General features: G+C 41.0%; 45 protein-coding genes and 1 tRNA gene. 10 read left to right on the forward strand and 36 right to left on the reverse strand.

The annotated features are described in order from the left end of the window. Positions 1 to 197: 197 nt before the first annotated feature. The 8 genes from hemG to DES39_RS10515 form a co-directional block, all read right to left on the reverse strand. Entirely contained in the window at positions 198 to 734 is a 537-nt protein-coding gene (gene hemG, locus DES39_RS10480) for a menaquinone-dependent protoporphyrinogen IX dehydrogenase (RefSeq protein WP_121145900.1), read from the reverse strand. 98 nt (positions 735 to 832) lie between these two features. Continuing rightward, positions 833 to 2,284, reverse strand: a complete 1,452-nt coding sequence (locus DES39_RS10485) for a TrkH family potassium uptake protein (RefSeq protein ID WP_121145984.1) — start codon at positions 2,282 to 2,284, stop codon at positions 833 to 835. A gap of 24 nt (positions 2,285 to 2,308) precedes the next feature. Next, positions 2,309 to 3,133 carry a co-chaperone DjlA gene (djlA, locus tag DES39_RS10490; protein WP_121145902.1) on the reverse strand — a complete coding sequence of 275 codons (825 nt, stop codon included), beginning with the start codon at positions 3,131 to 3,133 and terminating at the stop codon, positions 2,309 to 2,311. Between the two features lie 43 nt (positions 3,134 to 3,176). Continuing rightward, a complete protein-coding gene (parC, locus tag DES39_RS10495; RefSeq protein WP_121145904.1) occupies positions 3,177 to 5,420 on the reverse strand; it encodes a DNA topoisomerase IV subunit A in 2,244 nt (747 codons plus the stop codon). Positions 5,421 to 5,473: 53 nt separating this feature from the next. Then, on the reverse strand, positions 5,474 to 7,363 hold the full coding sequence (gene parE / locus DES39_RS10500; protein ID WP_121145906.1) for a DNA topoisomerase IV subunit B: 1,890 nt from the start codon (positions 7,361 to 7,363) through the stop codon (positions 5,474 to 5,476). A gap of 205 nt (positions 7,364 to 7,568) precedes the next feature. Further along, the gene (gene mutT / locus DES39_RS10505) at positions 7,569 to 7,970 is read right to left on the reverse strand and encodes an 8-oxo-dGTP diphosphatase MutT (protein WP_121145908.1); all 402 of its coding nucleotides are present in this window, start codon (positions 7,968 to 7,970) and stop codon (positions 7,569 to 7,571) included. Positions 7,971 to 8,078: 108 nt separating this feature from the next. Further along, positions 8,079 to 10,799 (reverse strand): preprotein translocase subunit SecA, encoded by a 2,721-nt coding sequence (gene secA / locus DES39_RS10510; RefSeq protein WP_121145910.1) that lies wholly within the window; start codon positions 10,797 to 10,799, stop codon positions 8,079 to 8,081. Between the two features lie 125 nt (positions 10,800 to 10,924). Further along, complete coding sequence (locus tag DES39_RS10515) at positions 10,925 to 11,263, reverse strand: hypothetical protein (protein WP_121145912.1); 339 nt, start codon at positions 11,261 to 11,263, stop codon at positions 10,925 to 10,927. 281 nt (positions 11,264 to 11,544) lie between these two features. On the opposite strand from DES39_RS10515, the gene orn reads away from it, so the two are divergent. The 3 genes from orn to hemH are packed head-to-tail and all read left to right on the forward strand — an operon-like array spanning position 11,545 to position 14,367. Continuing rightward, entirely contained in the window at positions 11,545 to 12,102 is a 558-nt protein-coding gene (gene orn / locus DES39_RS10520) for an oligoribonuclease (protein ID WP_121145914.1), read from the forward strand. A 4-nt stretch (positions 12,103 to 12,106) separates the two neighbouring features. After that, entirely contained in the window at positions 12,107 to 13,396 is a 1,290-nt protein-coding gene (gene waaA / locus DES39_RS10525; RefSeq protein ID WP_121145916.1) for a lipid IV(A) 3-deoxy-D-manno-octulosonic acid transferase, read from the forward strand. Further along, positions 13,396 to 14,367: a ferrochelatase gene (gene hemH, locus DES39_RS10530; protein ID WP_121145918.1), complete on the forward strand. Its 972-nt coding sequence runs from the start codon at positions 13,396 to 13,398 to the stop codon at positions 14,365 to 14,367. Before waaA ends, hemH begins: the two co-directional genes overlap by 1 nt. On the opposite strand, the gene DES39_RS10535 is transcribed toward hemH, so the two are convergent. The 3 genes from DES39_RS10535 to DES39_RS10545 all read right to left on the reverse strand — a co-directional run bounded on the left by DES39_RS10535 (position 14,364) and on the right by DES39_RS10545 (position 17,382). Further along, entirely contained in the window at positions 14,364 to 14,933 is a 570-nt protein-coding gene (locus DES39_RS10535) for a LemA family protein (RefSeq protein WP_121145920.1), read from the reverse strand. The genes hemH and DES39_RS10535 overlap by 4 nt on opposite strands. Beyond that, on the reverse strand, positions 14,933 to 15,967 hold the full coding sequence (locus DES39_RS10540; protein WP_121145922.1) for a hypothetical protein: 1,035 nt from the start codon (positions 15,965 to 15,967) through the stop codon (positions 14,933 to 14,935). Before DES39_RS10540 ends, DES39_RS10535 begins: the two co-directional genes overlap by 1 nt. 254 nt (positions 15,968 to 16,221) lie before the next feature. Further along, positions 16,222 to 17,382, reverse strand: coding sequence for a M20 aminoacylase family protein (locus DES39_RS10545; protein WP_121145924.1), 1,161 nt, complete (start codon positions 17,380 to 17,382; stop codon positions 16,222 to 16,224). 419 nt (positions 17,383 to 17,801) lie between these two features. Here DES39_RS10545 and adhP point away from each other — a divergent pair, with 419 nt between their 5' ends. Then, positions 17,802 to 18,836: an alcohol dehydrogenase AdhP gene (adhP, locus tag DES39_RS10550; protein ID WP_121145926.1), complete on the forward strand. Its 1,035-nt coding sequence runs from the start codon at positions 17,802 to 17,804 to the stop codon at positions 18,834 to 18,836. Between the two features lie 125 nt (positions 18,837 to 18,961). Here the strand turns inward: adhP and DES39_RS10555 are convergent, their stop codons facing one another. Continuing rightward, entirely contained in the window at positions 18,962 to 19,210 is a 249-nt protein-coding gene (locus DES39_RS10555) for a helix-turn-helix domain-containing protein (RefSeq protein WP_121145928.1), read from the reverse strand. A gap of 106 nt (positions 19,211 to 19,316) precedes the next feature. Next, positions 19,317 to 19,580 (reverse strand): helix-turn-helix domain-containing protein, encoded by a 264-nt coding sequence (locus DES39_RS10560; protein WP_121145930.1) that lies wholly within the window; start codon positions 19,578 to 19,580, stop codon positions 19,317 to 19,319. 118 nt (positions 19,581 to 19,698) lie between these two features. Between DES39_RS10560 and DES39_RS10565 the strand changes: the two genes are divergently transcribed. Beyond that, on the forward strand, positions 19,699 to 19,938 hold the full coding sequence (locus DES39_RS10565) for a helix-turn-helix domain-containing protein (RefSeq protein ID WP_121145932.1): 240 nt from the start codon (positions 19,699 to 19,701) through the stop codon (positions 19,936 to 19,938). Between the two features lie 79 nt (positions 19,939 to 20,017). On the opposite strand, the gene DES39_RS10570 is transcribed toward DES39_RS10565, so the two are convergent. After that, on the reverse strand, positions 20,018 to 20,587 hold the full coding sequence (locus DES39_RS10570) for a hypothetical protein (RefSeq protein ID WP_147405439.1): 570 nt from the start codon (positions 20,585 to 20,587) through the stop codon (positions 20,018 to 20,020). Positions 20,588 to 20,764: 177 nt separating this feature from the next. Between DES39_RS10570 and DES39_RS11240 the strand changes: the two genes are divergently transcribed. After that, complete coding sequence (locus tag DES39_RS11240) at positions 20,765 to 20,971, forward strand: integrase domain-containing protein (protein ID WP_121145936.1); 207 nt, start codon at positions 20,765 to 20,767, stop codon at positions 20,969 to 20,971. Between the two features lie 457 nt (positions 20,972 to 21,428). On the opposite strand, the gene DES39_RS11165 is transcribed toward DES39_RS11240, so the two are convergent. The 3 genes from DES39_RS11165 to tgt form a co-directional block, all read right to left on the reverse strand. After that, on the reverse strand, positions 21,429 to 22,103 hold the full coding sequence (locus tag DES39_RS11165; RefSeq protein ID WP_121145938.1) for a toll/interleukin-1 receptor domain-containing protein: 675 nt from the start codon (positions 22,101 to 22,103) through the stop codon (positions 21,429 to 21,431). A gap of 309 nt (positions 22,104 to 22,412) precedes the next feature. Further along, positions 22,413 to 22,489 (reverse strand) — tRNA-Pro (locus DES39_RS10585). 55 nt (positions 22,490 to 22,544) lie between these two features. Next, positions 22,545 to 23,684 carry a tRNA guanosine(34) transglycosylase Tgt gene (gene tgt, locus DES39_RS10590; protein ID WP_121145986.1) on the reverse strand — a complete coding sequence of 380 codons (1,140 nt, stop codon included), beginning with the start codon at positions 23,682 to 23,684 and terminating at the stop codon, positions 22,545 to 22,547. 131 nt (positions 23,685 to 23,815) lie between these two features. Between tgt and DES39_RS10595 the strand changes: the two genes are divergently transcribed. Continuing rightward, complete coding sequence (locus DES39_RS10595; protein WP_121145940.1) at positions 23,816 to 24,484, forward strand: M48 family metalloprotease; 669 nt, start codon at positions 23,816 to 23,818, stop codon at positions 24,482 to 24,484. A gap of 152 nt (positions 24,485 to 24,636) precedes the next feature. Then, entirely contained in the window at positions 24,637 to 25,383 is a 747-nt protein-coding gene (locus DES39_RS10600; RefSeq protein WP_121145942.1) for a M48 family metallopeptidase, read from the forward strand. A gap of 68 nt (positions 25,384 to 25,451) precedes the next feature. Here DES39_RS10600 and queA read toward each other — a convergent pair whose 3' ends face one another. Next, positions 25,452 to 26,480 carry a tRNA preQ1(34) S-adenosylmethionine ribosyltransferase-isomerase QueA gene (gene queA, locus DES39_RS10605; protein ID WP_121145944.1) on the reverse strand — a complete coding sequence of 343 codons (1,029 nt, stop codon included), beginning with the start codon at positions 26,478 to 26,480 and terminating at the stop codon, positions 25,452 to 25,454. Positions 26,481 to 26,625: 145 nt separating this feature from the next. On the opposite strand from queA, the gene DES39_RS10610 reads away from it, so the two are divergent. Further along, the gene (locus DES39_RS10610; protein ID WP_121145946.1) at positions 26,626 to 27,600 is read left to right on the forward strand and encodes a LysR family transcriptional regulator; all 975 of its coding nucleotides are present in this window, start codon (positions 26,626 to 26,628) and stop codon (positions 27,598 to 27,600) included. Here the strand turns inward: DES39_RS10610 and mdcH are convergent. The 8 genes from mdcH to ffh all read right to left on the reverse strand — a co-directional run bounded on the left by mdcH (position 27,597) and on the right by ffh (position 35,625). Beyond that, positions 27,597 to 28,535, reverse strand: a complete 939-nt coding sequence (gene mdcH / locus DES39_RS10615; protein ID WP_121145948.1) for a malonate decarboxylase subunit epsilon — start codon at positions 28,533 to 28,535, stop codon at positions 27,597 to 27,599. The genes DES39_RS10610 and mdcH overlap by 4 nt on opposite strands. Before the next feature lie 11 nt (positions 28,536 to 28,546). Continuing rightward, a complete protein-coding gene (locus tag DES39_RS10620; protein ID WP_121145950.1) occupies positions 28,547 to 29,167 on the reverse strand; it encodes a malonate decarboxylase holo-ACP synthase in 621 nt (206 codons plus the stop codon). A gap of 3 nt (positions 29,168 to 29,170) precedes the next feature. Continuing rightward, positions 29,171 to 30,130, reverse strand: a complete 960-nt coding sequence (locus DES39_RS10625) for an AEC family transporter (protein WP_121145952.1) — start codon at positions 30,128 to 30,130, stop codon at positions 29,171 to 29,173. 115 nt (positions 30,131 to 30,245) lie between these two features. Next, complete coding sequence (gene mdcE / locus DES39_RS10630; protein ID WP_121145954.1) at positions 30,246 to 31,052, reverse strand: biotin-independent malonate decarboxylase subunit gamma; 807 nt, start codon at positions 31,050 to 31,052, stop codon at positions 30,246 to 30,248. Beyond that, positions 31,049 to 31,888, reverse strand: coding sequence for a biotin-independent malonate decarboxylase subunit beta (locus DES39_RS10635; protein ID WP_121145956.1), 840 nt, complete (start codon positions 31,886 to 31,888; stop codon positions 31,049 to 31,051). The genes mdcE and DES39_RS10635 overlap by 4 nt, the downstream gene beginning before the upstream one ends. Continuing rightward, entirely contained in the window at positions 31,878 to 32,180 is a 303-nt protein-coding gene (mdcC, locus tag DES39_RS10640; RefSeq protein ID WP_121145958.1) for a malonate decarboxylase acyl carrier protein, read from the reverse strand. The genes DES39_RS10635 and mdcC overlap by 11 nt, the downstream gene beginning before the upstream one ends. Positions 32,181 to 32,297: 117 nt before the next feature. Continuing rightward, positions 32,298 to 33,962 (reverse strand): malonate decarboxylase subunit alpha, encoded by a 1,665-nt coding sequence (mdcA, locus tag DES39_RS10645; RefSeq protein ID WP_121145960.1) that lies wholly within the window; start codon positions 33,960 to 33,962, stop codon positions 32,298 to 32,300. Between the two features lie 283 nt (positions 33,963 to 34,245). After that, a complete protein-coding gene (gene ffh / locus DES39_RS10650; protein WP_121145962.1) occupies positions 34,246 to 35,625 on the reverse strand; it encodes a signal recognition particle protein in 1,380 nt (459 codons plus the stop codon). 133 nt (positions 35,626 to 35,758) lie between these two features. Here ffh and DES39_RS10655 point away from each other — a divergent pair, with 133 nt between their 5' ends. Further along, complete coding sequence (locus DES39_RS10655) at positions 35,759 to 36,325, forward strand: hypothetical protein (protein WP_121145964.1); 567 nt, start codon at positions 35,759 to 35,761, stop codon at positions 36,323 to 36,325. A gap of 75 nt (positions 36,326 to 36,400) precedes the next feature. Here DES39_RS10655 and DES39_RS10660 read toward each other — a convergent pair whose 3' ends face one another. From DES39_RS10660 to DES39_RS10705, 10 genes are all read right to left on the reverse strand, one after another. Continuing rightward, complete coding sequence (locus DES39_RS10660) at positions 36,401 to 37,090, reverse strand: hypothetical protein (protein WP_121145966.1); 690 nt, start codon at positions 37,088 to 37,090, stop codon at positions 36,401 to 36,403. Between the two features lie 194 nt (positions 37,091 to 37,284). Further along, the gene (tssE, locus tag DES39_RS10665; protein WP_121145968.1) at positions 37,285 to 37,707 is read right to left on the reverse strand and encodes a type VI secretion system baseplate subunit TssE; all 423 of its coding nucleotides are present in this window, start codon (positions 37,705 to 37,707) and stop codon (positions 37,285 to 37,287) included. Positions 37,708 to 37,710: 3 nt separating this feature from the next. Continuing rightward, entirely contained in the window at positions 37,711 to 38,226 is a 516-nt protein-coding gene (tssJ, locus tag DES39_RS10670) for a type VI secretion system lipoprotein TssJ (protein WP_121145970.1), read from the reverse strand. 92 nt (positions 38,227 to 38,318) lie between these two features. Then, on the reverse strand, positions 38,319 to 39,341 hold the full coding sequence (tssG, locus tag DES39_RS10675) for a type VI secretion system baseplate subunit TssG (protein WP_121145972.1): 1,023 nt from the start codon (positions 39,339 to 39,341) through the stop codon (positions 38,319 to 38,321). Next, positions 39,305 to 41,068 (reverse strand): type VI secretion system baseplate subunit TssF, encoded by a 1,764-nt coding sequence (tssF, locus tag DES39_RS10680; protein ID WP_121145974.1) that lies wholly within the window; start codon positions 41,066 to 41,068, stop codon positions 39,305 to 39,307. The genes tssG and tssF overlap by 37 nt, the downstream gene beginning before the upstream one ends. An 85-nt stretch (positions 41,069 to 41,153) precedes the next feature. Next, the gene (gene tssA / locus DES39_RS10685; protein ID WP_121145976.1) at positions 41,154 to 42,770 is read right to left on the reverse strand and encodes a type VI secretion system protein TssA; all 1,617 of its coding nucleotides are present in this window, start codon (positions 42,768 to 42,770) and stop codon (positions 41,154 to 41,156) included. Between the two features lie 18 nt (positions 42,771 to 42,788). Beyond that, positions 42,789 to 46,175, reverse strand: a complete 3,387-nt coding sequence (locus DES39_RS10690; protein ID WP_121145978.1) for an ImcF-related family protein — start codon at positions 46,173 to 46,175, stop codon at positions 42,789 to 42,791. Positions 46,176 to 46,195: 20 nt separating this feature from the next. Then, complete coding sequence (locus tag DES39_RS10695; RefSeq protein WP_121145980.1) at positions 46,196 to 47,407, reverse strand: hypothetical protein; 1,212 nt, start codon at positions 47,405 to 47,407, stop codon at positions 46,196 to 46,198. Next, complete coding sequence (locus DES39_RS10700; RefSeq protein ID WP_121145982.1) at positions 47,407 to 47,679, reverse strand: PAAR domain-containing protein; 273 nt, start codon at positions 47,677 to 47,679, stop codon at positions 47,407 to 47,409. The genes DES39_RS10695 and DES39_RS10700 overlap by 1 nt, the downstream gene beginning before the upstream one ends. 145 nt (positions 47,680 to 47,824) lie before the next feature. Next, complete coding sequence (locus tag DES39_RS10705; RefSeq protein WP_147405440.1) at positions 47,825 to 48,103, reverse strand: hypothetical protein; 279 nt, start codon at positions 48,101 to 48,103, stop codon at positions 47,825 to 47,827. Positions 48,104 to 48,190: the final 87 nt, after the last annotated feature.

Genomic DNA, 48,190 nt, shown 5'->3' on the forward strand with positions numbered 1-48,190 from the left:
GTTTTGACCGTCTCACCAATATAACCGCCTTCTCAGAAGGTCTTGCGTTACGTCAGTGGATGCGCATTATAGACATCTTATTTTTTTCTTCAAGCACATTTTGCATTTATTTTTTTGTTTGGTTATTGTTTACTCAAAAAGGGGAGATTTGATACAAAATCTGCGATTTTTATTAGCAAATTTAATTAAACAGCTCATTATGTCTGATTAAACTGTTTTATTACTTGCTGGGCGAATTCATCCACTTTTTGCCAATCGGTATACTCAATAAAAGGTTTATGTACATCAGTATCACCTTTACCTAGCCACATAATGAAACGAATCATATTACGATCAAACCAATTATACTTTGGATAATATAGTGCACCGGCAAAAACAGCCTTGATTTTAGGTTGCCATTGTATTTTTGATAAAAATTTACGTGTATAAAGATTGGTTTCTGGTGTATTTTTATGTGCTTTGCGCGCAACTAAATTCACACCAAAGAAACCACTCATCATATTGTTAAGCTGTTTATAGTGATTATCAATAAATTGCTTCATCACGTTACTATAATAACCATAACGAATTGATGAACCTAAAATCACCCCTTGATAATCAGCTAGATTAATTTGGCTATCAGGCTGCAACTGAACTAAATCACACTGTGCCTGATTGCCTAACTGCTCCGCAACTCGTCGCATAATTTTTTCGGTTTGATGCTCATTCGTTGTATAAAGTAATAATAGTTTCATACTGCCCCTTTACGCATTATATAGACCCAATGTATGTTATATTATCGCCAAAAAGCCAAAAACATGTTTAACTAAGTTCGTCTATGGCAATGGCTATATCACGATTTCCAAAATGCTGTACTAAAGATAACTAACAAAGTAAAAATCTCTAAACGACCAAATAGCATATCAATAACCATGATCCATTTAACCAGATCACTCACATTATGGAAACTATCACTGGCATCACCAATCCCAATGCCAAGGTTGTTTAATGAAGATGACACAATATAAAAGGCATCCATTGCATCAACGCCGCTTGCCATAACAATAAAAAAGCTCACTAAAAAAACTAACGCATACGCAGAAAAGAACCCCCAAACCGCTTCAATAATTCGTTCAGGTAAAACCCGGTTATTGAGCTTTAAACTATAGATAGCGTTGGGATGAATCAGTCGTTTTAGCTCCCTTGAACCTTGCATCGATAATAATATAATTCGCACCACTTTCATTCCGCCGCCAGTCGATCCGGCGCAGCCACCAATAAAAGAAGCACAAAGCAGTAAAATCGGTAACACAGGAGGCCAATGATTAGTATCATCAACCGAAAATCCAGTGGTGGTTGCTATCGAGACAACCTGTAATACGATTTTATCAATTGATGAGGCAAAGCTGAAACCGGCAGTCGATAAATAGATCACCAATATGCAAATCACCACTAAGCTACCAAGAATCATTAAAAACGTACGAAATTCTTGATCGCGAAAATAGTGCCTTAACGATAGTTGATTAAACGTCGTAAAATGTAGCCCAAAATTACAGCCGGATAGAATGAGGAAGAAGGTAATAATATAGTTAATAATTGGGTTATCAAAATAGGCTAAACTACTATCATGAGTTGAGTAGCCCCCCATCGAAATAGTTGAAAAGCTATGGCAAATGGCATCAAACACATCCATGCCGGCAAACCATAAACATAGCGCACAAATAATAGTTAAAATAATATAGATGAGCCATAAGGTTTTCGCTGTTTGGGCAATACGAGGTCGCATTTTATTATCTTTTTGTGGACCAGGAATTTCAGCACGGTATAACTGCATGCCCCCAACGCCAAGTAACGGTAAGATTGCTACCGCTAACACAATAATCCCCATCCCACCAAGCCACTGTAGTAACTGACGATAAAATAACAGTGCTTTTGGCAGTGAATCTAAATGCGTTAAACTCGTTGCACCAGTTGTAGTTAAGCCCGAAAACGATTCAAAAAATGCAGTGGTTAAATTGAGATTAAGATGTTTATCAAAAATAAAGGGAAACGATCCAATAGTACCAAGCACCAACCAGAACAGCACCACAATGAGAAATCCTTCCCGAGTACTCAAATCATTTTTATGTTTACGATTAGGCAACCACAAAACGCTCCCTAAAAATAAGGCAACCACAAATGACTGAATAAAAATGGTACCACCGCCATCACGATAAATAACAGCAACTAAGGCAGGAATCAGCATGAACACTGACAATAAAGCAATGAGCAACCCTACGATACGAATAATTGAACGCCAATGCATCATAATGCTTTTCTCTTAGATGGCCTATTTAAACCCTTTGTGAGTTTTGATTAAATCATACGCAGCTTGAATCTCTTGAGCGCGTTTTTTTTCTGCTTCTAACATCTCTTTTGGTAATCCTTTTGAAACAAGCTTATCTGGATGATGTTCATTCATTAATTTACGATAAGCACGCTTAATGGTGGTGTTATCTGCTGTTGGTTCAACACCTAATATTTTAAAGGCATTATTAATATCATTTTGTCCAGATGGACGCTGAAAACCTTGTTGTTGATATTGATGATTATGCTGATATTGCTGCCCACGTTGGAATTGATAACTTGCCATTATCATCTGTATATAGATTGCCATTTTAGCACGCGGAATATGAAAAGCTTGTGCAACAGTATATAAAATCTGCTCTTCTTTAGCGTGTAATGAACCATCGCTAATCGCAGCTCGAATCAAATGTTCACAAAATATATTTAGCACTTTTTTGCGATAACGATACTGAACATAAAGCTCATTTAATCGCTCTTGCAGCGGATAGTCAACAGCCTTACCGCGATTAAAAGAAGATTGTGCCAGTTTACGCTTTTCACTATCGAGCTGTAGCTGATCCATAAACTGTGTTGCAATATGAATATCATCTTGCGTCACTTGCCCCTTCGCTTTACTCAAATGACCGAGTACCTCAAAGGCTATTGTCAAAAATAGTGTTGGGCTTGGCTGACTATTACGCATTGGCGCAATATTATTAAAAATCCGATAGCACATCGGGCCAACAAACAATCCTAGCAGAAAAAACCAACCACTTTTAAATATATAGGAAAAAATAACACCTGTAACGATCGCCCAAATAAATGACATAGTTACAACCTCTGACTCAATTTAAAATATTTCATAACACAGACTACTCGTCGATCACAATACGATCTATACGTTGTAATCCCCTTGGCAATAGCGTCCCTTTTCGTCCTCTTTCTGCCATAAATTTTTGTAAATCAATCGCTTTAAGAGTCAATTTTCGTTTGCCAACATATAACGTAATCGATGAATCACTAGAAATCAATGCCATGTATGACAAATAATCTTCATGCAACTGTGCTTGGTTACTTGGAATAGAAATAATTTTATTCCCTTTCCCTTTTGATAACACGGGTAAATCTATCACTGGAAAAATTAACATCCGGCCTGCAGCAGTAATCGAAAGCAGTAATTGTTGTTCATCATTAATCTCAAGGAGCGGCATCACTTTAGCATTATTTGGTAGCGTAATAATGGCTTTACCATTACGATTGCGGGCGATTAAATCTGCAAAAGTGCAAATAAAACCATAACCTGCATCAGATGCCATTAGAATCTTCTGCTCATCAGACGATGACATAATCAAGTGATCAATATTCGCACCAGCTGGCAGCGTTAATTTGCCGGTTAATGGCTCGCCTTGCCCTCTGGCCGAAGGCAATGAGCTTGGCTCAACGGCATAGCTTCTTCCGGTTGAATCAATAAAGATTACCGGCTGATTACTTTTGCCCTTCACTGCCGCTTTATAACTATCACCCGCCTTATAGTTTAAAGTGGTAGGATCAATATCATGTCCTTTCGCACTGCGAACCCAACCCATTGCTGATAACACAACCGTAACAGGTTCTGACGGAATCATCTCTTGCTCGGTAATGGCCTTCGCCTCACCGCGCTGAACAATTGGAGACCGCCTATCATCACCATATTTTTCAGCATCGGCGATCAGTTCTTTCTTAATTAACGTATTTAATTTACGCGGTGATTGTAAAATAGATTGCAAATGATCGCGCTCTTTAGCCAGCTCGTCTTGTTCGGCTTTAATTCTAACTTCTTCAAGTTTCGCTAAATGGCGTAATTTTAGCTCCAGAATCGCTTCAGCCTGTATTTCACTTAACGCAAATCGCTGCATTAAAACCGCTTTCGGCTCTTCTTCATGGCGAATAATATCAATCACTTCATCAATATTCAAAAATGCAACTAACAAGCCTTCTAAAATATGTAATCGTTTTAAAACCTTATCTAAACGATAATTCAATCGCCGAGTTACCGTATCACGGCGATATTCAATCCACTCAGATAAAATCGTAACAAGCCCCTTTACTGCGGGTTTATTATTTAAACCAATCATATTTAGGTTAACACGATAGCTTTTCTCCAAATCCGTCGTTGCAAATAAATGATTCATCACTTGCTCTAAATCGACACGATTAGAACGTGGTACCAGCACAAGGCGAGTTGGATTTTCATGATCTGACTCATCGCGTAAATCTTCAATAAACGGTAACTTTTTAGTACGCATTTGTGCCGCAATTTGTTCAAGAATTTTGGCGCCCGAAACTTGATGTGGCAAATCCGTAATGACAATATCGCCATCTTCTTTATTCCAAACAGCGCGCATACGAATTGAACCACGCCCAGTTTCGTAGATCTTAGCAATATCCGATGGTGCGGTAATAATCTCAGCTGATGTTGGATAATCAGGTCCTTTAATATAACTCATCACCTCTTCAAGTGATAAAGATGGCTTGTCTAATAAGGCAATAGTAGCATTGGCAACTTCGCGAATATTATGGGGTGGTATATCTGTTGCCATCCCAACAGCAATGCCAGTTGTACCATTTAATAAAATATTGGGTAATCGTGCTGGTAGCGTCTTCGGTTCTTGCATCGTGCCGTCAAAATTTGGCGCATAATCAACCGTACCTTGTCCTAATTCACCTAGTAATAATTCTGCATATTTTGATAATCGCGATTCGGTATAACGCATGGCGGCAAATGATTTAGGATCATCTGGTGCCCCCCAGTTACCTTGCCCATCAACTAATGGATAACGATAAGAAAAGGGCTGAGCCATCAGCACCATAGCTTCATAACATGCACTATCGCCATGCGGATGATATTTACCTAATACATCACCAACGGTTCGCGCTGATTTTTTATATTTGGCTTGTGCATTTAAGCCTAGCTCTGACATAGCATAAACAATGCGCCGTTGAACCGGTTTTAAACCATCGCCAATAAATGGCAAAGCACGATCCATTATGACGTACATTGAATAGTTTAAATACGCATTCTCGGTAAATGTCTGTAGCGATTGCGCCTCTACGCCATCATGCGTTATTTCACTCATTAGTATTCCTTTATTTTTTCTTCATCAAAAGAAATCAATCAAACTACCGTGTTCTAAATTTCTAACTCAGCCTGATCGCCTTTAGTTTGTAGCCATTCACGGCGATCTTCCGATCGTTTTTTCGCTAATAGCATATCCATTAAGGCCATCGTCTGTTCTGAATCATCTAGCGTCAATTGCACAAGGCGACGCGTATTAGGATCCATTGTTGTTTCGCGTAGTTGCAGCGGATTCATCTCACCTAGCCCTTTAAAACGCTGCACATTTGGCTTACCTTTTTTACGTTTTAATTGATCTAAGATGCCCGCTTTTTCTTCTTCATCAAGGGCATAAAACACCTCTTTTCCTAAATCAATACGGTACAATGGCGGCATTGCAACGTAAATATGACCTTGCTCAACTAGCGATTTAAAGTGGCGGACAAATAGTGCACAAAGTAACGTTGCAATATGCAGACCATCGGAATCGGCATCGGCTAAAATACAAATTTTACCGTAGCGTAATTGACTTAAATCATCGCTATCAGGATCCATACCAATTGCGACCGAAATATCATGAATCTCTTGAGAACCTAACACTTCATCAGATGAAACTTCCCAAGTATTTAATATCTTACCTTTTAATGGCATTATAGCCTGAGTTTCGCGATCGCGCGCTTGCTTAGCAGAGCCGCCCGCGGAGTCACCTTCTACTAAAAACAACTCGGTACGAGACAAGTCTTGCGATGAACAATCGGCGAGTTTACCCGGTAATGCAGGTCCACTAGTGAGCTTTTTACGAATTACTTTTTTCGATGCACGCAGTCGTTTTTGTGCACTCGAAATCACCATATCCGCTAATAATTCAGCGGTTTGTACATTCTGATTTAGCCATAAGCTAAAGGCATCTTTCACAATTGCCGAGACAAATGCCGCCGACTGACGAGAAGATAAACGTTCTTTGGTTTGCCCGGCAAACTGGGGCTCTTGCATTTTTACCGATAACACATACGCGCAGCGTTCCCAAATATCATCCGCAGTGAGTTTTAAGCCTCGTGGCAATAAATTGCGAAACTCACAAAACTCACGCATCGCATCTAATAGCCCCTGACGTAAACCATTGACATGAGTGCCGCCTTGTACGGTTGGAATGAGATTGACGTAGCTTTCAGTGAGGAGTTCACCACCTTCAGGTAGCCAAAGTAATGCCCACTCTACCGCTTCAGTCTCACCACGATGTTCACCTTTAAATGGCGCTTGTGGTAATAACAAATAACCGCTAACGGACTCAATTAAATAATCAGTTAAACCAGCTTCATAGCACCACTTATGCTCAGTATTATTTACGTTGTCTTTGAACGTAATTTCAAGCCCTGGACATAAAACTGCTTTAGCTTTTAACAGATGTTCTAAACGAGGAACTGAAAAACGCGGTGAATCAAAATACTTTTCTTCTGGCCAAAAATGCACTTTAGTACCGGTATTACACCGACCACACGTCCCCGTCACATGAAGATCTTCAACTTTATTACCTTGCTCAAATGCCATTTCATACACTTGGCCATCACGATTAACGGTCACTTCAACACGTTTTGATAGCGCATTGACAACCGAAATGCCAACACCATGTAATCCACCGGAGAATTGATAATTTTTATTAGAAAATTTACCGCCTGCATGCAAGCGACAAAGTAGTAATTCAATCGCAGGTACACCTTCTTCAGGATGAATATCCACAGGCATTCCGCGACCGTCATCGATCACTTCTAGCGATTGATCGCTGTGTAAAATAACCTGAATGTGTTTTGCATGCCCAGCAATAGCCTCATCCACACTATTATCAATAACTTCTTGCCCTAAATGATTGGGACGAGAAGTATCGGTATACATACCTGGGCGATGCCTAACAGGATCGAGGCCTTTTAAAACCTCGATATCGGTAGCATTGTAACTAGATTGTGTCATAACATAACTTCATCAATAGCAAAAATTGCCTGTATTATACTGAAATTACGGCAAAATGCGATCTGCCGATGCGGGTTTATCAAAAAAGCAAATCAATCTCGGATGAATAACAACAAATAGAGTGCTATTTAGGTCAATCATACATTAAACTTGCTATTTAAATAACGAAAAGGTAGTGTGTTCTAAATAAGGATTAAAGTATCAATTATATGACTTTTTCCTGATTTTTTAACATTTCAATCAGCGTACGGTTCGCATCAGGAAAATCATCAGCATTAAGCTCATCCTCATCGACCCAACGACTGGGTTGCCCCTCCTTCGCAAAGGGTTCGCCATCCCATTCATCAACCAGATAAGCATGAATAATAATAAAACGATCACTGTATTGATATTCAATTGTTTTTAAAAATTTTGCTTGGTGAATATGGATATCAATTTCCTCTGCAAGCTCGCGTTGTAGCGTCATAAACGGAGTTTCATCGGATTCGATTTTCCCACCAGGAAACTCCCAAAATCCAGCTAAATGAGAGTTTTCTCCTCGCTGAGTAATAAAAATTTGCCCATCTTGGGCTCGAATAATACCAACAGCAATCTCGACTTTTTTCATAATAATAGTTACTGCTTCCCTTATCACGGCTGATGCTATAACAGTCTATTGCTATAGCATCAATATGTATAAAAAACAATCAGTGGGTAATCATACTAAACTTTTTGCTTATTGAACAGCACCATGACAATGTTTGTATTTTTTACCAGAACCACATGGGCATGGATCATTGCGGCCTACTTTCGCTTGAGCTCTAACAATTGGCTGAGCAGTTTGCGATTTATCCTCATCAGATAATCCATCCATTTCAACATGCGTCAATTTTTGTCGTTCAGCTAATTTAGCCATCTCAGCTTCGCGTTGACGCTCTGCTTCCTCAACCTCTTCTTGTGAACGAATGCGAATACGACTTAAAATACCAATTACATCGTATTTTAGCGCTTCAAGCATATTGGCAAACATCTGGAACGATTCGCGTTTATATTCTTGCTTCGGATCTTTCTGTGCATAGCCCCGCAAATGAATGCCTTGTCGTAAATAATCCATCGCGGCAAGGTGCTCTTTCCAAAGTGTATCTAAAGTTTGTAACATCACACTCTTCTCAAAATGGCGGAATGCTTCACTACCGGCAGAGGCTTCTTTCGCTTCATAAGATTCTGTTGCAATTTGCACAATACGTTCACGTAATATTTCTTCGTGTAAGTTCGGCTCATCATCTAGCCACTTGCCGACAGGTAATTCCAAGTCGAAATCTTTCTTCAAGGCCGCTTCAAGCCCTGGCACATCCCACATTTCTTCGATCGATTGTGGTGGAATATATTGATCAATTAGCGTGTTAAATACATCAACTCGAATAGAATCAATCGTCTCTTTAATATCATCATGATCCAATAAATCATTACGTTGCCCGTAAATAGCACGACGCTGATCATTGGCTACATCATCAAATTCCAACAGCTGTTTACGAATGTCAAAGTTGCGGCTTTCAACTTTACGTTGTGCATTGGCAATCGCTTTAGTCACCCATGGGTGCTCAATCGCTTCGCCCTCTTTCATACCTAATTTACGCATCATATTACTCACGCGATCTGAGGCAAAAATACGCATTAACGGATCTTCTAAAGAGAGATAAAAACGTGATGCTCCAGGATCCCCTTGACGACCGGCACGTCCTCGTAACTGGTTATCAATTCGGCGAGATTCATGTCGCTCAGTACCCAAAATATACAAGCCGCCTAATGCAATCACTTCTTCATGCAGTACTTGCCAATCTTGTTTGATCTTAGCGATTTGCTCAGGCGTTGGTGCCTCAAGCTTCGCAACTTCCATTTGCCAATTTCCCCCAAGCATAATATCAGTACCACGCCCCGCCATATTCGTTGCGATCGTCACCGCACCTTTCCGGCCGGCATCAGCAATAATCTCAGCCTCTTGAGCATGGAACTTCGCATTTAATACGCTATGTTTAATGCCAGCTTTAGTTAAATAGAGCGAAACAAGTTCAGATTTTTCAATGGAGGCGGTACCCACTAATACGGGTTGACCCGTTTTAAGGCAATTTTTGACATCATCAACGATTGCGTCTAACTTTTCTTTTTCAGTCATATAAATTAAATCAGGCTGATCTTTACGCACCATTGGTTTATTAGTTGGTACAACAATGGTATCCAAACCATAAATTTGATTAAATTCAAATGCTTCGGTATCCGCTGTGCCCGTCATACCAGCAAGCTTTTTATATAAGCGGAAATAATTTTGGAAAGTAATAGATGCTAACGTTTGATTTTCATTTTGAATTTTGACGCCTTCTTTCGCTTCAACGGCCTGATGCAGACCTTCTGACCAACGACGCCCCTCCATGGTTCGACCCGTATGCTCATCAACAATAATGACTTCACCATTTTTAACAATGTAATCAACATCGCGATGAAATAAATGGTGGGCACGTAAAGCGGCACCAACATGATGCATTAACACAATATTATTTGGCGCATATAAGGACTCTTCATTTTTCATAATGCCTTCGCGTACTAATAACTCTTCGACTTTGATAAGTCCGCGCTCAGTCAAGTTAACCTGACGAGATTTTTCATCAACAGAAAAATCGCCTTCACCTTGAAAGTGCTCAGAATCTTCTTTTTCTTGGCGAGTCAAGTAAGGAATAATTTTATTAATACTTATATAGCGATCAGAACTATCTTCCGCCGGACCTGAAATGATAAGTGGTGTTCTCGCTTCATCGATTAAAATGGAGTCAACCTCATCAACAAGCGCATAATAAAGGGGCCTTTGTACACGTGACTCTTTATTAAACACCATATTATCGCGCAAATAATCAAAGCCATATTCATTATTTGTACCATAGGTAATGTCAGCGTTATACGCTTCGCGTTTTGCCGCAGCCTGCATGTTAGGTAAATTAATTCCAATTGTTAAGCCTAAAAACTCAAATAATGGTCGATTATTTTCCGCATCTCGCTGAGCTAAATAATCATTTACAGTCACCACATGCACGCCAAGCCCAGTTAATGCATTAAGATAAGCCGGTAATGTTGCGGTTAACGTTTTACCTTCACCAGTCCGCATTTCTGCGATACAACGTTCATTTAGCACCATGCCACCAATCAATTGAACATCAAAATGACGCATACCAAAAACACGCTTACTCGCTTCACGCACAACTGCAAATGCTTCTTCTAAAATAGAATCTAGGCTTTTACCATCAGCGAGACGCTGTTTAAACTCAACAGTTTTAGCCTTGAGCTCCTCATCTGATAAACTGGCCATTGCTGGCTCTAACGCATTGATTTTTTCAACACGTTTACGCATTGTTTTTAACACACGCTCATTGCGGCTACCGACTAGTTTTGTCAATAATTTTAATAACATAAAATTCTCTTTTTAATTTCAATAAATGAATAAACGATAATTATTATTTTCAATAATAAGTAAAATTCACCAGCAGTGATTTTTAGCTGCTGTGATTCAGAATCGATTAATTGATATGAGATCAATTAAGCAAGAAAGGTCGGACCGGCTCGAATCCCATTATAGGGGGTTAAACGAATCACCGTTAATCGCTCAGTGTACGTAGCGGCAAGGAAAGGAATCGCACGGCTCAGCTGCCGATGACAACTTGCCAGGCCAATCGGCTGAACTTGATTATCGCTCTGATATTCATGTAAGCTCACCATCACCGAAGCAATGGTAATAATGCTCGCTGCTTGTTGTTGTGATGCGGGTAAAGTGCTTTGTGCAGATAAACTAAAGGCAGCCGCAATGACACCTAATAACAAGTGCGGTAATGCTACACGAATGGTAAAATGCTGTTTAAATCTCTGCCAATAATGCATCATAACGTCATAATATTTATTGTGTGATGTTAATCTAAGTAAGGATAATCGCTAAAATTGCTGCCTATATTAACGTATTTTTTTCTTTTTGGCATGTTTTCTTTTTGCCCATACAGCTAGAGCGGCGGTATCCAAGACTGGACTCATGGCGAGTTAAGGTAAAATGCCAAACCTTAACGAGATAACCAATCAAATTGTTAATTTTAGTGATTGATACTCAATATTAATCAGAAGGTATGTTAAAATTGACGCAATAATGATGAAATGGATGAAGTAGACTTATGACCGTAACTACAAAGCTTAGTAAAAATAATCTTATCTGGATCGATCTTGAAATGACCGGCCTTGATCCAAATCGTGATCGCATTATTGAAATTGCGACCATTATCACCGATTCCAATCTTAATATTTTAGCAGAAGGGCCCGTTATTGCGGTATTTCAGCCTGACAGCCAACTGGCCTTAATGGACGAGTGGAATGTCAACACTCACACGCGGACAGGCTTAATTGAGCGCGTCAAAAAAAGTACCATAACTGAGTCGCAAGCAGAGCAATTAACCCTTGATTTTATCTCACAATGGGTGCCAGAGAATAGTTCACCAATTTGTGGTAACACTATCGGTCAAGATCGGCGTTTTTTATTTAATCAGATGCCAAATCTTGAAAAATACTTTCACTATCGTTATCTCGATGTCAGTACAGTTAAAGAGTTAGCTCGGCGCTGGAAACCCGAGCTTTTGTCAGCACTAACCAAAAAAGGAACCCATCAAGCTCTTGATGACATTAAAGATTCGATCAATGAATTAGCTTACTATCGAGCGCACTTTTTTAAAGAATAAAACGATGCAATATTTATATACCTGTTTGCTCTATCTTTTCCAACCATTAGTCTGGCTAAGATTATTATGGCGAAGTCGCAAAGCACCTGATTATCGTAAACGCTGGCTTGAACGATATGGATTTTGCCGAGGTAAAGTCAAACCACACGGTATCTTAGTGCATAGCGTGTCGGTTGGTGAGACCATTGCGGCAATTCCACTTATTCGTCAATTACAACAGCATTACCCTGATTTACCCATCACCGTAACAACGATGACACCGACGGGTTCACAGCAGGTAAAAAAAGTCTTAGCCGACAGCGTGAGTCATGTTTATTTACCCTATGATCTGCCGTGTGCGTTACGGCGTTTTTTAACGATTTTACAACCTAAAATCGTCATTATCATGGAAACCGAGCTATGGCCAAATCTGATTTGTGCCCTTAATAAACGGCATATTCCGTTAGTAATTGCCAATGCAAGGCTTTCACAGCGTTCAAGTAATCGTTATGCAAAACTAGGGCGAGCAATCAATAAGTTGATGTCTAACATTCCTCATATTGCCGCCCAAAATGCGCTTGATGGTGAACGATTTATTCAATTGGGTTTACCAAAATCACACTTGACAGTGACCGGCAGTATTAAATTCGATATCGTGCTAAGTGAAGAGCTTAAACAAAAAATAATGCATTTAAAAACGACTTGGCAGCACAATAGACCTGTTTGGATTGCAGCAAGCACCCACCAAGGCGAAGATGATATTATCCTGATGGCACATAAGCAGCTCACAAAAAGTTATCCAAATCTGCTGCTGATTTTAGTGCCCCGTCACCCAGAGCGCTTTATCACTGTTGAAAAACGCATTGCGGAGTATGGATTCAATTACCAACTTCGCAGTGATCATGCCATACCAAGTCTAACCACCAGTGTGGTATTAGGTAATACAATGGGCGAATTGCTGCTACTTTATGGACTTGCCGATATAGCCTTTGTAGGCGGCAGTTTAGTTGATCGCGGTGGACATAATCCTTTAGAACCCGCTTTGCATCATCTGCCGGTCATCATGGGACCGTCTTATTTTAATTTCAATGTCATTTGCCAGCAACTCATTGCCGCCAATGGCCTTTTAATTACACAACACACCAAAGAGAGTCTAGCGCAAAGCGTGAATGAATTACTTAAAAATAATCAATTAAAAAAGACAATGGGCAATAATGCCTATCAGGTATTACAACAAAATCAAGGCGCATTAGCACGATTAGTAAAGGTAATTGACAATCAATTATCAGACAAACAATCAAGGGACACTCAATAATGGCACAAAAACACGGTGTATTAATTGTTAACTTGGGCACACCAAGTGAAGCAACGCCCGCAGCAATTAAACACTATTTAGGCGAATTTTTACGTGATCGCCAAGTCGTCGATCTGCCGCCATTATTATGGCTGCCAATTTTATACGGGATTGTGATCCCTAAGCGCTTAAAGTATATCACAGAGCATTATCAAGCAATTTGGTTAAATAACCAATCGCCGCTGCTTTTTTATTGTGAGCAACTATGGCATAAAATGCAAGTCCGCTACCCCGATCTGCCCTGCGAACTTGCGATGACTTACGGTGAGCCAAGTCTATTATCGGCATTAGAGCGGTTAAAAAACTGTGACACTATTCATGTTATTAGTCTGTATCCACAGTATTCAACCACAACAACACTAGCGGCGAGCAAAAAAATTAATCAGCTAGTCTCGAATTGGCCACAGCCGCCAATATTTAATTACCTCTATGATTACGCCGATAACCCACACTATATTGATGCTTTAGTGTATCATATCGATCAACATCTCTGCCTAAATCAGCCCGATATTCTGCTGTTATCTTATCATGGTATCCCAATGAGTTATGTCAAAAAACGCCCTGATGAATATGTCACACGCTGCGAATTAACAACACACTTAATCAAACAAAAAATTACCCGCTATTATCCACAGCTTGAAGTCATGATGACTTTCCAATCTCGTTTTGGAAAAGGAAAATGGACAGAGCCAAATACGAGTGATGTCTTATTTGAACTGGCAAAAAAAGAACGATCGGTTACCGTCATTTGTCCTGGATTTGCAGTGGATTGTATCGAAACGCTACACGAAATCGATATTGAAAACCGTGAGCTATTTATTAATGCCGGTGGTAAATCGTTTAATTATATTCCGGCCCTCAATGATAATCCACTACAATGCGAGCTATTAGCCGCATTAATCAATGAATCATTACCAAAACAACCCAACTAAAAGTTGGGTTTATAGTCAAAACCACTTTCTGCTTTTGTATCAGAAAAAACATCTAAACGGTGCTTTTGAGTTATCATTTGATTCACCACTGAAGCGGGGAATACTTCAATACCCGTATTAAAATCAGCCACATTAGCATTAAAAATACGAACAGCAGCGGCAATATTGTCCTGCTGTTCAGTTATTTCTTTCATCAAGTTGCTATATAAGTTCGATGCTTTTAAGTCGGGATAATTTTCAGACACCGCATAGAGATTATTAATCAAACTACGCGTTTTTGTTTGCGAGTCTTTTAACTGAGTCGAATCGGTTTTGTCAGCGGATAACGCACTCAAAGAGGCCCTTAGCTCGGTAATACTAGTTAATACCGATGACTCATGAATCCGATATTGCTCAACCATTTTCTCAAGCTCGGGCAGAATCTTATTTTTTTGTCTTTCTTGTGCAATCACATCAGCCCATGCTCGCATAGTATTGTTATAACGTGTGATTATTTTATTGTGAATGGCAATGAGCATTAACGCCAATAATACAATTACCACCAAAATACCGACTATCAATTCCATTATTCCTTATCCTCTTCGTTGATGACACTAAAATTATTATCTGAATACTTCATTAAACACTCAATGTGCTCTAAGACTATATTCAACCGTGGTAACGTTATCGGTTGCTTTAATTCGGTTATAAAGCGCTCGGGTTGCTCTAAGCTGTGCTTGAGCGTATGATTAAGTGTGTTGTTATCACTAAACGATACACATAATTCATGCTGCGGATTAAATTGAAAAAAAATGTCAGAAAATAGCGGATGAATAGCTTCAAAAGCCTTAACAATAGCGGGTTTTAAAAATTTAGCCGCCGCTAACTCCGAATGACCATAAACCCCATAAAGATGGTTAAACTGGTTTGATGCCGGTCGATAAATACCACGTTTAAAAAACAAACCGGGTTTCCCTAAGGCTAGATCGGCAACGTAGGGAAAGTCTAGGAAAACACCATAGCGATAATAGTGGGTATATTTTGTTTCAGATACCGTACGTCCATTACTATCTTTACTACTCTCTTCTCTTCTTTCTACGTAATGGAATCGATAATAATAGTAATCAAACTGATGTTCGACTCCCTGATAAGTGCCTTTATAAAGTTTTTGTAATTCTTGCGTATCATTACCACGATTAAAATCGACGAAACGCTGCTGTAAATCACGTGTCATCTGATAAGGCTCGAATTCCACTTCGACTAATTGGTTATCATATAATGCTTTTCTTAAACAAATGCGTTTAGAGAGTTGACGAAAGGTTTGATTATGTTTAGATAGCCGGCTCAGGGCAAAAGCGAGTATCGCAATATGCATGATTAACAATAATTTAAACCAGCCCAAATTCTGACCAAAGATAAAGAGCAAAATACCACTGATCAAGACTAAGGTAATAATGGCAATAACCAGCTGATTATTATACTTTATCGGTTTTCCAAAAGCGTTTGCTTTTTCAACAAGAACGTAGAGATCATTTGACGTTCTAGCGGTCTCTAAATCGGCATTTAGCTGTTTATAAAGTGAGTCAAGCAGCTGATTATGTTTAATAATTGAAGAAAACATCGTATTTGTCTTATTGATATAGGTTATAATTTACAAATAATCGTTTTAATTTATACAATGTATCATAAAACAATATAATCAAACACATAAAAAACAGTACATTGGCCAAATCCCGCCTAATTACACAATGATAACTAAATCAACACATCTTCTCACCCAACGGCAGTAAGCTGATGATTGATGCCTGTCAGCCAATAAAAACAATTGCAACAAGCTAGCTTTATAATATCAAGATATCTTAATGAGGGCACTGATCATGCCTTAAGCTCCCGTTTAACAATTTCAACAAAATAAGCGGCACCTGTAGTTAAGATCTCATCATTAAAATTGTACAGAGGATGGTGCAAATTAGCGCCTTCCCCCGCACCAAGCCAAATGTAAGCGCCTGGCTTAACTTGCAGCATAAAAGAAAAGTCCTCAGAGCCCATTGATGGCTGGGCATCAATATGAACGTGCTCGTGGCCAACAATCGCACTTGCGGCCTGCGCAGCTAGTTCAGTCTTATCGGGATGATTAACGGTCGCGGGATAACGCCTTTGATAATCTATCTCAGCCGTTACAGCAAAAGTTTTGGCAATACCTTGCGCAATCTCGGTAATTCGTTTTTCCGCCAAATCTTGCACATCTTTTGCAAAGGATCTGACCGTACCGCGAATCACCGCCTCTTGTGGCAGCACATTCCAAGTATCCCCACTATGAATTTGCGTGACGCTCACCACTAACGAATCTAATGGATTAATATTCCGGCTCGTAATCGTTTGCAGCGCATTAACCACTTGTGTTGCCGTCACAATCGTATCATGACCAAGATGGGGCGCCGCCGCGTGCGCACCTTTACCTATTAGCTTGATTTCAAAAACATCATAGGCGGCCATCAAAGGGCCTTTACAAATAAAAAACTCACCTAAAGTCTTGTTTGGCTGATTATGCATACCATATACCGCCTCGATAGGAAAGCGATCGAATAAGCCATTTTCAACCATCACCCGGCCGCCACCTTCATTTTCTTCCGCTGGCTGAAATATCGCAACCACCGTGCCAGCAAAATCCCGATGCTGCGCTAAATATTTGACCGCGCCAAGTAACATCGCCGTATGACCATCATGGCCGCAAGCATGCATTTTGCCGTTAATGCTTGAACAGTAATCGACGCGATTTTGTTCAGTCACATCAAGTGCATCAATATCGGCTCGCAGTCCAACCCATTTACCGGGTTTATTACCATGAATAATGGCCACAACACCGGTTGGTGCAAATTCGGTATACCATTCATCAATGCCGAACGATTGTAATATCTTAATAATAAATTGTGTCGTTTGCCGCTCTTCAAAAGCCGTTTCAGGATAACGATGAATATGATGGCGCCACGCAATCATTTGATCTTTTAAGACTGCTATCTCTCGATGAATCATCATTATATTACCTCGGTATATGTGAATAATATGACCGTGATGTGTCATTATTCATGGTTTGCAAACTTAACATCATCATACGCGATAACATAGTAAACAGGTTAATACTTTATCATTAGCATCAACGCATAATTCACTAAATTTAGGGCTAATTTATCGATGCCAGCGAAGATAACGTTAAGCAAAATAGATACTGACTATAAGATAAGCTAAGTGACAAATAGAAATGATAAATTTGAATATATTTATAACTTTTTGACATATTAAAACAGAGAAATTTAATTGCTTTGATGATTATAAATAATTTTTTAATTAAATTTGGTTAAAATGAGGCATAGCTCAAACTCGTTAACGTAAATTTCCGATAACATAACAGTAATCGGTTTTAATTTTATAAATTTTAAATTGACTAGGAGAGAGATATGAAGGCAGCAGTTATTCGGCAAGATTGTAATGGACAAGTCGAACTCAAAGATGTTCCTATTAGGGCATTAACCGCAGGAGAGGCCTTAGTTGAAGTTGAATATTGTGGGCTATGTCATACCGACTTACATGTTGCCTCTGGCGACTTTGGCAAAAAACCCGGCCGGGTGATTGGTCATGAAGGCGTGGGCATTGTCACCAAAATCGCTCCGGATGTGACGAGCCTTAAAATTGGTGACCGGGTCAGTATTGCCTGGTTTCATGCCGGTTGTGGCGTGTGTGAATTTTGTATTTCGGGCCACGAAACCTTTTGTCGTAGCGCACTCAACTCCGGTTACAGTGTTGATGGCGGCATGGCTGAGCAGTGCATTGTTAAAGCCGATTACGCCGTAAAAGTGCCTGATGGACTTGATCCGGCTCAAGCAACCAGTGTGACATGTGCTGGAGTGACCACTTACAAAGGCATTAAAGTCGCGGGCACCAAGCCGGGGCAATGGCTCGCCGTCTTTGGTATCGGTGGGCTTGGTACACTGGCCGTTGAATATGGTAAAAACGTCTTTAATAATAAAGTAGTTGCCATTAGCAATAGCGATAGTCAGCTTGAATTATGCAAACAACTGGGCGCAGATTTACTCGTCAACCCGAAAAAAATCGATGATGTCGGTGCCTACATTAAAGCGCATACCGATGGCGGCGTACATGGTGCGGTGGTCACCTCGGTCACTAAAGTCGGATTTAATCAAGCGATTGATTCGGTGAGGCCATTAGGCCGCGTGGTGGCACTTGGCCTACCCTCAGAAACCATGGATTTAAGTATTCCTAAAACCGTATTAGATGGCATTCAAGTATTGGGATCACTCGTTGGTACGCGTGAAGATTTAGCCGAAGCGTTTCGTTTTAGCGCGGAAGGCAAAGTGGTCCCTATCGTTGAAACCCGCCCTTTTGAAGATATTAATGAGATGATTGACGAAATGCGCGCCGGCAAAATCCGTGGGCGTATGGTGGTCGATATGAAAATGAAGAAAAAATCATAATATCGGATTGATGAACGGAGCACGACTGAGTGCTCCTATATTGATAAACTTTAGGCGTAAAAAAACCAAACATTTACTTAATTAAAATCTTATTTAATTAAGTAATAGACTCATTATCAGCGATTTCACCGTCTCTTATAAAGTTCTAAAACGGCTTCGGCAAATTGATCATCGACCGTATAAAAATAACATTCAGGTACATCAAGTACTTTGGCAAATGCGCACATCATTTCAAAATTAGGGCGATGCACCCCACTTTCATACTGAGAGACGCGGGAACGTGCAGTTGCTTCTTCAATACCAGAAAGTACACCCAGTTTTTCTTGGGTTAAATTAGCCCGTAGTCGGGCATTTTTAAGACGAGCAGGCAACATAGTTAAGTACCACCAATATAAAAAACATTGATAGTATGTTTAGCATTACTTTACATCAAAGTTGCTTAGACTTACTGAACAATAAGTATATTAGCGATATAATCAGTTATATGGTGCTATTTTTGTATTTTAAATAGAGATCCAGAATCATTTCAGCAAAATTATCGTCGACCGTATAGAAATAACTTTCAGGTACATTTAATACTTTAGCAAATGAACACATCAACTGAAATGTGGGGCAATGTACCCCTCCCTCATATTGAGAAACGCGAGATCTTGCTGTTTCTTCTTCAATACCGGCAAGTACCCCTAGCATTTCCTGCGTCATATTTGCTCGTAATCTAGCGGCTTTAAGGCGATGAGAAAGCATGATTAATACCATCAATAAATATATTGACTTAATGTTTAGCATAACTTAACATTATTTTTGTTTAGACTTACTTAACAACACTTGTATTACGCTATAAATATAGGGGGTAAGAAACAATATGATTAATCAAGATTGGCATTCAGCCGATATTATTGCTGCACTAAAGAAAAAAGGAACAACCCTTTCAGCAGAATCAAGAAAAGCAGGATATGCTACCAGTACATTAGCTAATGCACTGGCAAGACCATGGACAAAGGGCGAAATCATTATAGCCAACGCACTGGGTATTGGGCCGGAGCATATTTGGCCATCTCGGTATTTGAATAAGGCAAGAAAAACGAGAACAGATAAAAAATAATTTGTCATGTATATCATCATGATATTTTACAGCTCTCCTTAATTTTACGCAGATTTATATGATTAAAATTAAGGAGACATTATTTAGATAATATCGTCAGCATATCAACATTGTTTAATAATTTATAAAATCTTTCAGCTAATGATTTTACTATATTATACCTTTCTGTTTCACTTAATTGCTGCTCACTATCAATACAGTATGAGTCAATATAATAGTCAAAATATTGATAATAAATATGAGTCAAATACTGATATATATTATTAAAATATCTGTTTTCAAAATCATACCATCTAAACAGCACCTCTGACATTAATTCAGATATTTCTTCCAAAGATTTTGAACAAGCAATTCTCCCTACAAATATTTTAAAAAAAATAAGGCAACTATAATCAAGAGTGGGGCGTTTAATGTTATTCTCAACCAAATAGCGATCTAAATATAATTGAGCTTCATTTGGATCTATTTTTGAATCCAATCCTAATGACGCTAATATGAATAATGGTTCAGATTGATTGCCTTGTATAACTTCATTTTCGGCCCAATCAGTTACCATTGCCAAAGATAAAAATAGCTTCGGTATTCTCTCATCATAAGCATAAAGACATCTTAGGGATAAAATTTCCTCTAATGAAAGTTTATTGCACATTAATATATCAGCCCTGTTAGTGTGAAATCATTAGCTATATTTAGAGATACATTAATAGCTATCAGAAAATTAAAGTTTCGCAATATTGCTATAATCAATAAAAAAGAACCATATATCAATTAATTTTTAAATTTCATTTTCAATTAATCCACGTCGCCTCTTTAGTTAGCTTATCAGATGGGTTTGCGTTCACAGGGAGCGGTTCAGTGTTCCCAATCTTTAAAGACATGGCTCAGTATGCTCGGAAAAGGACAAACCAGATTACCAGTTACGTTTGGTACAAAAGGCAGTAGACCAAGAGAAACTCTGGTACTTAATACTGAACAACTTAAGCAAACTATACAAAAGGCGTTAAGGGTAATGGAAGAACAAAAGGTAAGCTGATTGATAATCCTGACTTAAAATCAGCTATGGCTTACTGGCGGCGAACTGCGATAAAGGTAATTTAAAAGGAGGATACTCCCCACATAACTTATGCTATGCTTGAGCGCAAAGGGCTTTAACACATTACCAAGAAAAAAACTTTAGTCATAAGGAATCGTTGGCTTTGGTATCTATGGATTTAGGGCATGGTGATGATAGAGGAAGATATATAGAGAAGATCTATATTTTATGATTAAAATATAGATTATTAATAGAAAAAAAATTTATATTAGTTGTTACTTAATCTGACGAGATCTTATAGTAAAGTACTCTAACATATTGATGCCAAAAAAGACTGAGGAGCAGATATCAATATCGTAGCCAGCCGAACTACCAGAAGTAGAACAGATGGCTAAGAATCAAATCATATTTTCACAATCAATTATATCTGAATTAAGAGCATATATGAGTTGTTGTACTACAGTGCAACTAATTCGGCAATTTTTGTCGCAACAACTGTCATTGAGTCTTCCCCTGTATCCAAGCCGCTTCGCGAAGCAAGCATGGGACTGACATTGCGGAGTTTCTCATATGTAGTGTTATGCACTATAGGAACAAGCTGATTACCTGCTAAAAGCGCCGAAAGCTCTTTATCAGCAACGCCCTCTTTGGGAAGCCTTTCTAATAGTGCAGGGGTTACCAACACAAGTCCAATTCGTGAGTTTGCCAGACCCTTGTCGATAGCGCGCATCATAGGAACTCCAAGACCCAGATCTTTTTCACTAAACCAGACTTTGACTCCAGCAGCTACAAGTAAGTCATGTAGTTCTTTTGCTACTCCTTGTCGGTCATCCCACGCGTGGCACAAGAATACGTCACGTAGATCTGGTTGTTTCTCTGCACGCATCTCGACCGTTTGTCTGATTGGTGTGAGTGACCGTACTTGTGCTTGGGTGTACGATACAGATGAGCCAGTCTTCGACCAGCGTGGTCTTGGACTACTACTGGATCCTGTACTCCCACTGACTCCCGAAGAGGAGTAACGGTCTGGTGAATATAAGCTTGAGCGATAGATTCTCTGACTACATACGGGGCAAGCTGCTGCTCCACTCGCTGTACGGTGACCTTCTTTTGGTGCAGTACATCTAGACATAATGTGATCCTCTATTTATAATTTTTTATTTCATAAAATAAACCATATTGTAGCTATGTATCAACTAGTGTGCTTTTGACACCAAACCAACTGTTATATTTAATTAAATTTAAAAGAACAAAGGTTCCAAATTAAGCATGGGTTAGCATAAATTTATAAACCTGTTTACATATATGAATGAAAATAAAAAATTCAACCTCTCAGCAGAGAATTTTATTTATAGCTAATATATTCCGTAAGACTCATACAAATTAAGATACTGATAAACTTTAGACGTAAAAAAACCGACTTTCGTCGGTTTTTCAAAATTGGTCGGCGAGAGAGGATTCGAACCTCCGACCCACTGGTCCCAAACCAGTTGCGCTACCAAGCTGCGCTACTCGCCGTTAGGATGCGAATAATACTGCGCTATGATTCAACTGTCAAGAGGGCACTCAAAAATTATCTCGCATTTAATGGTGCAGGTGTTTTACCGATACGCTGATAAAACTCAATCACAAACTGCTCGTAACGCTGCTCGGCAATCGCTTTGCGAATTTCAGCCATCAGGCGTTGATAATAACGCAGATTATGAATGGTATTGAGCCTTGCGCCTAAAATTTCACCACATTTATCAAGGTGATGTAAATAAGCCTTGGTGTAATTTTTACAAGTATAGCAATCGCACTCAGCATCCAATGGCGAAGTATCATCTTTATATTTAGCATTACGGATCTTAATCACGCCATCTGTCACAAATAGATGACCATTACGGGCATTACGTGTTGGCATCACACAGTCAAACATATCAATGCCGCGGCGCACGCCTTCAACTAAATCCTCTGGTTTACCCACCCCCATTAAATAACGCGGTTTATCGGTTGGTAACTGCGGGCAGGTTCCTTCAAGGATACGGTGCATATCGGCTTTTGGCTCACCCACCGCCAGTCCACCAATAGCATAACCATCAAAGCCAATTTGGGTTAATGCCTTGACCGAAATATCACGTAATTCCTGATACACGCCACCTTGCACAATACCAAATAAGGCATTTTTATTGCCTAATTCATCAAAACGATCACGACTGCGTTTTGCCCAGCGCGCCGACATTTCCATTGAACGTTTGACATAATCCCACTCGGCTGGGTAAGGCGCACACTCATCAAAAATCATCACAATATCTGAACCCAAATCATATTGGATTTCCATTGAGATTTCTGGCGATAAAAAGATAGAATCACCGTTAATTGGATTGCGGAAATGAACGCCTTCTTCCTTGATTTTACGAATATCACCTAAACTAAAGACCTGAAACCCACCTGAATCGGTTAAAATTGGGCCGTGCCACTGCATAAAGTCATGCAGATCACCATGTTGGCGCATAATTTCTTGCCCCGGCCGTAACCAAAGGTGAAACGTATTACCTAGTAGGATTTGTGCGCCAGTCGCCGCTACTTCTTCTGGCGTCATACCTTTTACCGTGCCATAAGTGCCTACCGGCATAAACGCCGGCGTTTCAACCGTACATTCAACACCACGCCGATCAAACTTCATTCGTCCACGACGAGCAAGCCCGTCAGTTGTATCTAATTCAAACTTCATATTTACCTCGCAACCAAATAAACAGTTTGGCGCCATCTTGTTATTGTGCTCAATCTATTAAGCCATATTCTAAATCTGGGCGGCTATGATAACATAGCTCAATAATGAAATAAAAACATGTTGATAAGTTCATGGTCATTCGCATCCAAACGTTATTACTATCCGGCTGTTTATTTGGGTTAGTTGCCTGCAATCAACCGCAAGTTACCATGCTTACCCCCCAGCAAATCACTCTGCTAAGCGATAGCCAAATTGAGCAGCTAAGCGCTCAAAACTGTGCCAAACAAGATCAGTATGAGGTCATGACTAGCCGTTCTCATGTTTTTCAAAAGCGCCTCGATCGACTGACCAAGCAATGGCCAAATACCGTTAATGGTAAAACCCTCAATTACCGGGTCTACCTTAAGACCCAACCCAATGCGTGGGCCTCATTCAATGGCTGCGTTCGGCTCACGAGTGGCTTAATGAATCTGTTAACCGATGATGAAATTCAAGCGGTCATCGTGCATGAAATCGGCCACATTGCACTTAACCATACCCTTGCGGCATTTCGGCAGGCTAAATCAGCCGAGATACACTCAAATGGCACCATCACATTAATCATGCCGCAAGCGCTTTCGTTACAGCAAGAGTTTGCCGCCGATGCTTATGCTGTACGCGTGCTTCAGTACCAGCAGCGCGATCCATACGCCTTAATCACCATGCTAAATAAACTCGATCGTCACCAGCAACAAGCTAGCTCATCACACCCGAATACCGCTGCGCGTAAAACTAATTTATTAAAAAAAATCATGAGATAAATTTATTTGTACAACTCATCGCACAACCCTTTGCAGATATAATCGGCTGTGATACCATTTTTAGCGTAGTTATCAGTGAATATTTTTAAACCCTATAACAGTCATATTCATCATTCACTATCAACATTGTGACCATAAGAAAGGATCAAACAATGAAACTCAAATTACTCAGCGCAACAATATTAGCCATTACCTTAGCCGGCTGCCAAGTCAACCAAAATGATCTCGTTGGCTTAGGCGTTCAATCGGCGCAGATTGCTTCATTAAGTGACAGTGAAGTCAAAACACTTAGCGATAAATCCTGTGCAGAGATGGACGCTAACGCCAAAATTGCGCCAGACAATAATGCTTATACTGTGCGGCTAAAAAAAATCATGCAACCACTCGGTGATAATATTAATGGTACCGCAATTAATTATAAAGTTTACTTAACCGATGATGTGAATGCTTGGGCGATGGCGAATGGCTGCGTTCGTGTTTATAGTGGTTTAATGGATAAGATGACCGATAATGAAGTGCAAGGTGTGCTAGGTCACGAGCTTGGTCACGTCGCACTGGGTCATAGTAAAAAAGCGATGCAAGTAAGCTATGGCACGCAAATTACGCGAGGCGTTATCGCAGCAGTATCAAACTCAACGATTGCCAATCTAACGCAGTCCCAACTTGGCGATCTCGCTGAAGGGGTAATCAATGCACAATTTTCACAAAAACAAGAGACTGAAGCCGATAATTACTCATTTGATTTGTTAGTGAAAAAAGGCATCAATCCGCTAGGCCTAGCGACCGCTTTTGAAAAATTAGGTGGCGGTGAAGCCTCATTATTAAGTACTCACCCAGCCTCAAGTGACCGCGCGAAGAATATTCGGGAGAAAATTGCGCAGCGCAACCAAAATCAGTAATCCGTTTAGTTAACGCTTAACGATGTCTTGTTACATTCATACTTACTGAATGTAACAAGACTACCGACTTATTTTTTACTAATAAACATCGCATCACCATAGCTGAAAAAGCGATAACGCTCAGCCACCGCTTGCTGATAAGCATGCATGGTATTGTCGTAACCAGCAAAAGCCGACACCAACATAATGAGTGTCGATTCGGGCAGATGAAAGTTTGTAATTAGCGCATCAATCACATTAAATTGATAGCCGGGATAGATAAAAATTCGGGTATCGGCAAAAAATGGCGCGATTTGACCGGTTTGCTGCGCGGCACTTTCTAATGCGCGAACCGAGGTGGTGCCCACCGCGACCACTTTATTACCGCGCGCTTTACATGCCACTACCGCATCGACAACCTCTTGCGACACCTGCGCATATTCAGCGTGCATGATATGTTCTTCAATCACATCAACCCGAACCGGCTGAAACGTCCCCGCACCAACATGCAATGTGACAAAAGCCAGCTCAACCCCTTTTTGTTTTAGTACATCAAGTAACGGCTGATCAAAATGCAGACCCGCGGTTGGCGCGGCAACCGCACCCGGTACTTTATTATAAACGGTTTGATAAACTTCCCGATCTTGCTCATCATCTGGCCTATCAATATAAGGCGGCAAAGGAATATGGCCGATTTGATTTAAAATCGTCAATACATCGTCTGGGAATTGCAGTTCAAATAGGGTGTCATGTCTGGCAACCATCGTTACATTAACTTGTTCTTGTTCACCGAGTAGCAGCTCGGTACCGACTTTCGGTGATTTAGACGCTTTGATGTGTGCCAAAACGCGATGATTATCGAGTAAACGTTCAACTAGAATTTCGATTTTACCGCCCGATTGCTTGCGCCCATACACGCGAGCAGGAATCACTCGAGTATTGTTAAACACCAGCAAGTCACCCGGCTGTAATTGCGCGATAATATCGGTAAAAATACCATGAGTAACCTGCCCGGTTTTACCGTCTAAAGACAATAAACGGCACTCGCTACGCGTTTGCGCAGGATAACGGGCAATGAGTTCATTAGGCAGATCAAAATGAAAATCAGAAAGTTGCATAATCAGTTAAATACTCGACGATAGAAAATCATTAATAGAATAAAATTGCCCACAAGTCTAATTAGCAAAGCGCCAATGTGCAAGTGCTTTCTCTGGCTTTATCGCCATCAGCTACACTAAAAAATCAACAATAGTGATTGACGGTATGCCCAAAAACATATCCAATAACGGTAAGGAATACGACTTATCGCTCTATTTTATGAAAAAGAACAATATTACCCTCAAAAAATTAGAAGTTTTTCTCGTCTTTATGTCAAAAGGCAACATTAGTTTAGCCGCAGATGAACTTTCACTAAGCAGTGTCAGTGTGCATCGCGCTTTACATACTTTAGAAGACGATATCAACTGCCCCTTGTTTATTCATAAAGGTCGTAATTTACATCCCATGCCCGCTGCATATAAACTACAAGAATATGCTGAGCAAATATTAGAACTTGCCGATGAAGCAATGACCGCCACCGCCTTAGCGGCAGGTATTGAACAACATAAATTAAAAATTGGTGCACTTTACTCGTTAACTATCGATATATTGCCTAAACTGATCATGGATTTTAAATTACGCAAACCCGATACCCGTATTGATCTGAGCATGGGCTCTAACCACGAACTATTAGCCAGTTTGGAAAATAACCAACTTGATGCCGTTTTTGTTGAAATTACCCAAGGGGAAATTGATCCACATAATTTCGAAATCTTGCCGATCTTTGATGACCAACTCTTTATTGCCGGCGCAATCGATAGCCCTTTATTAAAGGGAACAACAATTGATTTGACCACGCTGCAAGATCAGAATTTTATAGGCCTAACCAAGGGATTTGCAACCAATAATAGCTTTGAGCACGTATTTGCAAACACTAATTACACGCCCAATATTAGCCTGTATGTGAATAATATCTTCTCGCAAATCAACTTAGTCAGTGCCAATATGGGATACAGTTTATTACCAGGCCGTATGCGCAGTGCCTATCAAGATAAAATTAAAATGGTCGCCATCAAACAAGAAAACCCCGTTATGCAAACTATCGGCTTGGTATTTGCCAAAAACCGTGAATATGATCCCAACATTTTATCACTACTGGCCTGTAGCCGAATGTATATCCACCATAGTAAACCACGTTAACCCTCGGTGCGTTCTAACATTTTGACTAACTCAGTAACCGCTTTAATGCTACGTTGTTGAATTGATACGGCTTCTCCATTACCTATCATGGCTTTTTTGGTTAACCCCGTCAGTACGGCGCCCGGCGGCATTTCGATTGCTAATCTCACGCCGCGTTCTCTGGCTGCAACCATACTATCAAACCAATGTACAGCACGGCACATATTAAATGCCAAATCATAAGCGAGATCTTCTGGCTCAGTAATCATGCGCGCGGTACTGCTACTTAAATAATCTATTGTTGGACGCCTAAATGAAAGTGCCTTTATTGCTTGATATAATAAGTGTGCCGGTTGATTGAGTAACGGACAATGCGAAGGCACACTGACCGCTAAATGAGTGATAGATGCAGCCCCCCTATCTTTAGCAATTGTAGCGACTTTTTGCATCGCCACATCACACCCCGAGATCACAAATTGTCGCTCATCATTTAAATTGGCCAAATAAACCGGTTGATGACTCGAATGTACCGCTTGCAAAATATCTTCAACTTGCTCTTGGAATAGTCCTTGAATAGCCGTCATGCCGTAACCGGCTGGATAAGCTTCTTCCATCAATGTACCACGTAATGACACCAGTTTTACTGCATCATCAAAGGTTATCGCACCGGCTATCACGGCAGCAGGAAAAGCACCAATTGACAAACCACTAACCATGTTAGCGCTTACCCCCTGAGCTTGAAGCAAACGGGCATAAACCACCCCTGTAATTAAATCGCATAACTGCACTGCTCGAGTTTTTTGCAATGCTTGCTGACTATCTAATTGCAACACATCTTCATTTAACACCATACTGGCTTGTGATAACAATTGAGTGGTTAACGCCGAGGCCGGTAAGTGATGTAGCATACCGACCGTTTGTGTGCCTTGTCCGGGAAACGTCAATAATATTTTCATCTTTTACCCTCCTATTGCCAAGGATTGGTCGTCATAATAGGGCCATGCACTGTTTTTAACATAGTTTGGCGATCTCGTACCCACTCATTTAATGCAAATGCGCCATTCGGTGTTTCGATTTGTGCATCAATACGCCCAGGTAGCCTAGATAAGCATTGTGATAACTGAACAAACTGATCAAAATCACGTTCAACAGGGCTGCGAAACACAAGATCCAAATCACTGTTGTCATTCATTACTTGTACATCACTCGCTAATTGATAGCCAGCGCTGCCAGTTACGCCCCATATCCACGTCAAATCAATATCCATCAAGCAATCTAGCGCCTGCATTGCCGGTAATGACGACGACTGGCTAATTTTACTTATCGACTTTAATAATACCTCTTCCGGCGTTAAGCGCGCTATTACCTCTGCGCAATGTACTTTGGCGGCTAACCGCTGTGAACGATTTTGCCCCCGAATACCGACAGCAACAAACTCAGCGGCGACTGCTTCACGCCGCACAACAACGGGATAAGTTGCAGCTCTTTGGCGATGAAACCACGCAGGTAGAGGGCCATCGATAATTAGCGCATCATCTCGTGCAACCCAAAGTAAGTCATGAGGATGGAGATCATGCTGTGTATACATCGGTTATAAACCTGCTGTTAAAGTGATAAAAACAGGTAATGTCACAATACACAAAATAGAACTAATTAATAAGGTTGCTTCAGCATCAGCAGATTGCACACCAAAACGGTTACCAAATACCACGCCAAAAAATCCAGCTGACAACGCGAGCATTAAGACGGCGGTAATTGCTAGATCGCCATGTAAACCAAGCAGTAAGACCATCCCCCAAGCCAAAATGGGCTGAATCACCAATTTAGTGATAGACGACACTGACACCACAAAATTCACTTTTAACGTACGAGCAGATAAAATCAAACCGGTTAAAAATAGTGCCGAAGCCGTCGCAGCAAGCCCTAGCGGTTTAATTGCTAATAAAACGATTTCAGGCATTTTAATGCCAACAGCCGATAATACCACCCCAAGTAAGGGTCCCCAAACAATCGGTTTGGTCACTGAGCGCCAAGCTAAAATCGGTAGCATTGCTAATGATGATCCGCTTACCGTGCCATTCTCACGGGCTTTTTCACGTTCTAAGATCAGTAGACACAGTGGCGTTAACAATACTGAGCCACAAGCGATAGAAATCGCGACAGATAATGATACGCCAGTATTTTCACCAATCACACTCCCCAAAATCGGCAAACCTAACGCCGCATAGTTTGGTAAGGCAACGGTTAATGTTAATACTGCGGCTTCTTTCGCTGGTTTTTTAAATACATTGGTACTCAAAAAGTAAATAGCAGCAAAGATAATCCACATTGATACCGCCAAAATCACAATTAAATACCATTGCTGTACAATGGCATTCCACGGGGTTTGTACCGTCGCACTGAATAATGCTGCGGGCAAGGCAAAATCCATCACAAATATATTCAATAACGCGACGTTTTTATTATCCACCATACCGCGTTTACCGGCAAAAAAACCTAAAAACATAATCACAAAAATCGGCGCTAGCGCCTTAAGAATGACATAAGCCATAATCTATCCTCATCTTGATGAAAAAAACCATCTATTAAAATAATTATTCCCTCAGTGATTGATGGACTCACCATAATGATTATGGCTAATCCTCTCATCAATCCCCCTAAGGTCGCTACCACTGAGCACGCATTTTTTCTCTCACCAATAAAGAAGCATGGCGATCCTTCGCCTGTAGGCGGCTGTGCAAAGACACGCCATCTTGCAATGCATCATTAATGGCGTCAACAATAGTTGCTTTAACCAATTCAATTTCATTGGCCATAGGCTGCATCGCATTGCTCATAGTAAGTAGTTTATACAATAGGCCAAGCTTGCTGTAGTTCTCGATATCATAAGCCATCGGTGGAATCGTTGCCGCGAGTTTTTCCAATGCTTCAACTGAACGTAACGTGATACGCGCCGCCGCTTCTTTACCCATTGCATGAATCATCACTTGGGGATCGTTAAAGGCAATCAAACGATTGGCTTGATAGCCGTGTGCTAAAAAGGCACCAGACATCGCTTTACCGACAATCAAGCCAATCACTGGGTGACCGGCTAAACGGGCATCAGCGTAAGCACTTGCAGCGCCCGCTAATGCTTGATGAATAGCAAAGGCTTCTTCACGCCTACCATAAGCTTGACTCGGCACATCAATAATGGCGACAATGGCGCGTTTATGCGGCTTATCTTTATCAAGAGCAATCACATCACGCACCACTTTGGCCAGTGACCAGCCTTCAAGTAGTCCGACTTCACCCTGACGTGCTCGAGGGTAAAGACTATTATGATCAGGCACGACTGCAATAAACCGCGCTGTTTTGCCATTAATTTCACCATCGGCGGCTTTCACTGATGCACACACACTTGGGCATAATGTGGCTTGTTCGGTTAATAATGAGAACCAATAATCGCCACGACTTACTGTTGACGTACTCATTGGTGACCTCCTTTTGCAAATAATTGTTTCGCTGAATCACTGTCGACTTGAGTTGTGGTATCCACTGCCATGAGTTTATTTAAATAGTAATCATGCTGCTGGGAACGAAAGACCGCCGGTACCCCTTTATCTAAACACTGTTTCATCGCCTGTTTGACTTGCGCTAGCGAATCCTTCACTAATGCGTCAACAAAACCGGTTTCATAACGCACTTCACCACCGGTCATACTCCAAATAAATGGGCGATTACGTGAGTTATACTCTTCAATGCCGGCTTCTTGTTCAATGACTTGTGGGCCATTCAATCCTAAACGCGCTTCACGAGTGACAATCAAGTAGCTGCACAAACCGGCAGCAATGGACATACCACCAAAGCAGCCAACCGTACCCGTACTAATGCCAACGACTGGGACATAACGGCGTAAATCACTAATCGCCGCATGAATATCGGCAATCGCCGCTAAACCAAGATTGGCTTCTTGTAAGCGTACGCCGCCGGTTTCTAACAATAAAACCGCTTGAGTTAATTTGCCCTGACGGCAATCCTCAGCGGCAAGTTCAAGCGCAGCAGCCATTTTAGCGCCAGAGACTTCACCCATACTGCCACCTTGAAATATTCCTTCAATTGCAATGACAACCGTTGGTTTACCATCAATCGTGCCTTTAGCAATCACCATACCGTCATCAAATTCCGGTACAATTCCTTGCTTTTCGAGCCATGGCGAGGTAATTTTTTCAAATGGCCCTAATAGCTCACGAAAACTACCCGCATCTAACAGATGACTTGCGCGTTTACGCGCATTGAGCTCGATAAAACTGACATCATTATTTGGCATGACGAGCCTCCTCAAACACTTGTTCAATACGCAATTTTGCAACGCCTGGTGTAGCTGAAAAATCGTTAATTTCCAGCGTGCCCTTTGGCAGTGAATTCAGTAGTGCCAATCGCTCAAACAGATGCGTCCAAATTAATTTACTGCCATCTACCGATGTTTTGATAATAATGTTTAATACGTTTTCATCATGGGGCACAAACATAGCCTCAAGATCACCAGAACCGACCACGCCTGCTAATGCCCGATTGGCTAATTGCTCCGTTGCTGGATAACTTAATTCGATTCGTTCCATAATATCCTCTTATTTTTCACAGATTCATTTATTGCCACAACTTAGTGATATAAAGCCTAAGCAAGTGTTCAACAATAAATGGAGATGTTACAAACGCTTGCTGAACAAAGACTGGTATTACCAGCTTCTAAATTTTGCCGGAGGATTATATAATCCTCCTGACCACTCGACGAGCTCAGCAACACTGGTTGCCGCTAACAATGAACGACTTGCATCCGTTGGGCGAATACCAATATCTTGTGGATAAACCACCTTACCTTCACGGCGAAATTGCTCAACACGCTTTGCATCGACACCTAAACCAATATCCGTAATCCCAGCAACCGCTGCCACCATCGCACGTCTTTCTTCTAATGATTTAGCTTGATACAAATACGCAATGCCTTCTTCGGTTAATACATGGGTAATATCATCACCATAAATCATCACTGGCGGTATCGACATCCCTGACTCTTTCCCTACTGACACGGCATCAAGCGTTTCAACAAACGTCGGTTTGCCACCCGCCTGATAAGTCTCAACCATCTGTACCACCAGTTTATGACCCCGACCTATTGGGTCCTCAGCTTTTTGCATCATCTCAAGCCACGCATGAGTTGCATGACGGCGTCCATGTGGGTCGTGCCCCATATTTGGCGCACCACCAAATCCCGATAAACGCCCGCGCGTCACCGTTGATGAGTTACCATAACCATCAACTTGTAGCGTTGAACCAACAAACATATCAACCGCATATTGACCGGCGAGTTGGCATAAGGTTCGGTTAGAGCGCATGCTACCGTCGTGACCGGTGAAGAAGATATCCGGACGAGCAGCCACGTATTTTTCCATACCCAGCTCACTACCAAAACAGTGCACATTTTCAACCCAGCCACTTTCAATGGCAGGAATCAGTGTTGGATGCGGATTAAGTGCCCAGTATTTACAGATTTTGCCTTTTAAGCCTAACTGTTCACCATAAGTGGGTAATAACAGTTCAATCGCCGCAGTATTAAAACCAATGCCGTGGTTAAGTGATTGCACTTGATGCTTAGCATAAATCCCTTTAATTGCCATCATCGCCATCAACACATGAATCGGTTTAATTAAACGCGGATCACGAGTAAATAGCGGTTCCATAAAGAACGGTTTATCTGCCACCACCACAAAATCAACCCATGAACCGGGAATATCAACGCGCGGTAAGTCTGATACATCATCAACAATTTCATTGACTTGCGCGATGACAATACCGTTTTTAAATGCCGTTGATTCAATAATTGATGGGCTATCTTCGGTACTTGGCCCAGTATAAAGATTACCATTGCGGTCGGCTTTATACGCAGCGACTAATGCAACATTTGGCGTTAAATCCATAAACAAGCGCGAATAAAGCTCGATATAAGTATGTATTGCGCCAATTTCTAATGCGCCATCGGCCAGCAGCTGTGAAATACGTAAACTCTGCGTACCTGAAAATGAGAAATCTAACTTTTTCGCAATGCCTTTTTCAAAAATATCAAGGTGCTCTGGTAAGCCGATACTTGGCATTAACATATGAAGATTATTGACTTTATTTGGATCGACTTGCACTAACATACGCGCTAAAAAATCAGCTTGTTTTTGATTATTGCCTTCAAGCACCACGCGATCGCCGGAAGCTAATAGTTTTTCGAGAATGGCTGGAAAATCTTGGGTTGGGAGGACTTTACCCTGAGTAATCGTTTTGACCGCTTCAAGACGACGTTGTTTTTCGTTCAACCGATTGTTCCAATTCCGGTCAGATGTCTGTGTTCTTATCATATATAAACCTCAAAGAATTAGTTAACTCAATTAAGCAACTATATTAATTCGGTAAGGTTATGGTAAACACCTAAAGCAGCACTATCAATTAACGAAACATCACAATCGTTAGCTTTTTAGTAATGATTAAACTAATCCTCTCAATTGTATTAATTTTTAATAATAAAAATCATTAATCACGCAGGAAAGATAACCAAAATGGGGAGAATGAAGAAGTGATAAAAAAACCAAAAAGAAGTAAACAAAATAGGATGTACAATCCTATTTTGTCATATTAAATCAATTAACGCCGTGGTAAACCGCCAAAGCCGCCCATACCGCCGCCCATCATACCTTTCATGCCGCGCATCATTTTCATCATGCCGCCGCCTTTCATTTTTTTCATCATGCGCTGCATATCATCAAACTGCTTAAGCAATTTATTAACATCTTGCACCTGTGTACCTGACCCTTGTGCAATGCGACGTTTACGCGACCCTTTAATAATTTCCGGATTTAATCGCTCTTTAAAGGTCATCGAGTTAATCATCGCTTCCATCTTAACCGTTACTTTATCATCCATTTGTGCTTTAATATGTTCAGGCAATTGACCTGCACCGGGTAATTTGGCTAACATCGCACTCATCCCGCCCATATTACGCATTTGTTTAAGCTGTTCTTGAAAATCATTAAAATCAAATTTATCGCCTTTTTTGATTTTCTTCGCCATGCGCTCCGCTTTTTCACGATCAACCTTGCTCTCCATCTCTTCAATCAGGGATAAGACATCGCCCATACCTAAAATTCGTGAGGCAATACGATCAGGATAAAACGGTTCTAATGCATCGGTTTTTTCGCCCATACCCAAAAATTTAATTGGCTTACCGGTAATGCTACGAATTGATAGTGCCGCACCGCCGCGCGCATCACCATCAACTTTAGTCAAAACAACACCCGTTAGGGGTAACGCATCATTAAATGCTTTGGCCGTATTTGCCGCATCTTGCCCGGTCATGGCATCAACGACAAATAGCGTCTCAATTGGATTAATTGCTTGATGGAGTAATTTAATCTCACCCATCATATCGCTATCAACATGTAATCGACCAGCAGTATCGACAATTAGCACATCAAAAAACTGTAACTTGGCATGAGAGATCGCTTTATTAACAATATCAATCGGTTTTTGGTTAATATCAGAGGGGAAAAACTCAACATCAATCGCATTAGCTAGCGTTTCTAACTGCTTAATTGCTGCAGGGCGATAAACGTCAGCCGAAACCACTAAGACTTTCTTTTTATGCTTCTCTTTTAAAAATTTAGCAAGCTTGGCAACGCTGGTGGTTTTACCTGCACCTTGCAGACCCGCCATTAACATCACCGCAGGAGGCTGAGTGGCTAAGTTTAAAGTACTATTTTGCTCCCCCATAGCTAGCGTTAATTCGTGTTGAACAATTTTGATAAACTCTTGCCCAGGTGTCAGGCTCTTGTTGACATCAAGCCCAACCGCCTTCTCTTTAACCTGATTAATAAAATCGCGAACCACCGGGAGTGCAACATCAGCCTCAAGTAATGCCATTCGTACATCACGCAAAGCTTCTTTAATATTATCTTCAGTTAATCTTCCCCGACCACTAATATTACGTAAAGTCTGGGATAATCTATCGGTTAAATTCTCAAACATAATTTTCTCAATAGTGCTAAAAAAGTCTTTCTATCATGATACCAGAAATTTATAATAAATAGGTATGTGATTTGAAATGCCAACCACATATTTTCACTCATTTTAATAAAAAATAATAATAAGGAACAATTATATGTCACAAAATCAAATGCCTAACCCGAAAGTCGATATTGAACGAGTTAATGAAATCAAAAAAGCCAGTTTTTGGGTCAGCCAAGTGTTTATTCTTCTTGCCACGGTTATTGGTGTTTATTTAGCGGCAAGCCAAGGCTATAAGCAAGCGGTGCAATTCGAAAACATGACGAGTTATAAAGAGAGCTACTATTTACAAAAATCACTACAATATGAATTGCAAGATAATATTGTGCTATTAAAAGGCTATATGGCAAAAATTCAAGATAGTAACTATTATGGCGCGCGTAACGAACCCCTCAATTTTTATACGCTGATTTGGGAAAATATGAAGTTTTCTAGCACAACATTATCAACGCCGCCAATGCTTTTGCGTCAAGCTCAACAATTTTATCGTGAAGTGGCAAAACTGCATGAAAGTATTGCTATCAGTGATATTTCCGTGCCAACAGGCATTAAAAAACTACAAGCACAAATTGATATCGTTGAGCAGCAACTTATCCCCACATTAGAGAAGAATACCGCACAAATTCAACATGAACTTGCTGGTTCTGATATTATTTTATAGTGTAGTGATGGAGCAACGCTCAATCATTACTCGGCCGCCTATCGACGGCGGCGATTTACACGGTTGATCGAGTTATCACCAAAATAGCCACATCCCCGCAGGACCACCTGATATACGGAGCCCATTTGCGGTATCGCGAAAAAATAAACTACCAGTACTTATGCCGCCATCGGTATTTAAGCCAAAGCTATTGAAATCAAACATTTCATTCACTTGCGGATCTGTTGCCCACTCAGGCACACCTTCAACGATGTAGGAAAATTGAACACTAACGACTTCATCGCCCCATCTATCTTTGCTCACTGTATCAGATAAAACATCGACAATAACTCGGCGACCAAAACACAATGCGGTCGTATCAACCCACTGTGTTAAATATTTTTTACCTGAGTCGGTAAGTGAGTATCGGTAAATCGCTTCACCAACATGCGGTTGCTCTGTGGAAATCAGTAATTTTTGCTCAAAAAGACCTAAACGACTAAAAAGTGGTAATCGTTCATTAAGTTTTTTATTCCAAATATAATTATAGCGAGAAGATTGATCGACTGCTTGCTTTGGATGCATATATTGTGTGGTATACGGAAAACTAATAGCCCCGCCTAGACGAACACAAAAAGCTTTTTGTCCAGATGCGTTCTTTTTATCGTAGTTATTTTGTAACAACTGTTTAATGGCAACATCATCACGACAAGCGGTTAATAATAGTAGAGAGGTTATCAACACTGCCGAGCATTTGATAATTCGACCTTGCATGAATTTTAGCATTATTTTCCATCACCTCCCTTTTATTTAAACTCGCTCACCTTTTACTGATAATTAAGCGTCAGGTGCTTGTAAATAAAATAGATAACCTTATTAATTATACTATCACTCTTCCCTGCCTATTTCACTATTTATCCACATACAGGATAATAATTTTTGTGACCACCGAAATGTCAATTTTTACTATGATGGATAAATTAGTAAGATGATTTTTTATGGGTATAATTTAATTGCGCTTTACCATCAGGCATAAAATGCGTACCGTATTTGACCAATCCACCTTCCTTAAAATGGCACGTTAATTCATAACTTAATATCATCGTATCATCAGTCTCTTGTAGTGCAATTTCAACTGCGGATAAACGCGGTTCATACTTGAGTAACGTGTTTTGCATCGCACGCATTAAGCCGTAAGCTGATGTTGGTAACGCCTGATAAATCGTTGACATATCGGGCAAACCATAATCGGGTAAATGTTTAATCGCACCCGCTCGACTATTTAAAATTCGGCCGATGTTATCTTTAACGCTAATAATGGTTTGCATCTTATCATCGGTTTCACTGACTATTGAACCAGAATCAAAAAAACCAAAAACCGTATCATACAATGACGCCCCCATGCTTTAATCCTCTGCGACTAATTCAAGTGCAAATTTATTCACTTTAATCGCCCGAGCATCATTGATATGTAAATCACTGCGCTTTAATAAAATTCGCCAACTATTCGCTTTTAAATCAGGCTCTTTAAATAAGGCGACAATTCCCACATAATTTGCATTTTTATCAAATGGCGTATCAACCGATAATGCGGTATCGGGCTTTAATACAATCTCTTTACTCGCAAGTAATGCGCTACCAAGCGCATCTTGATCCCCGTCAACCAACGCAGGATAGGGAGCAGAATTAAATGACTGGGGATCGCTCAACTGATAAATACGAATCACTACCGGTGATGATTTATTATTATCATCAGTATTTAGTTCCGCTCTGGCGGTAAAATCAAGATGTACCGTGCGCACATCCCACACAAATATCGCTTTAGCCACGCTTGCCGTTCCTTCCGAAACCGACTGCGCCGCGCCACAACCACTTAATATAAACAGGCTCATTAATGTGCCAATTATCAATAATGTCTTCATTTTATCTTTCCTATTTACTAAATTACTTATCACATTGTCGCAAAGTGTAATGGTAGCTAGCCATCATGTAGCGATATTTGCCAAGCCTTCACTCAAGCCGCCAAGCCACGGTAACGGCCCAAATTCACCACAATATCTTTTTGATCAGCCGATTCACGACTGATTAATGTTGCCGTTTGACCTAAACGTGCACCTTTTTTAATTAACTGAGTTCTTGGCAAAAAACGCGCCGGTAAATGTAAGTCCAGCTGCGCATCAACTTGATAACCCAAATAAGCACGTAACAAAGTCATCACATCTTGATGCAGTTGTCCATCAGGTAACAGTGATTCAATTTGCGTATTATCATGTGGCTTAATTTTCACACGTACCGTTTGATTGCACTCTAAAAACTGTTTACCTAACACAGCGCTGTTGCCTAACTGCACGCCAGAGCCGCCGAGTTTAGCTGGCGCAGATAAGTTAACCCACACGGGATAAAACTCATCGACCTCGACATCACAATTGGGCACTAATACTTTTATCACACCCACAATCCCTTCTGCTGTGCGAGTTTGCTGCGTCACCAAACCGAGTAAGGCTAAAAAGCGCGATACCGGCGTGCCAATTTGTGTGCTGGTCCCTTCAATGCCCAGCCCCGTTAAACCGAGTAAACACTGTGAAATGGGATCTTTACCACCGGCAAGGAAGCTGGCCGGATAATGGTATTTTAGCCATATACGGTAAAACTGAGTAATAATACGGTGATTGAATAGATCTAAAAAATCCATCATCGCCTGATAGCCATCTTTTTGTTTAACAATATCGTCGAGTAAAATCGGCGGCAAGACAGAATCAACGCCATATAAGCCTAAAAATCGGGTTCGCACAGTAACTGGGCGCGCTAAATACGGCTCACGCTCAATACACTTGAGTTCACCCGCAGGAAAACTCATCTCAGCAGATGGCGCAAACCGCAGCGGATCGAGCGCGGGAGACTCGCCCGTGCCCATCTTGAGTTCCATATCAGTTATCTGTTCAAGTAGCTGACAAAAACGATAAAAATTCATTCTTGGCAGCTTGGACTCGATCTCCTGCATTAAAGGAGTGGTTGTGATGTCTTGCTGCTGTTCCATGTCACTTTTTTCCCTGTCGGTAGAAGAACCAGTACTAATTGTGTAAATAAATTAATATCGGCATATAAAGCAAAAAATTGATGTAATAATTCACCAAATAACATCACATCGCCTTCACCAGTAAACTGATAAGTATTCACCGTCACCTCAATTTCAACCCCGCGCTGCACCATGCCTTTTTCAATCCGCGTTATCATGCGGTGTGATACATCCACAATGCCTTCTAGCCGCCGCCGATTGAGCTCATTATCAGTCCAGTCATATAAAGCTAGCGTACCTCGTAATACTTCAGCATTCATTAAAGACAGATAATTCGGTGCTAAGTGGGACAAGACGCGCCAATGGAAGCGGTCCTCAGTTGGCGGATAACATGGCTGCGTCACAGCTGACAAGTTTTTCACGCAGCCGATATAGGCCTGAGTACTACAAAGCGTATCAATACGAGCATTACGTAACACTTTACGTGGCAACATACCATTGGTTCCTGTTACGCGTAAAGATAAGGTTTCAGTCTCTAAATTCTCGTTTTTATCCCACACTTTACCGCCAAGAATCAGCCAAGTATCATGTAAACCCGATGCGCCCTTACGCACCCGAGTATGATAATAACGTTCGGGCGCATCATGACGCAGCATACCACCACGGTGTTTAAAACTGGTAAATGGCACATAACTATAGCGGCCATTACGGGTTATCGCCTCAACATTCTCAATGGAATAGATCTCAACATGACCATCTTGGCGTAGCAATGGCCGCAGTAAATATTCGCTTTCCAACTGATTGACGACCACCGGATCAGCTTCCAAATCAAACAAGTTGATCGCCGGCACACAGTGTAAACAGATATTACTGTGATCAAAGGGCATATCAGTTGGCCAGCTCTCTTTTAACACCAACTCAATATCAATATAACGGCAATGCTCGGGTACTTGCTTGATATCAAGCCCATGCAAATCGACAAACATAAATTTTTCGCGGAAGCTAAAATATTCCAATAACAATTGATAACCGGCAAAGGCATTATCTGGCTTGAGCCATAAGCGATCTTCATCGGCAAAACCAACGGGCGTTATGCTGCCACGAAAAGCCAGACGATTTTCTGCTTGAGTTGAATAACGCAAATGCATCGAAGCCACTTGGTGAGTTAGCGCATAATGCAAACTGCTGGCGATAGGGCCATCCGCATTGAGGTATAAGCGTAAGCGGGATAAATCAAGCTGCTCAAAATCCGCCAGTTCGGTAAAACTCAGCCGTAACGCAATAATACTGCGCCCATCGGCAGCAATATTTAATTTCGCTTGGGTAATATCGATCGGTCTTAACGTCACAGCTTGAGTGGTGCGGTACTGACAGTGGGTACGCGCAGGCCCTAATGCTTCGGTTTGCATCATCAATCCCGCTGGCACCACTTCCTGACGGGATAACATCATATAATCGGGCTGTAACTGTACAATACCTAGCGATGGAATGAGGCGTAAATAGTGTGGCCATAATAAGCTCACCAAGCTTTCGGTCAGTTCCGGCAAATCATCATCCATTTTTTGCCGTAATCGTCCCATTAAAAAAGCGAATCCTTCAAATAGCCGCTCTACATAAGGATCGCGATCGCCAACCCGATCAAGGTTAAGTTGGCTTGCTCTATCGGGATGAATTTTAGCAAACTCCTTACCGGCCTCGCGTAGATAACGCATTTCAGCTTCGTAATAACGTTGAATTAAATCGTCCATTGTTTTCTCTATATCGATTCGAGTTTTAATTTATTTTTTAAGTTCTATCTTGATCATGCTACCACACGTTCAATCATAACGCTGGTTATATCACCGTTAAAGCACGCGCCGGATCAAGTTGTATCAGCTCATGATGTAACCGCTCAATCTCATCATTAAGCTGAGCTTTATTCACGTCTTTCAACTGTAGTTTTTGTTTCAACAGTCGCAATAAATGGTGCTTAACATCAAATATCAATGCGGGCTCCCAGTCAGATAAATTCATACTATCTTGTTTATCATCTAAGCCAACTAACAGCTTTAAAGCTAAATCGAGTTTGCCGTTTTGTTCAGCAATTCTTGCCTGCGTGTATTGCAGCAAATAGCTCTGCTTAGGTAAACGAATAGCCGGTAAACTCTGTAACCAAATGAAGGCTTTTTCAAGTCCATCATTACTGGCCAGATCGATTGCCTGTTTTTCAATTTCATTCCAATCATTTTCACCCGACACCGCAATCGGCGCCAGTGCACTATCGTCATCGAGATGGTGAATACGTGCCACCGTCGCAATCCAATGCAAGGTTTCATCATCCGCAAAAGGAGTACCATTTTCAAAGGTCAATCGCTCAATGCCTTGTAAGCGCTCTAGCACCAGACCAATATCGGTCAAGTAGATCTCCGCCCAGCTTTGATAAGGCTCGCCCATTTTTTGCAACGCCAATACGGCAGCGCGCTGTAAATCAAACCAGAAATGGTTAGCATTTTCCATAAAAGCAGCTTCAACGCGTTCAAACAGTTCGTGCCATTGTTGCTGGAGAATTAAACGACTGATGTTATGGCGCAGCTCGGTACGCGGGGCAGGTAAGCGAGTGCGGCCGCGATGATCCATCGGCGGTAAATGGCTGACGGTATCCCAACGTAACGCGCGCAAAAAGCGCCCTGCGGCCAGATAGCCTTCCGGTTTTTCACGTAAAAACGCCGCTATTCGCCTAGCCTGATCAAGTAAATCACGCTGAGAACGAATCGCCGCATCGTTTGACGCTGGCATGGGTGTCACATCATAATGGGTATCACTAACAACTGGTTCATTATCAGCACTTGGGCTACTTTTAATTTTAGCTGGCTGTTTTAAACTGTTAGAAAAAAACAGAATCAAGCCATCCAAATCAGGTTGTTGCGCACTTTGACTCGGATCCTCACTGCTAAATATTATTTTATTGCACTGATCAATTAAATTTAAAGCAGCAATAATTCGCGATAGGCTTACTTCCTCAATCGGTTGTAGTTTGGTTAATACTTCGGTGAATTTTGCATTCGCTAACCACTCAATCGCATTTTTACGAATATGACTACGAGATGGATACAGTGTTGTACCGAATCTATCGAGCAAACCGGCTAATAGCTCCAAACCATCGGCAAAACCTGTTGCGCCATCAATATGTAGTCGAGCTAAACAGTAATAAGTCGCCACACGAATATCTTTACTGTGCTGCTTAAGAATTGTTTCACTGCCTGACATCACTAAGGCGTAATCAACGCCCGATAATTTGGCGATTTCCTCTTTGATTTCTTGAAACGTATCATGGTAAGTCAGGTCATCACCGACGGGTTTTTCGGCACTAATTGGCGCAAGCCAATCTGCCCACTCGCTATTTAATCGACGGTGAATCGCTTCTTGCGGATCTTGTTTGCTAAAAAAGAGACTCAATAATTGGCTGAGCATAACCTTATCCTATGATAATTATAATGTACGATCGATTTGCAATTCGACATCACTTTTACTGACATCAAATACCTGCTTAGGTAATACAAAATGGCGTAATTGTAGTAACGTCAATGGCCCTTCTCCCGATTGACTACGCAAAATATATTTTAAATTATGTTCAGGTCCGACTTTCCACACTAATTCGTAACGACTTGAATCAAGCTGACGAATAAAGGCTGACTCAAGTAGACGAATCCAAGCCCAATCACCCGCATAATAATCATAAAGTTGTAGACCTGAATCATCGCGGCTATAACTAAGCTGAGCATAAGGAGAATAGCCATCGCCAGGCCAACTAAAACGCTGCCAAGCTGGCATTTGGTTAAAATAATCGAGTTTTTGTTTATCAATAATAAGTTCACTTCGCGCTACGTTATAACCACTGCGAGCCATGATGTCAAAAGCAATTTTAGCATCCCCACTCGTTAATAACTGACTAGATAAATTATTGAATAAATTTAAGGTATCGATAAACTGTGGTGAAAAATGTAACCCTTGTGCATTAACGGGATTTATCACCCATTTATCCCCTTGTTTTTCAAGGATACCGCCAAGTTCACTGGCAATAAACTTATCGACAATACCAGCATCTGGGCGTAAAAAACGTGCAAGTTCCGCCAGCGAGGCATCATTGTCTGAATCTTTAAAGGGATAGCGACCAGCAAAAGATTTTTCCCATTCATACACTATTTGGGTTTGCCAAATATCGTTAAAACTTTTAGCTGCCGGCGTTAAAATTACTTGCCACGCCTGTTCTAACGGCTGTTTAAATACGGTATAACCAAATCCTGACCACTCTTCACCTAAGTTGGCCGCAATCAAATTGCCGTAATCACGGGTTTCAGTTAAATCAACTGAGGTCCCTTGGAAAACACTCTTGGCCAATAATTTAGCAGTTGCTTGTGGATTGGCACTACTCGTAATATTTTGCAGTTTCAAGCGTACTTGCGTCACCCGCAGCAAATAAGTTTGTAATGTGAGATCACTGCTTGAATTATTATTTTCGACATTCAGCAAATTAAGTAGAGGGCCAAAAGTTGGGGTTAACGGCCCCGATGCTTCAACTTTAGCATTAAGCTTTGCCGGATTTTTATCTTTAATCAGCTCCTGCGCTGAGCGAATTAAGTTATCCGAAATTCCGCCACCACTGTACGCCACTTCAGCTTGATACTTCACCACATTCATTAGGGCCACCAATGGTGATTGCCGCACATCAGACATCAACGTTAACTGTTCAATTACATCGGCAATATTATCAGCTTGACGCCATTGAATATTATTTAAAAACAGTAACCACGCCGCACTGTAATCACTAAAATAACGCTCGGTTAAATGCTGCTTAAGCGCATCAGGCGAGACCGATGAGGTCATCGACGAAGTGCCATCACTCAGCACCCAGTCGATCTGTTCTTTGCGCGATTTAGCCGCACTGGCAATTTCGCTTTTGATCACATCTTCCCAAGCTTTACGGGTAAATACCCCTGGTACGGACTCAGTCGAGCTAAATAACATGCGACTATCGATATCCCCTAATAATTGCACTAATGTCACTTTGGCATAATTTTGCCCAGCGCGCTGTAAAATAGCTTGGTAGATGGTATTTTCGGCATTTTGCAAACCGATTTGATTGATTAAAATTTGCCGAACATCTTTTACTAAATCTAATGAACTTTTTTGCGCCCACTGCGGATGCTCGCTTAAATTGCGCCCCCAAAATGCCACGAGTTCTGGCATCAATTTTTGCCATTCACTTACCGCAATCGAATTAGGCGCTGGCCACGTTTGCGTGGCAAATTCACTTAAGTAAGCCGCATCGGCTTTATCCGGGCGAGTGAGCATGAGATAAGCTTTTAACACATTATAGCTAGCGTTGACTAACTTAGCGCGATTAGGATCAGCCGGCGACATATTAGTAACACGAGTCAAATAGCTGGTCTGCCACGCTAAAAAAGGCGTGGCAATGTTGCGATCATTGGCCGTAATATAATGTGGCCATAACGCCGTTAATAAAGCATCATTATGACTTAAACCAAATCGGTAACGAATGGGCACACCATCATGCTGACGATAAATTAACTGATCCATCTGCAACTGTAGCGCATATTGTGATTGTAAACGCGCAGCATAAGAGTCAGAATTCGTCGCATCAATTTGGCTAACCAAATGTGTGGCGTTGATAATTAATGAGCGATTTTGATAGTAAGAGGTGACAATACCAATACTCATCACCGCCATAGCAGCGAGTATTAACGAGCAGCAGATCGCTTCAAATGGCAATCCCATGCGTTTACCGCGCTGCTTAGCCGCATCAACACTGATCGTTTGCCATGTTGGCGTCATCGCTAAGTGATGTTCTGGTACATACAGAGATTCATCACTACTGATTTCATTACTGAGTAAAGGGGAAAATAACAATGCGCGTGGAGAGGCACTGTGAGGCAACGCTAGCCACTTCGCTAACCACTGCTTAATGCGGCTTTTATCGCGCTCAATTAAGTTCTGGCTTAATTGGAGTAAAAAGGCATACCGGCTATCTTGCATCACTTGCAACGTGCCTTTTTCACAGCAGGTCATTGCCAATTTATCTAACGCCTTATCAATAGCATCTAGCTGATTGATTTTTAAACCATTAAAGAATGTGCCCACCCCTTGCTCTGTGCGTCCAGTTTGTGACCACTCACTATCTTGAGTGCTAACGAAATAGACGGGTGCTTGCCAGTTCAAGGCTTTATTGCGCGCCTGAATTTGCAAAATACTGTTTTCCAGCCGAGCTTGCTGCGTTCGACTCAAGGTTAAGTAATTATCCGGCAACAGCCACACTAAACCGTCAATCGGTTTGCGGCGTAGTAACACAATGCGTCCAAAGGCGGTTTTTAACGCTTTAAGCCACCCCATATTGAGTTCATCTTCGTGATCACCGCCATAAATCATCAGCGTATTGTCAGCAATTTGCCAACGCTCTCGTGTTAAATTTGGTAGCAACCGCTCAGTATCACTTTCACTGCCCACCACCAGCAACTTACGCACCCGTCGGCGCCAAAATAGGCCATAGCGCTGCGACAGATAAACGGTAATATCACTAAATGGACCCGATTTTTTCTTTTTGGCTGGTTTTTTATCATCAGTATCAATATGGCTTTGATCTGTTAACTTAAAATTAAACTTCACAATTTTATTGAGTAATAGAAAGACCAAATTATGTAAATGAGATAACACTAGCGCCACAATCAATACTACTGCTGTGCCGAGCCATTTATCACCGGAAGTCGGTAAAAATGAGAAGCTATCTTGCCAGATAAAGAAAATCAGTGCTAAAGCGATTAACACCAGTAGGATAACCCATCCTATAATGATTTTTTTCATGCCTTTCTATTCTCTTAATATTATTTTTGGTTATTGTTTGTTATTGTTGCAACGACCGATGCCGTAATGTCCGGTTCACCAACCACAATTAATTGTTTATTACCGGTTGATAATGTATGTTCAACTGCTAATGCGAGCGCAAAAAAGTATGCACTATGTTTAGCATTACCAATAGTTGTATCGATATTAAAAATACTGCCCGGATCAAATTCGATCTGATTAAAGTAATTCATAATGTCGATATTTTGCTGAGTTGAGATACCGCTATACCACACACCATCATAACTTGCGCTGTGCTTAGCTCCCCATAACAACGCATGATCAAGCGTTTTAGCCAGTTCGCCTGTTTGTTCACTGCGGTAGATTTTAGCGATTTTATCAGTATTAACCACTTCGGTTAATTTTTTAATCGCTTGTTCACCCGCAAGTAGCATGATTAGTGCTTCTTCAGCATCATTTTTTATTGGAAAAGCAAAAAGGCGAGCATTAATGAGTAATAGTAGATCATCATCATAATCACTATTATCAAGCCAGACCTGAGTAAATAACGTACCACGACATGGAGAGTTAACCATAATGCTAGCAGGACAAATCAATTTACCGAAAGTCCGTTGCCATAATGCTTCAATATTTTCAATTTTAGTCGGCGTCTCTATAAACAACCGCACGTGGATCTGCAAATTATTTGGCAATGCTGTCAATAATGACTGATATTCATTACACCATTGTATAAAAAGCGCCTCGAGCCTAGCATCAAAATTACTTGGCGTGATGTCTAAATACGATTTTTGCTGCTTATACGAAATTAACTCATTGTCATTACCAAAATTATCACCATTTATTGAATAACTATTACTGGTAACCCCGTTCGCATTACCACTCTCACCATACCGAGTGAGAACAGAATGAGATAAAACATACAATCCCCGTCTGGCATAATCAATCAAATGCTCACGTCGACCATTACGGTTAATATTCCACTGTTTAATATAGGCTTCACGGTAGCCACGGTAGTATATACCATATAACAGACTAAATACCCATAAACCAATCGGTACAACGACAGCACAAAGAATAAGTAATAGATCAGACAGTGAGTAAAAAAAGCTCACAATTAAGGTAATTAAGCCGCCGGCAACAACAAACGCGAATAATAGCATAGCCCAAAACCACCCGCTAAATTTTTGTAACGGTGGTAACGGCTGCGGTAATTTAGTTAAATCAACTGGCATCAACCTTTCCCTACATCAGACAACGACGAAATTAACACGCAACCACAGCCCGCATGGTGCCCATCAAGGGCAATCGGTTTACCTTGATCTCGAAAGGTAGCGTCCCCTTCAATGATTGGGGTCACGCCATGACCATTGATAGGACAACTGACCATATCGCCAATACGTGCAACTGGCTTACCATGGACAATCATGGTTGACGAGGCAGAAATCACCTTGCCACCATGATTAGTCGCATCCCCTAAACGAATAACACAACGTAGTTTTCCCATTATAGTTCCTATTGTTCGACTGTATTAGAGTTGATCCTATTTACCATCTAATCCATTAAAATTAAGGCTCATAATAAAAAACCTAGCCGTAATTTTTCATTATTCAACACGTTAAAATATGACTCACCGCTCAACCTTGAGCGACTTATTCACTCTCAAGTAACTTGCCAGACGGCGGAATCACCCAATAAGACAATGAGTCTTGATATAAATTGCCGTCTTTACCTTTATAAAAGGTCTTAGTATCCGGGTAACTCACATCCTCTTGCAAGACCTTAAACTGAGGATATATGGCATCCAATTTCTTTTGTGAATGGGTTACCCAAGCAGGAATATCCAGCACATGGTAATTATAGCCAACATACACTTCAGTGCGTCGGATATTGGCATTCCCCATGCCCTCGCCGACCTTTCTTTCTTCCACGTTAGTCACCTTCTCAAGCTGGATGAGGCCATAACAGAAGGCATTGTTGTAAATGATACCATTACTATATTGCTTAGGAAATTCATG

Source organism: Orbus hercynius (assembly GCF_003634275.1).
GTDB classification, from domain to species: Bacteria; Pseudomonadota; Gammaproteobacteria; order Enterobacterales; family Orbaceae; genus Orbus; species Orbus hercynius.

Excerpts from the sequence above, each read along its gene's own strand:
- hemG (WP_121145900.1), bottom strand. The coding sequence starts at position 734 with ATGAAACTATTATTACTTTATACAACGAATGAGCATCAAACCGAAAAA.
- DES39_RS10485 (WP_121145984.1), bottom strand. The coding sequence starts at position 2,284 with ATGCATTGGCGTTCAATTATTCGTATCGTAGGGTTGCTCATTGCTTTA.
- djlA (WP_121145902.1), bottom strand. The coding sequence starts at position 3,133 with ATGTCATTTATTTGGGCGATCGTTACAGGTGTTATTTTTTCCTATATA.
- parC (WP_121145904.1), bottom strand. The coding sequence starts at position 5,420 with ATGAGTGAAATAACGCATGATGGCGTAGAGGCGCAATCGCTACAGACA.
- parE (WP_121145906.1), bottom strand. The coding sequence starts at position 7,363 with ATGACACAATCTAGTTACAATGCTACCGATATCGAGGTTTTAAAAGGC.
- mutT (WP_121145908.1), bottom strand. The coding sequence starts at position 7,970 with ATGAAAAAAGTCGAGATTGCTGTTGGTATTATTCGAGCCCAAGATGGG.
- secA (WP_121145910.1), bottom strand. The coding sequence starts at position 10,799 with ATGTTATTAAAATTATTGACAAAACTAGTCGGTAGCCGCAATGAGCGT.
- DES39_RS10515 (WP_121145912.1), bottom strand. The coding sequence starts at position 11,263 with ATGCATTATTGGCAGAGATTTAAACAGCATTTTACCATTCGTGTAGCA.
- orn (WP_121145914.1), top strand. The coding sequence starts at position 11,545 with ATGACCGTAACTACAAAGCTTAGTAAAAATAATCTTATCTGGATCGAT.
- waaA (WP_121145916.1), top strand. The coding sequence starts at position 12,107 with ATGCAATATTTATATACCTGTTTGCTCTATCTTTTCCAACCATTAGTC.
- hemH (WP_121145918.1), top strand. The coding sequence starts at position 13,396 with ATGGCACAAAAACACGGTGTATTAATTGTTAACTTGGGCACACCAAGT.
- DES39_RS10535 (WP_121145920.1), bottom strand. The coding sequence starts at position 14,933 with ATGGAATTGATAGTCGGTATTTTGGTGGTAATTGTATTATTGGCGTTA.
- DES39_RS10540 (WP_121145922.1), bottom strand. The coding sequence starts at position 15,967 with ATGTTTTCTTCAATTATTAAACATAATCAGCTGCTTGACTCACTTTAT.
- DES39_RS10545 (WP_121145924.1), bottom strand. The coding sequence starts at position 17,382 with ATGATGATTCATCGAGAGATAGCAGTCTTAAAAGATCAAATGATTGCG.
- adhP (WP_121145926.1), top strand. The coding sequence starts at position 17,802 with ATGAAGGCAGCAGTTATTCGGCAAGATTGTAATGGACAAGTCGAACTC.
- DES39_RS10555 (WP_121145928.1), bottom strand. The coding sequence starts at position 19,210 with ATGTTGCCTGCTCGTCTTAAAAATGCCCGACTACGGGCTAATTTAACC.
- DES39_RS10560 (WP_121145930.1), bottom strand. The coding sequence starts at position 19,580 with ATGCTTTCTCATCGCCTTAAAGCCGCTAGATTACGAGCAAATATGACG.
- DES39_RS10565 (WP_121145932.1), top strand. The coding sequence starts at position 19,699 with ATGATTAATCAAGATTGGCATTCAGCCGATATTATTGCTGCACTAAAG.
- DES39_RS10570 (WP_147405439.1), bottom strand. The coding sequence starts at position 20,587 with ATGTGCAATAAACTTTCATTAGAGGAAATTTTATCCCTAAGATGTCTT.
- DES39_RS11240 (WP_121145936.1), top strand. The coding sequence starts at position 20,765 with ATGGGTTTGCGTTCACAGGGAGCGGTTCAGTGTTCCCAATCTTTAAAG.
- DES39_RS11165 (WP_121145938.1), bottom strand. The coding sequence starts at position 22,103 with ATGTCTAGATGTACTGCACCAAAAGAAGGTCACCGTACAGCGAGTGGA.
- tgt (WP_121145986.1), bottom strand. The coding sequence starts at position 23,684 with ATGAAGTTTGAATTAGATACAACTGACGGGCTTGCTCGTCGTGGACGA.
- DES39_RS10595 (WP_121145940.1), top strand. The coding sequence starts at position 23,816 with ATGGTCATTCGCATCCAAACGTTATTACTATCCGGCTGTTTATTTGGG.
- DES39_RS10600 (WP_121145942.1), top strand. The coding sequence starts at position 24,637 with ATGAAACTCAAATTACTCAGCGCAACAATATTAGCCATTACCTTAGCC.
- queA (WP_121145944.1), bottom strand. The coding sequence starts at position 26,480 with ATGCAACTTTCTGATTTTCATTTTGATCTGCCTAATGAACTCATTGCC.
- DES39_RS10610 (WP_121145946.1), top strand. The coding sequence starts at position 26,626 with ATGCCCAAAAACATATCCAATAACGGTAAGGAATACGACTTATCGCTC.
- mdcH (WP_121145948.1), bottom strand. The coding sequence starts at position 28,535 with ATGAAAATATTATTGACGTTTCCCGGACAAGGCACACAAACGGTCGGT.
- DES39_RS10620 (WP_121145950.1), bottom strand. The coding sequence starts at position 29,167 with ATGTATACACAGCATGATCTCCATCCTCATGACTTACTTTGGGTTGCA.
- DES39_RS10625 (WP_121145952.1), bottom strand. The coding sequence starts at position 30,130 with ATGGCTTATGTCATTCTTAAGGCGCTAGCGCCGATTTTTGTGATTATG.
- mdcE (WP_121145954.1), bottom strand. The coding sequence starts at position 31,052 with ATGAGTACGTCAACAGTAAGTCGTGGCGATTATTGGTTCTCATTATTA.
- DES39_RS10635 (WP_121145956.1), bottom strand. The coding sequence starts at position 31,888 with ATGCCAAATAATGATGTCAGTTTTATCGAGCTCAATGCGCGTAAACGC.
- mdcC (WP_121145958.1), bottom strand. The coding sequence starts at position 32,180 with ATGGAACGAATCGAATTAAGTTATCCAGCAACGGAGCAATTAGCCAAT.
- mdcA (WP_121145960.1), bottom strand. The coding sequence starts at position 33,962 with ATGATAAGAACACAGACATCTGACCGGAATTGGAACAATCGGTTGAAC.
- ffh (WP_121145962.1), bottom strand. The coding sequence starts at position 35,625 with ATGTTTGAGAATTTAACCGATAGATTATCCCAGACTTTACGTAATATT.
- DES39_RS10655 (WP_121145964.1), top strand. The coding sequence starts at position 35,759 with ATGTCACAAAATCAAATGCCTAACCCGAAAGTCGATATTGAACGAGTT.
- DES39_RS10660 (WP_121145966.1), bottom strand. The coding sequence starts at position 37,090 with ATGCTAAAATTCATGCAAGGTCGAATTATCAAATGCTCGGCAGTGTTG.
- tssE (WP_121145968.1), bottom strand. The coding sequence starts at position 37,707 with ATGGGGGCGTCATTGTATGATACGGTTTTTGGTTTTTTTGATTCTGGT.
- tssJ (WP_121145970.1), bottom strand. The coding sequence starts at position 38,226 with ATGAAGACATTATTGATAATTGGCACATTAATGAGCCTGTTTATATTA.
- tssG (WP_121145972.1), bottom strand. The coding sequence starts at position 39,341 with ATGGAACAGCAGCAAGACATCACAACCACTCCTTTAATGCAGGAGATC.
- tssF (WP_121145974.1), bottom strand. The coding sequence starts at position 41,068 with ATGGACGATTTAATTCAACGTTATTACGAAGCTGAAATGCGTTATCTA.
- tssA (WP_121145976.1), bottom strand. The coding sequence starts at position 42,770 with ATGCTCAGCCAATTATTGAGTCTCTTTTTTAGCAAACAAGATCCGCAA.
- DES39_RS10690 (WP_121145978.1), bottom strand. The coding sequence starts at position 46,175 with ATGAAAAAAATCATTATAGGATGGGTTATCCTACTGGTGTTAATCGCT.
- DES39_RS10695 (WP_121145980.1), bottom strand. The coding sequence starts at position 47,407 with ATGCCAGTTGATTTAACTAAATTACCGCAGCCGTTACCACCGTTACAA.
- DES39_RS10700 (WP_121145982.1), bottom strand. The coding sequence starts at position 47,679 with ATGGGAAAACTACGTTGTGTTATTCGTTTAGGGGATGCGACTAATCAT.